General features: G+C 64.0%; 50 protein-coding genes (1 of these 50 only partly in view). 16 read left to right on the plus strand and 34 right to left on the minus strand.

Features of this window, described 5'->3' with window-relative positions:
- The 11 genes from pgk to AC3FNH_RS24840 form a co-directional block, all read right to left on the minus strand.
- A partial coding sequence (gene pgk, locus AC3FNH_RS24790; RefSeq protein ID WP_488721937.1) for a phosphoglycerate kinase occupies positions 1–543 on the minus strand: 543 nt, incomplete at its 3' end.
- A complete protein-coding gene (gap, locus tag AC3FNH_RS24795; protein WP_488721938.1) occupies positions 540–1,565 on the minus strand; it encodes a type I glyceraldehyde-3-phosphate dehydrogenase in 1,026 nt (341 codons plus the stop codon). The genes gap and pgk, both read right to left, overlap by 4 nt.
- 51 nt (positions 1,566–1,616) lie before the next feature.
- Positions 1,617–2,312: a phosphoglycolate phosphatase gene (gene gph, locus AC3FNH_RS24800; protein WP_276102474.1), complete on the minus strand. Its 696-nt coding sequence runs from the start codon at positions 2,310–2,312 to the stop codon at positions 1,617–1,619.
- The gene (gene tkt, locus AC3FNH_RS24805; RefSeq protein WP_488721939.1) at positions 2,309–4,333 is read right to left on the minus strand and encodes a transketolase; all 2,025 of its coding nucleotides are present in this window, start codon (positions 4,331–4,333) and stop codon (positions 2,309–2,311) included. The genes gph and tkt overlap by 4 nt, the downstream gene beginning before the upstream one ends.
- Before the next feature lie 26 nt (positions 4,334–4,359).
- Positions 4,360–5,238: a phosphoribulokinase gene (locus AC3FNH_RS24810; protein ID WP_488721940.1), complete on the minus strand. Its 879-nt coding sequence runs from the start codon at positions 5,236–5,238 to the stop codon at positions 4,360–4,362.
- Between the two features lie 11 nt (positions 5,239–5,249).
- A complete protein-coding gene (locus AC3FNH_RS24815) occupies positions 5,250–6,350 on the minus strand; it encodes a class 1 fructose-bisphosphatase (protein WP_488721941.1) in 1,101 nt (366 codons plus the stop codon).
- A 50-nt stretch (positions 6,351–6,400) separates the two neighbouring features.
- The gene (gene rpe / locus AC3FNH_RS24820; protein WP_488721942.1) at positions 6,401–7,114 is read right to left on the minus strand and encodes a ribulose-phosphate 3-epimerase; all 714 of its coding nucleotides are present in this window, start codon (positions 7,112–7,114) and stop codon (positions 6,401–6,403) included.
- Between the two features lies 1 nt (position 7,115).
- Positions 7,116–7,880, minus strand: a complete 765-nt coding sequence (locus tag AC3FNH_RS24825; RefSeq protein ID WP_488721943.1) for an HAD family hydrolase — start codon at positions 7,878–7,880, stop codon at positions 7,116–7,118.
- 3 nt (positions 7,881–7,883) lie between these two features.
- The gene (gene cbbX, locus AC3FNH_RS24830) at positions 7,884–8,792 is read right to left on the minus strand and encodes a CbbX protein (protein WP_488721944.1); all 909 of its coding nucleotides are present in this window, start codon (positions 8,790–8,792) and stop codon (positions 7,884–7,886) included.
- A 169-nt stretch (positions 8,793–8,961) separates the two neighbouring features.
- Positions 8,962–9,381 carry a ribulose bisphosphate carboxylase small subunit gene (locus AC3FNH_RS24835; RefSeq protein ID WP_488721945.1) on the minus strand — a complete coding sequence of 140 codons (420 nt, stop codon included), beginning with the start codon at positions 9,379–9,381 and terminating at the stop codon, positions 8,962–8,964.
- A gap of 64 nt (positions 9,382–9,445) precedes the next feature.
- A complete protein-coding gene (locus AC3FNH_RS24840) occupies positions 9,446–10,906 on the minus strand; it encodes a form I ribulose bisphosphate carboxylase large subunit (protein WP_488721946.1) in 1,461 nt (486 codons plus the stop codon).
- Positions 10,907–11,076: 170 nt separating this feature from the next.
- Here AC3FNH_RS24840 and AC3FNH_RS24845 point away from each other — a divergent pair, with 170 nt between their 5' ends.
- Positions 11,077–12,027, plus strand: a complete 951-nt coding sequence (locus AC3FNH_RS24845) for a LysR substrate-binding domain-containing protein (protein ID WP_488721947.1) — start codon at positions 11,077–11,079, stop codon at positions 12,025–12,027.
- Between the two features lie 32 nt (positions 12,028–12,059).
- Here the strand turns inward: AC3FNH_RS24845 and AC3FNH_RS24850 are convergent, their stop codons facing one another.
- Both AC3FNH_RS24850 and AC3FNH_RS24855 read right to left on the minus strand, forming a co-directional pair.
- The gene (locus AC3FNH_RS24850) at positions 12,060–14,090 is read right to left on the minus strand and encodes a cache domain-containing protein (protein ID WP_488721948.1); all 2,031 of its coding nucleotides are present in this window, start codon (positions 14,088–14,090) and stop codon (positions 12,060–12,062) included.
- Positions 14,091–14,092: 2 nt separating this feature from the next.
- On the minus strand, positions 14,093–15,547 hold the full coding sequence (locus AC3FNH_RS24855; protein WP_488721949.1) for a sigma-54-dependent transcriptional regulator: 1,455 nt from the start codon (positions 15,545–15,547) through the stop codon (positions 14,093–14,095).
- Positions 15,548–15,884: 337 nt separating this feature from the next.
- Here AC3FNH_RS24855 and AC3FNH_RS24860 point away from each other — a divergent pair, with 337 nt between their 5' ends.
- Positions 15,885–17,318, plus strand: coding sequence for an L-lactate MFS transporter (locus AC3FNH_RS24860; RefSeq protein ID WP_488721950.1), 1,434 nt, complete (start codon positions 15,885–15,887; stop codon positions 17,316–17,318).
- Between the two features lie 52 nt (positions 17,319–17,370).
- Positions 17,371–17,496, plus strand: coding sequence for an MFS transporter small subunit (locus AC3FNH_RS24865; RefSeq protein WP_276102487.1), 126 nt, complete (start codon positions 17,371–17,373; stop codon positions 17,494–17,496).
- Between the two features lie 126 nt (positions 17,497–17,622).
- On the opposite strand, the gene AC3FNH_RS24870 is transcribed toward AC3FNH_RS24865, so the two are convergent.
- Complete coding sequence (locus AC3FNH_RS24870; RefSeq protein WP_488721951.1) at positions 17,623–18,603, minus strand: tyrosine-type recombinase/integrase; 981 nt, start codon at positions 18,601–18,603, stop codon at positions 17,623–17,625.
- A 370-nt stretch (positions 18,604–18,973) separates the two neighbouring features.
- Between AC3FNH_RS24870 and AC3FNH_RS24875 the strand changes: the two genes are divergently transcribed.
- The 3 genes from AC3FNH_RS24875 to AC3FNH_RS24885 all read left to right on the plus strand — a co-directional run bounded on the left by AC3FNH_RS24875 (position 18,974) and on the right by AC3FNH_RS24885 (position 21,422).
- Positions 18,974–20,434, plus strand: a complete 1,461-nt coding sequence (locus tag AC3FNH_RS24875) for a sensor domain-containing diguanylate cyclase (RefSeq protein WP_488721952.1) — start codon at positions 18,974–18,976, stop codon at positions 20,432–20,434.
- 44 nt (positions 20,435–20,478) lie between these two features.
- Positions 20,479–20,850 (plus strand): PHA-granule associated protein 4, encoded by a 372-nt coding sequence (locus tag AC3FNH_RS24880; protein ID WP_276102490.1) that lies wholly within the window; start codon positions 20,479–20,481, stop codon positions 20,848–20,850.
- Positions 20,851–20,978: 128 nt separating this feature from the next.
- Positions 20,979–21,422, plus strand: a complete 444-nt coding sequence (locus tag AC3FNH_RS24885) for a GNAT family N-acetyltransferase (protein WP_276102491.1) — start codon at positions 20,979–20,981, stop codon at positions 21,420–21,422.
- A 174-nt stretch (positions 21,423–21,596) separates the two neighbouring features.
- Here the strand turns inward: AC3FNH_RS24885 and AC3FNH_RS24890 are convergent, their stop codons facing one another.
- The 10 genes from AC3FNH_RS24890 to AC3FNH_RS24935 all read right to left on the minus strand — a co-directional run bounded on the left by AC3FNH_RS24890 (position 21,597) and on the right by AC3FNH_RS24935 (position 37,234).
- Positions 21,597–22,769, minus strand: a complete 1,173-nt coding sequence (locus AC3FNH_RS24890) for a porin (RefSeq protein ID WP_488721953.1) — start codon at positions 22,767–22,769, stop codon at positions 21,597–21,599.
- 200 nt (positions 22,770–22,969) lie between these two features.
- Positions 22,970–23,860: a 4Fe-4S dicluster domain-containing protein gene (locus AC3FNH_RS24895; RefSeq protein WP_276102494.1), complete on the minus strand. Its 891-nt coding sequence runs from the start codon at positions 23,858–23,860 to the stop codon at positions 22,970–22,972.
- Entirely contained in the window at positions 23,853–26,849 is a 2,997-nt protein-coding gene (locus tag AC3FNH_RS24900) for a molybdopterin-dependent oxidoreductase (RefSeq protein WP_488721954.1), read from the minus strand. The genes AC3FNH_RS24895 and AC3FNH_RS24900 overlap by 8 nt, the downstream gene beginning before the upstream one ends.
- 19 nt (positions 26,850–26,868) lie before the next feature.
- Entirely contained in the window at positions 26,869–28,800 is a 1,932-nt protein-coding gene (locus AC3FNH_RS24905; protein WP_488721955.1) for an acyl-CoA synthetase, read from the minus strand.
- 212 nt (positions 28,801–29,012) lie between these two features.
- Complete coding sequence (locus AC3FNH_RS24910; protein WP_276102497.1) at positions 29,013–29,969, minus strand: fumarylacetoacetate hydrolase family protein; 957 nt, start codon at positions 29,967–29,969, stop codon at positions 29,013–29,015.
- A gap of 47 nt (positions 29,970–30,016) precedes the next feature.
- On the minus strand, positions 30,017–31,159 hold the full coding sequence (locus AC3FNH_RS24915) for a VOC family protein (protein ID WP_488721956.1): 1,143 nt from the start codon (positions 31,157–31,159) through the stop codon (positions 30,017–30,019).
- Positions 31,160–31,414: 255 nt separating this feature from the next.
- Positions 31,415–31,624: a hypothetical protein gene (locus AC3FNH_RS24920; protein WP_488721957.1), complete on the minus strand. Its 210-nt coding sequence runs from the start codon at positions 31,622–31,624 to the stop codon at positions 31,415–31,417.
- A 158-nt stretch (positions 31,625–31,782) separates the two neighbouring features.
- On the minus strand, positions 31,783–33,063 hold the full coding sequence (locus tag AC3FNH_RS24925) for a TolC family outer membrane protein (RefSeq protein ID WP_488721958.1): 1,281 nt from the start codon (positions 33,061–33,063) through the stop codon (positions 31,783–31,785).
- Between the two features lie 116 nt (positions 33,064–33,179).
- On the minus strand, positions 33,180–36,233 hold the full coding sequence (locus AC3FNH_RS24930) for an efflux RND transporter permease subunit (RefSeq protein WP_488721959.1): 3,054 nt from the start codon (positions 36,231–36,233) through the stop codon (positions 33,180–33,182).
- Positions 36,230–37,234, minus strand: a complete 1,005-nt coding sequence (locus AC3FNH_RS24935; protein ID WP_276102501.1) for an efflux RND transporter periplasmic adaptor subunit — start codon at positions 37,232–37,234, stop codon at positions 36,230–36,232. The genes AC3FNH_RS24930 and AC3FNH_RS24935 overlap by 4 nt, the downstream gene beginning before the upstream one ends.
- A 482-nt stretch (positions 37,235–37,716) precedes the next feature.
- Here AC3FNH_RS24935 and AC3FNH_RS24940 point away from each other — a divergent pair, with 482 nt between their 5' ends.
- Entirely contained in the window at positions 37,717–38,502 is a 786-nt protein-coding gene (locus tag AC3FNH_RS24940; RefSeq protein WP_488721960.1) for a TetR/AcrR family transcriptional regulator, read from the plus strand.
- 8 nt (positions 38,503–38,510) lie between these two features.
- Here AC3FNH_RS24940 and AC3FNH_RS24945 read toward each other — a convergent pair whose 3' ends face one another.
- Entirely contained in the window at positions 38,511–39,155 is a 645-nt protein-coding gene (locus AC3FNH_RS24945) for a TetR/AcrR family transcriptional regulator (protein WP_488721961.1), read from the minus strand.
- Positions 39,156–39,432: 277 nt separating this feature from the next.
- Here AC3FNH_RS24945 and AC3FNH_RS24950 point away from each other — a divergent pair, with 277 nt between their 5' ends.
- From AC3FNH_RS24950 to AC3FNH_RS24990, 9 genes are all read left to right on the plus strand, one after another.
- Complete coding sequence (locus AC3FNH_RS24950) at positions 39,433–40,257, plus strand: GntR family transcriptional regulator (protein ID WP_276102504.1); 825 nt, start codon at positions 39,433–39,435, stop codon at positions 40,255–40,257.
- A 250-nt stretch (positions 40,258–40,507) separates the two neighbouring features.
- On the plus strand, positions 40,508–41,053 hold the full coding sequence (locus AC3FNH_RS24955) for a 2,4'-dihydroxyacetophenone dioxygenase family protein (RefSeq protein WP_488721962.1): 546 nt from the start codon (positions 40,508–40,510) through the stop codon (positions 41,051–41,053).
- Between the two features lie 136 nt (positions 41,054–41,189).
- Positions 41,190–42,296, plus strand: coding sequence for an SMP-30/gluconolactonase/LRE family protein (locus AC3FNH_RS24960; protein WP_488721963.1), 1,107 nt, complete (start codon positions 41,190–41,192; stop codon positions 42,294–42,296).
- A gap of 98 nt (positions 42,297–42,394) precedes the next feature.
- The gene (locus AC3FNH_RS24965) at positions 42,395–43,648 is read left to right on the plus strand and encodes a CaiB/BaiF CoA transferase family protein (protein ID WP_488721999.1); all 1,254 of its coding nucleotides are present in this window, start codon (positions 42,395–42,397) and stop codon (positions 43,646–43,648) included.
- Positions 43,641–44,408 carry an enoyl-CoA hydratase/isomerase family protein gene (locus tag AC3FNH_RS24970; protein ID WP_488721964.1) on the plus strand — a complete coding sequence of 256 codons (768 nt, stop codon included), beginning with the start codon at positions 43,641–43,643 and terminating at the stop codon, positions 44,406–44,408. The genes AC3FNH_RS24965 and AC3FNH_RS24970 overlap by 8 nt, the downstream gene beginning before the upstream one ends.
- Before the next feature lie 10 nt (positions 44,409–44,418).
- Positions 44,419–46,209: an acyclic terpene utilization AtuA family protein gene (locus AC3FNH_RS24975; RefSeq protein ID WP_488721965.1), complete on the plus strand. Its 1,791-nt coding sequence runs from the start codon at positions 44,419–44,421 to the stop codon at positions 46,207–46,209.
- Positions 46,206–47,021: a GntR family transcriptional regulator gene (locus AC3FNH_RS24980; protein ID WP_488721966.1), complete on the plus strand. Its 816-nt coding sequence runs from the start codon at positions 46,206–46,208 to the stop codon at positions 47,019–47,021. Before AC3FNH_RS24975 ends, AC3FNH_RS24980 begins: the two co-directional genes overlap by 4 nt.
- Positions 47,022–47,068: 47 nt before the next feature.
- On the plus strand, positions 47,069–47,830 hold the full coding sequence (locus tag AC3FNH_RS24985; protein ID WP_488721967.1) for a cupin domain-containing protein: 762 nt from the start codon (positions 47,069–47,071) through the stop codon (positions 47,828–47,830).
- Between the two features lie 53 nt (positions 47,831–47,883).
- Positions 47,884–48,876, plus strand: a complete 993-nt coding sequence (locus tag AC3FNH_RS24990) for a Bug family tripartite tricarboxylate transporter substrate binding protein (RefSeq protein WP_488721968.1) — start codon at positions 47,884–47,886, stop codon at positions 48,874–48,876.
- Positions 48,877–49,092: 216 nt separating this feature from the next.
- On the opposite strand, the gene AC3FNH_RS24995 is transcribed toward AC3FNH_RS24990, so the two are convergent.
- The 9 genes in view from AC3FNH_RS24995 to AC3FNH_RS25035 are tightly spaced (at most 54 nt apart) and all read right to left on the minus strand, a layout consistent with a single transcriptional unit that may run on beyond the window.
- The gene (locus tag AC3FNH_RS24995) at positions 49,093–50,523 is read right to left on the minus strand and encodes an aldehyde dehydrogenase family protein (protein ID WP_488721969.1); all 1,431 of its coding nucleotides are present in this window, start codon (positions 50,521–50,523) and stop codon (positions 49,093–49,095) included.
- A 54-nt stretch (positions 50,524–50,577) separates the two neighbouring features.
- The gene (locus tag AC3FNH_RS25000) at positions 50,578–51,489 is read right to left on the minus strand and encodes a LysR family transcriptional regulator (protein WP_488721970.1); all 912 of its coding nucleotides are present in this window, start codon (positions 51,487–51,489) and stop codon (positions 50,578–50,580) included.
- A gap of 32 nt (positions 51,490–51,521) precedes the next feature.
- Positions 51,522–51,857, minus strand: coding sequence for a ferredoxin (gene fdxA, locus AC3FNH_RS25005; protein WP_488721971.1), 336 nt, complete (start codon positions 51,855–51,857; stop codon positions 51,522–51,524).
- Complete coding sequence (locus AC3FNH_RS25010) at positions 51,857–52,630, minus strand: enoyl-CoA hydratase-related protein (protein ID WP_276102515.1); 774 nt, start codon at positions 52,628–52,630, stop codon at positions 51,857–51,859. The genes fdxA and AC3FNH_RS25010 overlap by 1 nt, the downstream gene beginning before the upstream one ends.
- Positions 52,627–53,817 (minus strand): CaiB/BaiF CoA transferase family protein, encoded by a 1,191-nt coding sequence (locus AC3FNH_RS25015; protein ID WP_488721972.1) that lies wholly within the window; start codon positions 53,815–53,817, stop codon positions 52,627–52,629. The genes AC3FNH_RS25010 and AC3FNH_RS25015 overlap by 4 nt, the downstream gene beginning before the upstream one ends.
- Entirely contained in the window at positions 53,814–55,196 is a 1,383-nt protein-coding gene (locus tag AC3FNH_RS25020) for an FAD-dependent oxidoreductase (RefSeq protein WP_488721973.1), read from the minus strand. The genes AC3FNH_RS25015 and AC3FNH_RS25020 overlap by 4 nt, the downstream gene beginning before the upstream one ends.
- Positions 55,197–55,241: 45 nt before the next feature.
- A complete protein-coding gene (locus tag AC3FNH_RS25025) occupies positions 55,242–56,081 on the minus strand; it encodes an ABC transporter permease (protein ID WP_488721974.1) in 840 nt (279 codons plus the stop codon).
- A complete protein-coding gene (locus tag AC3FNH_RS25030) occupies positions 56,081–56,917 on the minus strand; it encodes an ABC transporter ATP-binding protein (RefSeq protein ID WP_276102519.1) in 837 nt (278 codons plus the stop codon). The genes AC3FNH_RS25025 and AC3FNH_RS25030 overlap by 1 nt, the downstream gene beginning before the upstream one ends.
- 3 nt (positions 56,918–56,920) lie before the next feature.
- On the minus strand, positions 56,921–57,171 hold the 3' portion of the coding sequence (locus AC3FNH_RS25035) for an ABC transporter substrate-binding protein (protein ID WP_276102520.1). It continues 781 nt past the right edge of the window; only the last 251 of its 1,032 coding nucleotides appear in the window; its start codon lies beyond the right edge, outside the window; it ends in the stop codon at positions 56,921–56,923.

The raw sequence follows: 57,171 nt of genomic DNA on the forward strand, positions 1-57,171 counted from the left end.
GGCGATCGGGGCGTACTTGGCGATGCCGTGCGTGGTGGCTTCGGCGCGGTGGGCGGTGCCGAAGGCATCGTTGACATAGACGTCGCACAGCCCGGCCATCTTTTGTGCCAGCTCGTCGCTGTTCTTCTTCTCGCCAAGGTTCATGCGGCAGTTTTCGAGCAGCACCACCTGCCCCGGCGGCACCTGGAAGCCGCCCCCCATCCACCCGGAAAGCAGCGGCACGTGGCGGCCCAGAAGTTCCGACAGGCGGCGGCCCACCGGCGCCAGGCTGTAGCGCGGGTCCGGCGCCCCTTCCTCGGGCCGGCCCAGATGCGAGGTCACCATGACCGCCGCGCCGGCCTGCAGGCAGGCCTCGATGGCCGGCACCGACGCGCGGATGCGGGTATCGTCGGTAATCCGCCCGCCAGCGTCCTGCGGGACATTGAGGTCGGCGCGGATGAAGACGCGCTTGCCAGCCACCCCGCCGGCATCCAGCAGTGCGGCCAGCGTCCGCGGCGTGGCGGCTTGCGGATCCTGGAACGCAGCATTGGAATCATGCATCATGACCACCTCGCTAGCGAGGCATGGGCCAGCGCCACCGCGGTGTCCAGCATGCGGTTGGAGAAGCCCCATTCGTTGTCGTACCAGGCGGACACCTTGACCAGGTTGCCCGACACCCTGGTCAGCGTGGCATCGAAGGTCGATGAGGCCGGGCTGTGGTTGAAGTCCACCGATACCAGCGGCTCGGTGTTGTAGTCCAGGATGCCCTTGAGTTCGCCATCCGCCGCGCGCCGCAGGATGCTGTTCACCTCCTCCACCGTGGTCGGCCGGGCCGCCACGAACGACAGGTCCACCAGCGACACATTGATGGTCGGCACGCGCACGGCAAAGCCGTCCAGCCGGCCCTCCAGCTCGGGCAGGACCAGGCCGACCGCGGCGGCCGCGCCGGTCCTGGTCGGGATCATCGACATGGTGGCCGAGCGCGCGCGGCGCAGGTCCTCATGGTAGACGTCGGTCAGCACCTGATCGTTCGTGTAGGCATGCACCGTGGTCATTAGCCCGTTGACCACGCCCAGCTCCGCATGCAGCGGCTTGACCAGCGGCGCCAGGCAGTTGGTGGTGCACGACGCATTGGAAATCACCGTGTCGCTGGCCTTCAGCACGCCGTGGTTGACGCCATAGACGATGGTGGCGTCCACGTCCTTGCCGCCGGGCGCGGAGATGATCACCTTCCTCGCACCGGCCCGCAGGTGGGCCGAGGCCTTCTCCTTGCTGGTGAACAGCCCGGTGCATTCCATCACGACGTCCACGCCCAGTTCGTCCCACGGAAGCTCGGCCGGACTGCGCCGGGCCAGCACACGGATGAGGTCGCCGTTGACGCGGAAGGCGTCCCCGTCCACCGCCACCTCGCCCGGGAAACGGCCGTGGACCGTGTCATACCGGGTCAGGTGCGCATTGGTGCCGGCGTTGCCGAGGTCGTTGATCGCGACGATCTCCAGGTCATGCCGCTTGCCGCCTTCATAGTGGGCACGCAGAACATTGCGGCCGATGCGCCCGTAGCCATTGATGGCAACCTTGATAGTCATGCTGTCTCCATTTGCCTTTATGTGTGTTTGTGCGGTCCGTCCGGGGCGGCCTCAGGCGGCCGGTGCAAGCCGCGCGGGCGCCAGCAGCGCGGGCAGCCCCTCGAGCGAATCCACCAGCGCGTCGGCCCCCAGCGCCGCCACTCCGTCCGGCCCGGCGTAGCCATAGCGCACCAGACAGACCGGCATGCCGGCCGCGCGCGCCGCGGCCACATCGACCGGAGAGTCGCCCACCAGCACGCCCTGCGCCGGGTCTGCCTCGAGCAGCCGGCAGGCATGGCGCAGCGGTTCGGGGTCCGGCTTCATCTGCGCGATCGAGTCCCCCGCCACCAGCACCTCCAGATAGCCGGCCAGGCCGGTCATGGCCAGCAGCGGCGCCGCCAGCGCGCGCGGCTTGTTGGTCACGCACGCCAGCCGGTAGCCCTGGCGCCTGAGCGCGGCCAGGCCGGCCTCCACGCCGGGAAACACCTGCCCGAGGCGGCCGTTGACTTCGGCATAGTGACGGTGGAACAGCATCTCGGCCGCAGTGGCGTCGATGCGCTGTGCCAACTGCGCGGTGTCGAGCACGCGCCGCACCAGGTTTGGCACGCCGCGGCCGATGAAGCCGGCCACGGTATCGAACGGCAGCGGCGCGCTGCCCAGCTCCGCCAGCATGCGGTTGGCGGCCGCGACGATGTCGGGCGCGGTATCGACCAGCGTGCCGTCGAGATCGATCAGCACTGCGGTGCAGGCCAGGGACGGGCGCGTCATGATTGCTCCTCCAGCAGCGCGCGCGCCGCGGCCACGACGTGCGCCGGGGTCAGGTCGAAGTGCTCGTACAGCGCCTCGGCAGGGGCCGATTCGCCGAAACTGTCGATGCCCAGCGCCACGCCCCGGTCGCCCACCACGCCACGCCAGAACCACGTCACGCCCGCCTCGACGCTGATGCGCGGGATATCCGGCGGCAATACTGTCTCCCGATAGATGGCGTCTTGTGCGTGGAACAGCTCCACGCAGGGCATGGAGACCACGCGTGCGCCGATGCCCGCGCCGGCCAGCTCCTGTGCCGCATGCACGGCGATCTCCACCTCCGAGCCAGTCGCCACCAGCACCACGTGCGGCGCATCGGCCTGCGGCACATCTCGCAGGACATAGCCGCCGCGAGCGATGCCCGCGCGCTGTCCGGCGTCGCGCTCGAACGGCGTCAGCGCCTGCCGCGACAGCAGCAGGCAGGTCGGCCCATCGTCCCGCCGCAGCGCGGCGAGCCATGCGTACGCGGTCTCCGCGCCGTCGCACGGGCGCCAGACCCGGTTGTTGGGAATCAGCCGCAGGCTGGCCGCGTGCTCGACCGGCTGGTGCGTGGGACCATCTTCGCCAAGGCCGATGGAGTCGTGGGTCAGCACGTGCACCACGCGCAGGCGCATCAGCGCGGCCATGCGGATGGCATTGCGCGAATAGTCCGAGAAGGTCATGAAGGTGCCGCCATAGGGAATCAGCCCGCCGTGCAGCGCGATGCCATTCATCACCGCGGCCATGCCGAATTCGCGCACGCCGTAGCTCACGTAGTTCCCGTGTCCGGCATGGTTGACCCAGACCGACGCCTCGACGCTGGTCAGGTTGGATCCGGTCAGGTCGGCCGAGCCGCCCAGCAGTTCCGGCACGGCGGGCGTCAGCGTCTCGAGGCACAGTTGCGAGGCCTTGCGCGTGGCGATCTTGCCCAGCAACGACGATGGCGCTTCCAGCAGCGCCAGCAGTGCCGCGTCGAAACCTTCCGGCAGGCGGCCATCGATGCGGCGCAGGAAGGCCTCGGCGAGCTCCGGGTGCGCGGCGCGGTAGGCCGCGAAGCATGTTTCCCATTCGGCCTCGCGCGCGGCGCCCTGCGCGCGTGCATCCCACGCGTCCGCCACGTCCGCCGGCACTGTGAAGGGCTCGGCCTCCCAGCCCAGCGCCGTGCGCATCGCGGCGATCTCCGGCACGCCCAGCGGAGCGCCATGCACATCGTGGCCACCCGCCTTGGCAGGGGCGCCGTTGCCGATCACGGAGCGGCAGCAGACCAGCGTGGGGCGCCCGCGCTCAGCCCTGGCCGCGCGGATGGCCGCATCCACGGCGTGCGCGTCGTGCCCGTCGACATCCGCAATCACGTGCCAGCCGTAGGCCGCGAAGCGTTGCACGGTATCGTCGGTGAACCAGCCGGCCACCTCGCCATCGATGGAGATGCCGTTGTCGTCGTACAAGCAGATCAGCTTGCCCAGCCCGAGCGTACCGGCCAGCGAGCACGCCTCGTGGCTGATTCCTTCCATCAGGCAGCCATCGCCCAGGAAAGCGTACGTGTGGTGGTCGACGATATCGAAGCCGGGACGGTTGTAGGTCGCGGCGAGCAGTTTCTCCGCCAGCGCCATGCCCACCGCATTGGCCAGCCCCTGCCCCAGCGGCCCCGTGGTGGTTTCCACGCCTGGCGTCACGCCCACTTCCGGATGGCCGGGCGTGGCCGCGTGCAGCTGGCGGAAGCGGCGCAGCTCCGCCATCGGCAGGTCGTAGCCGGTCAGGTGCAGCAGCGCGTACAGCAGCATGGAGGCGTGGCCGTTGGACAGCACGAAGCGGTCGCGGTCGGGCCAGGCCGGGTTGACGGGGTTGTGGCGCAGGTGGCGCCGCCACAGGACCTCCGCCATCTCGGCCATGCCCATGGGCGCGCCGGGGTGGCCGGACCTGGCCTGCTCCACCGCGTCCGCGGCCAGGAAGCGCAGCGCGTTGGCACAGCGCGCCGCGGAGTCGATGCGTTCGGGTGCGTTCATCTGGAGTGTCCTTGCATCACGTCGGTTCACAGCGCGGCGCGCTTGCGGCGCTCCATCATGCGCAGCACGAAGGGCGTGAAGATCAGCTGCATGGCCAGTTCCATCTTGCCGCCCGGCACCACGATGGTGTTGGCGCGCGACATGAACGAGTCGTGGATCATGCTCAGCAGGTACTGGAAATCGATACCCTTGGGATTGGCAAAGCGGATCACCACCATGCTTTCATCGGGCGCGGGGATTTCGCGTGCAATGAACGGGTTGGAGGTGTCCACGCACGGCACGCGCTGGAAGTTCACATGCGTGCGCGAGAACTGCGGGCAGATGTAGTTCACGTAGTCCGGCATGCGGCGCAGGATGGTGTCGGTCACCGCTTCCGTCGAATAGCCGCGCTGCTTCTTGTCGCGCCACAGCTTCTGGATCCATTCCAGGTTGATGACCGGCACCACGCCGATCAGCAGGTTGGGATAGCGGGCCACATCGACCTCGCCGGTGACCACGCCGCCGTGCAGGCCTTCATAGAACAGCAGGTCGGTGTCTTCGGGCAGTGGCTCCCACTCGGTGAAGGTGCCGGGCTGCTGCCCGAACGGCGCGGCCTCTTCCGCGCTGTGCAGGTAGTGGCGGTGCATGCCGGTGCCGGACTCGGCGTACGAGCGAAACAGGTTCTCCAGCTCGCCGAACAGGTTGTTCTCGGGTCCGAAATGGCTGAAGTTCATGTTGCCGGTGCGCTCGGCCTCGGCCATCTTGACCTTCATCTCGGCGCGGTCATAGCGGTGGAAACTGTCGCCTTCGATCACCACGGATTTCACGCCTTCGCGGCGGAAGATGTTCTCGAAGGTACGGGTGACGGAGGTCGTGCCGGCGCCCGAGGAGCCGGTAATGGCGATGATGGGATAACGTTCTGACATGGCCGTGCACCTCAGGCGGACGCGCGAAACAGGCTGCGCTCGTTGAACAGGGGATTGGGAAGATCGGGGTCCGACTGGTCGGTGTGGTAGCCCTCGATGCGCTCGACCTCGTTGCGCGAGCCAAACACCACGCCGATGCGCTGGTGCAGCGCCCGCGGCGCCACCGTCATCAGCGGCTCGCGGCCGGTGCTGGCGCGCCCGCCGGCTTGCTCCATCAGGAATGCGATCGGGTTGGCCTCGTAGAGCAGGCGCAGACGCCCCGGCTTTGCAGGATCCCTGGTATCGCGCGGGTACATGAAGACGCCGCCACGCATCAGGATGCGGTGCGCCTCGGCCACCATCGAGGCGATCCAGCGCATATTGAAATCCTTGCCGCGCGGGCCGCTCTGCCCTGCCATGCATTCGGAGATATAGCGCCGCACCGGCGCTTCCCAGAAGCGGCTGTTGGAAGCGTTGATGGCGAATTCGTGGGTATCGGCCGGTACCTGAAGGTTCGGATGCGTGAGGAAAAATTCTCCAAGGTTCGGATCCAGCGTGAAGCCACTGACGCCGTTGCCCACGGTCAGCACCAGCATGGTGGTGGGGCCGTAGAGCGCGTAGCCGGCCGCAACCTGGGCCGTGCCGGGCTGCAGGAAATCCTGCTCGCTCACGGCGTCGGTACCCTCCGGCGCACGCAGCACCGAGAAGATGCTGCCCACCGAGACGTTGACGTCGATGTTCGACGAGCCGTCGAGCGGGTCGAACACCAGCAGGTACTTGCCGCGCGGGTAGCGCTCGGGAATCTGGTATGGCTCGGCCATTTCTTCCGACGCCATGCCGGCCAGGTGGCCGCCCCACTCGTTGACGCGCACGAAGGCCGCGTTGCTGAGCACATCCAGCTTCTGCTGGATTTCGCCCTGCACGTTGATGGCAACACCGGCGCCGGCACCGGCGTCGCCTTCGGCGTGGCCGTGCAGGCCGCCCAGCGCGCCGAAGGCGACCGCGCGCGCGATCTCCTTGCAGGCCATGGCGACATTGAGAATCAGGCCGTTGAAGCCGCCGCTGGCGTTGGGGTAGCGGCGGCGCTCCTCGATCAGGAACTGCGTCAGGGTCATCCTCTGGACTTCTGGCATGACAGGTCTCCTCTTGCTTTGCTGTGTGTTCTGGTCCGGGCGGGGCCGCGTCAGAGCATGGCCGCCTCGCGCAGGCGCCGCAGGATGCCGCGGTAGCCGCCGTCGGCATCGGGCGCCCCGAACACGGCACTGCCCGCGACGAAGGTGTCCGCGCCGGCGGCCGCGACGTCGCCGATGTTGTCGGCCTTGACGCCGCCGTCGATCTCCAGCCAGACCGGGCGTCCGCCCGCCTCCACCTGGCGGTCGATGCGCTTGCGTGCCTCGCGCAGCTTGTCCAGCACGCCGGGGATGAACGCCTGGCCGCCAAAGCCGGGGTTGACGCTCATCAGCAGCACCCGGTCGAGCTGCGCCAGCGTGTGGTCCAGCCATGCCAGCGGCGTCGCCGGATTCAGCACCAGGCCGGCCTTGCAGCCGTGGTCGCGGATCAGGCCGATGGTGCGGTCCACGTGGCGGCTCGCCTCGGGATGGAAACTGATGATGCCGGCGCCGGCTTTCGCAAACAGCGGGATCAGCGCATCCACGGGCTCCACCATCAGGTGCACATCGATGGGGATCGAGACATGCGGGCGGATCGCCTCGCACACCAGCGGGCCGATGGTGAGGTTGGGCACGTAGTGGTTGTCCATCACGTCGAAGTGCACGAGATCGGCGCCGGCCGACTCGATGGCGCGGACCTCTTCGCCCAGCCGCGCGAAGTCCGCCGACAGGATCGATGGCGCGAGCCGGATCGCGCGTTCGCTGGTGTGACCGTTAGTAATGGACATGTCAGTGCGCCTCGAACAGGTCGCCCCGATGCCAACGGCGCAGCGCGGCCAGGTCGGCCCAGCGGTGGTCGGCGCCGGGCAGGTGTCGCGGCATCGGTTCGTCGGGGTCGCCCAGGTGCGGCAGCACCATCAGGGCACCGTCAAACCGGTCCTGCGCGCTGTAGGCGGTGGGCGTGACCACGGTGGGAATGCCGGCCGCCTGCGCCGCGCGCAACCCGTTCTCCGAGTCCTCAATGGCCAGGCATGCGCCCGGCTCCAGGTCGAGCCGCTGCAGCACCGCCAGATAGACATCGGGCGCCGGCTTCTTGACCGCGGTGGTACCCGCGTCGCAGATGGCGGCAAAGCGCCCGCGCCAGCCGGCACCGAGCGGCGCCTCCAGCAGTGCGTCGAGATTGGCCGGCGTGGTGGTAGTGGCGATGGCGAGCGGCAGGCCGGACCGCGCGGCTTCATCGAGCAGCCGCGCGATGCCCGGGCGCAGCGGCAGCCCGCCCGCGCCCACGCGCGCGGCGTAGTGGCGCGTCTTGATTGCGTGCACGGCGTCGATGGTTGCCTTCACCTGGCTGCCGCAGCCTTCTTCCGGGTCGACCATGCGCCAGTAGTGCAGCAAGCGTTCCTTGCCGCCGGCCACCTTGAGCAGGCGCGTGTAGAGCGCCTCGTCCCAGTGCCAGTCCAGGCCGGTCTCGGCGAAGGCGGCGTTGAAGGCCTCGCGGTGCGCGGTCTCGGTATCGGCAAGCGTGCCGTCGACATCGAAGATCAGGGCTTGCATGGCTTACTCCGCGGCGGACGCCGCAAACACACGGCTGGCGAGCAGGTCGCTGGCGGTGATGGTGGTCAGGGCCTCGTCGTCGACGATCATGGCCGGGTCATCGAGCAGCCGCGAGGCATGGCGCAGCCGCGCGCGGTCAAGCGCGTTGCGCACGCTGCGGGCATTGGCGAAATGCGGCTGCGCCATGCGCCGCGCCAGATAGTCCGTAAACATGGCGCGGCTCTCGTCGTCGAAGTGGTACTGCATCTCGGCCAGCATCAGGTCGGCGATCCGGCGCAGTTCCTCGAGCCGGTAGTCGGGAAAACTGATGTGGTGGGCCACGCGCGAGGACATGCCCGGATTCGATTCGAAGAATCGGTCCATGCGATCCTTGTAGCCGGCCAGGATCACCACCAGGTCGTCCCGGTTGTTCTCCATCACTTGCAGCAGGATCTCGATGGCCTCCTGGCCGTAGTCGCGCTCGTTCTCGGGGCGGTACAGATAGTAGGCCTCGTCGATGAAGAGCACGCCGCCCATGGCCTTCTTCAGGATTTCCTTGGTCTTGGGCGCGGTGTGCCCGATGTACTGGCCCACCAGGTCATCGCGCGTCACCGCCACCAGATGGCCGCGGCGCACGTAGCCGAGCTGGTGCAGGATCTGCGCCATGCGCATGGCCACCGTGGTCTTGCCGGTGCCGGGATTGCCGGTGAAGCACATGTGCAGGCTGGGCGCGCCCGCGCTGAAGCCGCGCGCAGCGCGAAGCTTGTCCACCAGCAGCAGCGCGGCAATGTCGCGGATACGCGCCTTTACCGGCGCCAGCCCGATCAGCTCGCGATCCAGCTGGACCAGCAGCTCGGTGATGCCCGAGCTGGCCAGCGATGCGGCCAGGCTACCCTCGGGCTGGAGCAGTGCGGTCGGTTCGGGTGCGGACATGGAAGCCTCCGGGAAGGTCGAATCGGTCGAATCGGTCGAATCGGTCGAATCGGTCGATGCAGGGCGCAGCGTCCCCGTCGCGCGGCCGTGGCAGCGCGAACGTGGTTCCTGCGGGGTTGGGGTTGGGCTGGCCGCCGGCGACAGCGCCGGGCAGCGCGGGCAATGCGGCTTAGTAGCGACTGCCCTCGGGCCGCGCCTGCACGGCGTAGCTCTCGATCGAGTAGCGCAGCGTGCGGCCCGCCTCTTCCTGCCGGACCAGCCGGAAGCCAGGTTCGTCCGCGGGACGGTTGACGATGAACGACATCACCACCGACTCCACCGTATGGGTCGAATCGAAGGCCGTGACGCGGATGTAGTGGTTCGGGAAGGTGTTACGCGCGTTGTTGATTTCCATCAGGATGCCGGCCGCGTCGCGCAGATCGAACATCGGCAGCCCGAACATCTCCCAGTACGTATTGCGCGGATGCGGGTCGTCGGTATATTCGATGCCCACCGCCCAGCCCTTGCTCAGGCAGTATTCGAGCTGGCTGGTGATCTGCTCGTCGGTGAGGTCGGGCAGGAAGGAAAAAGTGCCTTGAGTGATGCGCATGGTGTCCTCTCGTTCTGTGGGTTCGCTGCGATGCCGCCCCATGGTGCCGGTGCCGGCGGCTGCCTCAGGCCACCGATGCGGTGGGCACGAAGTCCGAGGTATCGGTCGGCGTGTAGTTGAAGGTGATGTCGCCCCAGGTGTCGAGCGCCGCCCGCAGCGGCCCGCACCAGCGCGCGGCGTCGCGCAGGATCTCCGGGCCTTCGTTGAGGATGTCGCGCCCCTCGTTGCGGGCCAGTACCATCGCCTCCAGCGCGACGCGGTTGGCGGTGGCGCCAGCCTGGATGCCCTGCGGATGGCCAATGGTGCCGCCGCCGAACTGCAGCACCACGTCGTCGCCGAAGAGGCTGATCAGCTGGTGCATCTGGCCGGCGTGGATGCCGCCCGAGGCCACGGGCATCACCTTGCGCAGCGAGGCCCAGTCCTGGTCGAAGAACAGGCCGCGCGTCAGGTCGGTGTGGGTGTAGGCGTCGCGGCAGACGTTGTAGTAGCCCTGCACCGTCAGCGGATCGCCTTCCAGCTTGCCCACCGCGGTGCCGGTGTGCATGTGGTCCACGCCGGCCAGCCGCAGCCACTTGGCGATCACGCGGAACGACACGCCATGGTTCTTCTGCCGCGTATAGGTACCGTGGCCCGCGCGGTGCAGGTGCAGGATCATGTCGTTCTGGCGGCACCAGTTGCTCATCGACTGGATACAGGTCCAGCCGACGATCAGGTCGATCATGATGATGACCGAGCCCAGCGACTTGGCGAACTCGGCGCGCCGGTACATCTCCTCCATGGTGCCGGCGGTCACGTTGAGGTAGCTGCCCTTGACCTCGCCGGTGGCGGCCGATGCCTTGTTGACCGCGTCCATGACGAACAGGAAACGGTCGCGCCAGTGCATGAAGGGCTGCGAGTTGATGTTCTCGTCGTCCTTCATGAAGTCCAGCCCGCCCTTGAGGCCCTCGTACACCACGCGGCCGTAGTTGCGTCCCGACAGGCCCAGCTTGGGCTTGGTGGTGGCGCCCAGCAGCGGGCGGCCGAACTTGTCCAGCCGTTCACGCTCGACGATGATCCCGGTCGACGGACCGGCGAAGGTCTTCACGTAGGCTACCGGGAAACGCATGTCTTCCAGCCGCGCCGCCTTGATCGGCTTGAAGCTGAAGACGTTGCCGATGATCGACGCCGTCAGGTTGGCAATGGAGCCTTCCTCGAACAGCGACAGGTCGTAGGCCACGTAGCAGAAGAACTGCTCCGGGTTGTTGGGTACCGGCTCGACCCGGTATGCCTTGGCGCGATACATGTCGCAGGCAGTGAGACGGTCGGTCCAGACCACGGTCCAGGTCGCGGTCGACGACTCGCCGGCGACCGCGGCCGCGGCTTCGACGGGATCGACGCCTTCCTGCGGGGTGATGCGGAACAGTGCCAGCACATCGGTGTCCTTGGGCTGGTAGCCGGCATCCCAATACCCCATTTCCCGGTACTTCATGACGCCGGCATCGTAGCGCTTGCGCGGCTTGGCTTGGATCGTCTCGGGTGCGTTCATGCTTGTCTCCCTTCCGTGGATTCGCTGGTTCAACGACGTGACTGCGTTGAAGAAAAGATATCCGCGCCCCCGCATAAGGTAAATTCAGATATTCTTACCCCCGGCATAAGCAATTGCTTAAGTATGAGCCGGGCCTCACAGTAAGTGACGTTCCGTCCCTTCTTCGCCCCATGTCCTTCCTGCGCGCGCTTACCCTTCGTCAGCTGCAGATTTTCGTGACCGTGGCCCGGCATGCCAGCTTCGTGCGCGCGGCGGAAGAACTGCACCTGACCCAGCCGGCGGTATCGATGCAGGTCAAGCAGCTGGAGTCGGTGGTTGGACTGGCGTTGTTCGAGCGGGTCGGCCGTCAACTCACGCTGACCGAGGCCGGCGACCGGTTGCTGCACCATGCTTCGCGCATCCTCGGCGAGGTCAAGGATGCCGAGGAAGGCCTGCAGGCCGTCAAGGACGTCGAACAGGGTTCCATCACCATCGGGCTGATCAGCACCGCCAAGTATTTCGCGCCCAAGCTGCTCGCGGGCTTCAACACGCTGCACCCGGGCGTGGAGTTGCGCATCGCCGAGGGCAACCGGGAAACCCTGTTGCGGCTGCTGCAGGACAATGCCATCGATCTCGCGCTGATGGGCCGCCCGCCGCGCGAACTCGATGCCGTGTCGGAGCCCATCGCCGCGCATCCGCACGTCCTGGTGGCCTCGCCCCACCACCCGTTGCGGGATGCGAGGGCATTCGACCTTCAGGAGCTGCGTCGCGAGACCTTCCTGCTGCGCGAGCCGGGCTCGGGCACGCGTACCGTGGCCGAGTACATGTTTCGCGACCATCTTTTCGCGCCGGAAAAGATTGTCACGCTCGGCAGCAACGAGACCATCAAGCAGGCGGTGATGGCCGGAATGGGCATCAGCCTGCTGTCCCTCCACACGCTGTCGCTGGAACTGCGCACGCACGAGATTGCGCTGCTGGACGTCGCCGGCACGCCGATCGAGCGCACCTGGCATGTCGCGCATATGACCAGCAAGCGATTGTCGCCGGCCAGCGAACGCTGCCGTGCCTACCTGCTCGAACACACGGCGGAATTCCTCGGCAAGGAATATGCCGGGCTGCTGCCCGGGCGGCGCGTTGCATAACGGCCGAAAGGCATTGGTGAGACGCTCCCCGGTCAGGGTTGCGCAGAGGTACCGTCTCCCGTTGCCGGTACCCCATCCTCGCGCAGCCACACCGTGAACTCCGTCCCCTGGCCCGGTGCGCTTTCGACCGTGATCCGGCCGCCGTATTGCTCCACCAGTGCATAGCTGATGGACAAGCCCAGGCCGGTTCCCTTCTGCTTCTTGGTGGTGAAGAACGGATTGAAAATGCTGGGCAGATCGTCCGCGCGAATACCGTAGCCACTATCGCGCACATGCAGCGTCACGCCGTGCGGCGCCCAGTCGCGCGTGGCGAGTGTCAACGTCCCCCCGTCCGGCATGGCGTGGATAGCGTTGGTCAGCAGGTTGACCACCACCTGCTGCAGCTCGCTGCGGCTGATGCGCACCAGCCGCGTCGCACGCAAGTCCAGCTCGATGCGGATCGCCGTTCCTTTCATGGTGTGCCGCACCAGATCCAGGCAGCGCGTGGCCACTTCGCCGGCGTCCAGGCTTTCGGTACTGCCGGCGAACGCCTCGGGCCGCACGAACTGCAGCAGCTGATTGACCAGCAGGTGGATGCGGCGCACCTGTTCGTCGATCAAGCGCAGTTCATGCTGCACTGGCTCCGCCGCGGTGCCGAGGATGTCGCGGGCTACGTCGAGGTTGCCCTGGATTACCGCGATCGGGTTGTTGATTTCATGGGCTACGCCGGCAGTCAGCTGCCCTGCCACCGCCAGCTTTTCAGACGTAATCAATTGCTGCCGGGTCGCGCGCAGGACGGCATTGGCATGCTCCAGCTCGTGGGTACGCTCGGCGACCTTGCGGTCCAGCGCGTCAGCCCATTCCTTCAACTGGTCATTGCGCTCCTGCAGGTCCGACAGCAGCTGGTCAAACTGGCCTGCGAGCTGGCCGAGCTCGTCGTGGCTGCGAACCGGTCCTACGCGCGCCTGCGCATCGCCGGCCTTGAGCGCGTGCATCGTGCCGACCATGCGCGCCATCGGCTCGAACACGCGCCTGGCCCACAGCAGCGACAGCAGCGCTCCCGCCAGGGCCAGCAGCACGAACAGGCCGACCAGCAGCGCCAGGGCCACTTCCTTGACCTGGGCGATTGGTCTGGCCAGATAGCCCACGTAAAGCATGCCGATGCGTTCCCCCCTGCTGTCGGCGATGGGCTCATACGCGCTCATGTACCAGTCATTGACCACGAAGGCCAGGTCCAGCCATTTCTCGCCGCGCAGCAGGACCTTGTCGCGCACTTCACGCGAGACCCGCGTCCCCAGTGCGCGCTCGCCATGGAACAGGCGCACATTGGTGGCAATGCGGGTATCGTCCAGGAATAGCGTCGCCGTGCCCTGGCTGCCCCTGGGCAAGGATTCGGGCTGGTAGACCAGCGCATTGATGGCATCGATAAAGGCGAGGTTGTGGTTCAGCAGCGTGCCGCCGTGCAGGATGGCCACCAGTTTCCCGCTCGCGTCGAACACCGGGGCCGCCGCATGCACGACCATGCCGCGGCTTTCGAGGGACCGCTCGGTCGGCACCGCATTCGGGGTCGACCGCAGGGCCACCTGTGCGCGCTGGCCCAGTTCGCCCGAAACACTGGCGAGCTGCGCGGCGGACCACGCATCGGTGGCGGCATCGGCGCGCCCTGCGGCCGCGCTGGCAACGACACGCCAGCCGGCGTTGCCGCTTGCGGCCCCATCCTCGGCCGGGGCCAGCGGCCGCCCTTGCGGGTCGAGCAGCTGCAGGAAGTCCAGCCCATGCCTGCGCCGCGCCTCCTGCAACAGCGGCGCCGTGGCGCTGCCCGCCGACAGCCGGTCCACCAGCGCGTACGAACGCGCTTCCTGCACAACCCGGTCGCCCACGCCCTCGACCATATGCGCAAAGTACTCGTGAGCGACGAGCAGGTCGCTGTTGACCTTGTATGCCAGCAGCGCCTGGAATACCCGGTCGCCCCACACGGCCATCATCAGCAGCAAGGCCGCCAGCGCGACCACCAGCGGTGCGACCACGATCGATACCAGTTTGGCGCGCAGCGAGCCGCGGTACCGGTGCAGGAGTGCCGCCATGCTCAAGCGCGCAGGCCCCACTGCAGGCACTTCCGGTCCAGCGTGCGTCGCGAAATGCCAAGCCGGCGCGCCGCCTCGGCGCGGTTGCCACGCTCGGCTTCCAGGACCTTCACGATATGGCGCCGCTCGACTGTCTCCAGCAGACTCGGGTCATCCGCCATGGCGGATGAGTCCGGCCCGGTTGCCGCCAGGTCTTCGGGCCCGGTTCGCGCGCCGTGACCGGCACCCTGCATTCCATCCGCCTCTTCCGCTGCGGCGCCCCCGCCTCCGGCCACCAGCGACTCGATCGGGTATTCGCCGAGAATCAGTGCGCGCTCGACGAGGTTACGCAGTTCCCGGGCATTGCCCGGCCAGTCATAGCGCTTGAGCAGGCGGGCCAGCGAAGGAGGCAGTGCCACCGGCGGCAAGCCGAGCTGCGCCGACAATTGCTCGGAAAAATGCTCGGCCAGCGGCACGATATCCTCCGGACGCTGCCGCAGCGGGGGAATAGCGATCGATACCACGTCGAGGCGGTAGTAGAGGTCCTGGCGGAAGCGCCCGGCTGCGACCTCGTTGGCAAGGTCGCGGTTGCCGGCCGCGACGATGCGTACATCCACGCCGATCTCGCGCTCGGTACCCAGCGGGCGGATGCGCCGGTCCTCGATCACCCGTAGCAGCTTGGCCTGCATCGGCAGCGGCAGTTCCGCGATCTCGTCGAGGAACAGCGTACCGCCGTCCGCGTAGAGGAACAGACCGTGGCGAGCGCCAGCGGCCCCCGTGAACGCGCCCTTCGCGTGGCCAAACAATTCGCTCTCTATGATGTCGGGGGCCATCGCTCCGCAGTTCAGCGGTACGAACTGTCCCTGCCTCCCGCTGAGCCGGTGCAACTCGCGCGCGACAACTTCCTTGCCCGTGCCGGACTCGCCCGTCACCAGCACGGTCGATGGCATCGGGGCTACGCGGGCCACCAGCGCCATCACCTTTTTCATGGCGTCCGACTCGCCGATGAAATCCTTGTGAATGGTGTACTTGTCCAGTTCACGGCGCAGGAGATAGTTCTCGCGAGCCAGGCGGGCACGGTCGAAGCAACGCCCGATGGCGTTGAGCATCTGGTCGACGCGGAAAGGCTTGACCACGAGATCCGAGGCTCCCGAACGCAACGCCGCGATCGCAGTCTCGACGTCGGCAAAGGCCGTCATCAGGATGACATCGGTGGGGTTGCCGGCGCTGCGCAGCGCCTGCAGCCACTCCAGGCCACTGGAGCCCGGCAGCGCGACATCGAGCAGGATCAGGTCGACATGCTGCTTCTCGAGCAGCGCGGCGCCAGCCTCGGCGCTGTCTGCAGCCAGGACGCCGGCCACCTTGCCTTCCAGTGCGCGCGACAGGAACGAGCGCATGCCGGCCTCGTCGTCCACCACCAGGATCGTGCGGCGCTGCCAGTTGTCGGGATCGGCCGACGCGCTTTGTCTTTCGCTCATCACTCAAGTTCTGTTGCACCCGGCAGTCCGGCGCAAGGACGCCGTCCGCGCCGCAGGCGGATGGAGAGTCTAGCCACATTCGCGCAATGGGCAGTATTAGGAATAATCCGAGCCCGCCGCGTCGTGCGGAACCGCTGGTGGACAGATTGTCGCGTGCGCGGCCCGCACCCGGACATTTTGTCCATCTCCGTCCCATGCGCCACCGCGAAGCACATGCTGCAAGTGCTTGATGGCAAAGGAAATCAATCCTCGGCATGGCTTTTGCTGAAGGGCGCACTCCAGCCCCGTCGCACCAGACGACAGTCAGAGGCTGCCACTTTAGCCAGGAGACAAAGACATGCCCTCTTCCGCCCAGGCGCAAACGCCTTCGCAAACCCACGCCCCGGCGTCCGCATACCTGCCGCATGCCCCCCGTCCTTCAGCCTTCTCCAAGGAGGCGATCATTGCCAGGCCGGGCTTCAACCGGTGGATGGTGCCGCCTGCCGCGCTGGCAGTGCACCTTTGCATCGGCCAGGCCTATGCGTTCTCGGTATTCAATGAACCGCTCACCCGGATTCTCGGGGTGACGCGTTCCGTGCCCGGCGACTGGCAACTCACCACGCTCGGCTGGGTATTCTCCCTGGCGATCTTTTTCCTCGGCATCTCGGCCGCCTTCGCCGGCAAGTGGCTGGAGAAGGTCGGGCCCCGGCGCACCATGTTCACTGCCGCTTGCTGTTTCGGCGGCGGCTTCCTGGTATCTGCGCTTGGCATCTGGCTGCACCAGATCTGGCTCGTCTACCTGGGCTACGGCGTGCTGGGCGGCATTGGCCTGGGCCTGGGTTATGTCTCGCCGGTGTCGACGCTGATCCGCTGGTTTCCGGACCGGCGCGGCATGGCCACGGGTATGGCGATCATGGGCTTCGGCGGCGGCGCCATGATTGGCGCGCCGCTTTCGGTCGCGCTGATGAACCACTTCAAGAGCGCAACCAGCACGGGCGTAGCGGAAACGCTCCTGGTGATGGGGACGATCTACTTTCTCTCGATGTCTATCGGCGCTCTGGCCATCCGGATCCCCGCGCCGGGCTGGGCACCCGAAGGCTATGTGCCGACGAGCAAGCCAGGCAAGATGGTCACGCACGCCCATGTGCACATCGACCAGGCACTGAAGACGCCGCAGTTCTACCTGCTCTGGCTGATCCTGTTCCTGAACATCACCGCCGGCATCGGCGTGCTGAGCCAGGCCGCGGTGATGATCCAGGAAACTTTCAAGGGCGCCATCACCGCCGCCGCGGCAGCCGGCTTCGTCGGCCTGCTCAGCATCGGCAACATGACCGGCCGCTTCCTGTGGAGTTCGGCCAGCGACTACCTGGGCCGCAAGGCGACCTACGCGGTCTTCTTCGCCTTGGGCGCCGCGCTCTACCTGGCCGTGCCGGCCATCGGCGCCGCCGGCAACGTCGCCATGTTCGTCACTTGCTACTTCCTGATCCTGACCATGTACGGCGGCGGCTTCAGCACCATTCCGGCCTACCTGGCAGACATGTTCGGCACCGCTTATGTCGGCGGGATCCATGGCCGGCTGCTCACGGCCTGGGCAGCTGCCGGCATCGCCGGCCCGGCACTGGTGAACTACATCCGGGAATACAAGCTGGCGCTCGGGGTGCCAAGGTCCGAGGTCTACGTGGATACCTTGCACATCATGGCGGCGCTGCTGATGGTCGGGTTTATCTGCAACCTGCTGGTGCGCCCGGTTCATGCGCGGCACCATCTGCGCGAAGTATCGAGCGTCGCGTGAGCGCGCCACGGCTTGACCGCAATCCTTGCACCCACAACACACGAGCCCTGACATGCAAGACAACAACCGCACATTCGCCGAGACCACGCTCTTGATCGCATTCTGGGCCTACGCGCTCATTCCGCTGGGCGCGGGTATCTGGTCCACCCTCGGCAAAGCCATGACGCTGTTCAGCTGAGCAATACTTGCTGCAAACCGGCTGGCCGCCGCTCTCGGTGGCCAGTACCTGTTTCACGCGCCACCCCATGCGCGTGGCTCGCTCGGCGTAGCAGCGGCTATGGCAAGCGAGCCAAGGTATCTTCCTTCACTGGCCTGTGCCGGCAGTGGCGCCGGCAAAGCCGGAGTCGCCGCTCCGACCACGCTGCATGTCCTTGTCGCCCTGCATGCTTTCGATCGTGGCGAGGATGCGGTCGCAGGTATGGTTGCTCGAGAGGCCCAGCAACTGCGATACACGCTCGCGCGGCACGCCGGCGAGCAGCGCGCGCCGGCAGTAAGTATTCCGAAGAATCCGCGGGCTCATGTCCGGGGCCTCATAGCCGATCTTTCCGAATGCTTCCCGGACGATGTTGCCGAGACTCATGGCGGTGACAGGCTTGCCGCTGGCGCGCAACGCGAAGAGCAGGTTGCCTTCGATGGCCAGCAATCGGCGCCGGGCCCGCCATGCATTCAGGGCGTCAATGCTGAAGCCTTCCAGCGGCACTCTCCTGGCGGGCTTTCCGCGCCCGGCCGCGACAACTATGTAAGGCGCATCGTCAGCAAGATGAAGGTCGCCCAGCTCCGCCGCGCGCCCTTCCGCGGCGGTGATCCCCGAACCAAGAAACAGGCCGACAACCGCGCGCATGCGCAGGCTCGCCACATCGCCATCCAGATCCATCCTGACGAATTCCTGCAGCCGCAGATCTATCTCCTCCGGCAGGAATAGCGGAGTGCTTCCCTGACCGGACCACCCTGCATCGCTTACCAGGGCGGCAACCGGATTGTCGTCCCTGAGACCAATGTCGATCAGGTACCGGCAGAGACGATCGAGCAATTGCACATAGCGCGTGCGCGTGTCCGCGGCGTGGGAAGCGACCTCCGGCTCAAGCCAGAATGTTTCGATATGCCCGCTGCCAAAGTTCGCCATCGTCACGCCGTGGGAAACGAGATGCCGGTGGAACCTGTCCAGCATGGCACGATGCTGGATGATCGACTGCGGCGCAAAGCCACTGTGTCCTGCGCCCGTGCGCTCCCGGGATTGCCAGGCCACATAGGCAAGAGATGGATTTCTTAGCCACAGATCACTCATTTCCGACTACCGTCCAACGCGATGATTCATGCTTCGACATCCGCGCCGGCAAGAACCTTGCGCGCGGACTCTGTCCGTTAGGCAAAATGGTAGGGAGCGTCCGGAGGCGCGAGAGAGTACAGTCGCCGTGCTGACTGAGCGGAACAGTTTGCTAGTGTCTGTCTTGCTTCGCCGTGAACCCGCTCCAGCGAGTTCGTGGACCGGGCAACGTCAGGGCAGCACTACAATGGCGACTGTCAGAAAGCAGCAGAATATTGGAATGCGGCCCGTCAGCCACTTACTAGAGAAGCATCGTTCGCGCTTCTCACCTGCGGGACTTATCGTCCCGGCGGCCATCGCTCTAACGTGCGTTGTTGTGGGTTTAGTCGCGATGGCGCTCGTCCAGATGCGCAGTGATGCCCTGACCAGAGCGGGCGAAGCCGCTTCAAACATCGCCCTGACCCTGGAGCGCAATATCTCGCGCAATCTGGGCATCTATGAACTCGCACTCGGCGGCGTGTCCGACGCGATGCATGACCCGGAAGTGATGGCCATGCCCAGGCAGTTACGGCAACGCCTGATCTTTGACCGCTCCATGAACGCCGAGGACATGGGGTCTTTGTTGGCGACCGATGCGCAGGGCAACCTGGTGCTGGATTCCGCTGCCTGGCCGCCCCGTCCCAACAACGTCAGCGACCGCGACTATTTCCAGGTGCATGCGAAATCGGCAACGCAGGGCATCTTTCTCAGCAAGCCGTTTCAGCCACGCGTGACAACCGGGACAGCATCCATCGCGCTGAGCCGCCGCCTGTCCGGGTCCGACGGCAGCTTTCATGGCGTCGCGGTGGGCACGCTGCGGCTGGATTACTTTCGCAAGCTCTTTGAAGGCGTCAACCTGGGGGCCGGCGGCAGCATTACCTTGCTGCGCACGGACGGCACTGTCATCATGCGTCGCCCGTATGCCGAGGCGGATATCGGACACAACATCTCCAGCAGCGCCTCCTTTCCCCCGCTGCTGCACGGCACGGAAGGAAACTTCATCGGTATCGCCGCGATTGATGGCGTGCAGCGCCTGTATAGCTACCGGAAGGTCCCCGGCTATCCGCTCGTGATGGTGGTGGGGCTCTCCGTGCAGGACGTCCTCGATCCATGGTATCGGCGCGCCTGGTGGTTTGCGGGCCTGGCCAATGGCATCGGCATCCTGATCATTGGCCTCGCTGTGATGCTGTCCCGCCAATGGCAACGCCGCCTCGAGATGGAAGAGCACCTTCGATCGATGGTCGCTACCGACGGGCTGACCGGCCTGGGAAGCCGGAGGGCGCTCGACGATGCCGCGGACCAGGAATGGCGTCGGGCACGGCGCGACGGTACGGCGCTCTCCCTGCTGATGCTCGACGTAGACCACTTCAAGCAATTCAATGACGTGTACGGACACCTGGCGGGAGACGACGCCCTGGTTGCCGTCGGGCAGTGCATTCGGAGGCATATCCGTCGCCCTGGAGACTATGCGGGCCGCTACGGAGGTGAGGAATTCGCCATCTTGCTTCCTGGCACCGATGAAGCCGGTGCGCGTAAGGTCGCCGAAGCCATCAGAGCCGCTGCTCAATCGTTGCGCATTGAAGTCGGCGCCGCGGCATCCGCCACGCTGACGGTCAGCATCGGGGTCGCGACTGACGCCCAGGCCGGAACGGAGCATCGCACCTTCTCCGACTTGCGCGCGTTCTTCCTGGCAGGTGACGAAGCGCTGTATCTGGCCAAACGCGGCGGCCGGAACCGCGTCGTCGAAGCGCACGCCCACGCTGCGGGCATCGCCGGACCTGAGCCCAGCACAGTTGCGCAGCTTCCACATTAGTGGATATATTCTCATCACGATGGACTCCCCCGGGGAGACTCTCCATGAGCGTATACGTCGCACGAAATCGAGCCAGCGCGATCGAGCACATCAGATCGCATGCGGAAGGTACGGTTGACCTGGACTACGAGACGGCATGGGAAGACGCCCTGGAGCTTGGCCGGCTTGGACAGCAGTGCGGCATCGCCGTCCAGTTCAGGACGATCGAGCATATCGCGGTGGAATCGCCTGACGCCCTCGCTCGGGGGTTACGCGGGGAGAAACGCACATTCCGTCAGCGCTACCTGTATTGCAAGTTTGATATGACCACGCTTGCGGAGGATTGCCTCTGCGAGCTGGAATCCCTCGCCATCATGCACGGCGACTACATCCTGCCAGGCCATATGCTTGAGGATGCAACCTTGACCTGGGGTTGAACGGCCGCGAGATGGCATCCCGAGATGGCATCCCGTTACTCGGCTGCCTCGCGACATAGCAACTCTACTTAAGAAGAATCCCTGAAAGCGAAAACAGCCCGGCAAAAGTACGATACAGGAACGCTTGTATGAAGGAATGCATCATGCGCCCTCACTATGCGTCCGAAGAAGACTGGCCGGATGTTGAAGCTCTGCTGCGCGCGTCATCGCTCTCCATCGAGGGAGTACGCGATCGGATCGACCAGTACATCGTGGTCCGCGACAATGCCGGGCTGCTCGGTTGCGCTGGCGTCGAGCGCTATGAGACAACGGGGGTGCTTCGCGCTCTCGTCGTTGCGCAACGGGGGAGATCGGCGGGTCTTGGCGAGCTGATGCTGTCGGCCATCGTCGCGGATATCCGGCTGCAAGGGGTCGACTCCATCGTCCTTCAGACTGAAACCGCTTCGGGCTATTTCGCCCGCCTGGGATTCTTGCCCATCAGCGCTACGGATCTCCCCGCTGCCGTGCGCCCGTCTCCGGCATTCAAGCCGGACGAGATGGGCGCCGGTACCCTGATGCAGATTGCCTTGTGAAGCCATTGCTCGGTTTCGTTAAGCACATCCAGGATGCTGATCTGCGGTGCATCTTGTTAGGTGGGTCCTCCGACACTTTGCCGGGCTTGTGGATGACCAGTCCCTGTTCGCAAAGCGACGCAGATACGCGCCCAAGCCGGGGGCCGGAATGGTCGGCCCCGACGTTGAGTATTATCAGAAGATATGGCGGACACCTGCTGCAACGCCGATCATAGACGTCTGCCCGTTCGCCGGCGCGTAAGTGTTATTGAGTAAGAGGCTGGCGCCATAGCCAGACGCCCCGGATTCGAGCATCAGTCCGGCGTTCCGCGCATAGGCCGTGGACACATACAAATCTGTCCTCTTGCTCAGGCTATATTTGGCCATGAAGAGCAATTGCCAAGGGTTCGCCACCGCAGCGTTGCCGTTCAGATTTCGGACTTTCTGGTAATCATATTCAAGCGTCAGTTCGACGGATGGCGTCAATTGATAATTCGCCCCAAGCCAGTAATAGTCATCGCGTAAAACTGTCAGGCTATTCTGATCCTTGTTCTGTCCCCAACGATACCCGCCCATGACCTTGGTCTTGCTATCGAACATATAGCTCGCGGCGACCGCTACGCGCCGATTGGTACCGCTGCCCTGGGCGATTGACGGATTGTACTGATCGTAGTCGATGGTGAAGCCGAACGCGCCGGGCATATAGATCAGCGCGGCGCCATACCCCGTGTCATTCCTGGCTCGCCCCGGAACCTCGCCATTGCCTCCGACCACGACTTGCTGAGCGAACGGACTGGTAGGGGGCAAAGTCATCCCGACACCAAAGGACCAATGCGCAATCGCCGTCACCGGCCCCACCACGGCGGCGTACTGAACGGCATTGTTTTCGCGGAAGTTTGGACCGGCTATCACACCGATCGGCTCATACTGAACCGAGTAGGCCCCCGGCATGAAATTAGCCAATCCGAGAAAGAGGGAAGTATATTGCCGGCCGAATGTGAGTTGGCCAAACTTGTTGCTTCGCAAACCGACGTACGCCTGTCGGTCAAACAGTGTGTTGTTCATCTCCAGAGCACCTGTATCGGCCTGAAAGCCGCTTTCCAGTACGAATAGCGACTTCATGCCCGCGCCCAGGTCCTCTTCTCCGCGCAAGCCCCAGCGGGATCCCGCAAGGCCGCCGCTGTTCAATCGGGTGACGCTGTGCCCCATCCCAGGGTTGTAGAGATTCGTGGGTAACGGAACAGATCCAACTCGATTAACGTATTCGAGATTGGTGTCAACAACCCCATACAGCGTGACACTGGACTGGGCGTGGGCTGCCCCGGAAAACAATCCGACGGCTGCGCAGGTAAGAAGGCGCTCTTTCATGCTGCAATGTCTCCTCGTTATCGTAGCGGTGGTCATGAAAGCATGTGGAAAGAGATCTGGAAGGGTCGTCACAGCGTGCAGCCGCGCACCATCGAGACACAGCAACGCAAACGCCGAATGAGAGTTCGCGGCTGTGTACCCCGGGTCTCGCCGGACCCGGCTGAAAAGTGGCGATGGGAACGGCTATCTCAGCCGTGGCGTCAGCTCATCGGGGCGCGCTTAGCGACGGATCCCGCTTCCACGTCCGACGCCGTGGGAACTAGAACGATTTCGCCGAGATACAGGCTTTCGTGCAGTTCGCATTCCCTGTGCGCCGTTCCTGCTTTGTGATGGATTTCAATGCGATAGACGCCGCTTTTCGCGGGCAGGTCGCCAAAGCGGAAGTCGCCGAAATCATCGCTTGCTGTCATGGCAATCTTCTTGTCGCCCTGGTACAGCGAGACTTCGGCGCCCGCAACACAATCGGACTTGCCAGATGCCTTGACGCTGACGCTGCCGCCGATGAAGCAAGTTTCCCAGCGCTCCAGCCCCCGGTAATAGACTCTCGGCCTGGCGCCAAGCTTGGGCAGCAGCACCTTCAATCCCTCGGCGCTGGCCTTCCGGGCCATGGCGCTGTCGTCAAGCTTCACCGCCTCGAAGACATCGGTTGGGCATGCTTGCTGACAGCGGGGGCGCTGCCAACCGTTGTCGAGCAAATGGCCATCGAAGATCCACGTCTGGGGGAGCTGGAGCTCCTCGTTCCAGACAATGGCCTTGTAAGGGCAGGAACGCACGATGTCCTTGCGGCCCTTGCCCTTGACGGGGTCGATAATGACGATGCCGTCCTTGCGCTTCGTGATCGCGTCACCGCCCACCTTCATGCATGGCGCGTTGTCGCAATGGTTGCACATGACGGGCAGATAGGTCGTCCGGACCATTGGCGCGTGACCCTCGACGCGGCGCAGAATGCGGATCGTGCTTTCACCGGACACGGATGCGGGAGCCGCATACCCGGGAAAGTCGTTGCCGACGTGTTCGTCCTTCTCGGCAATTACGCAGTTATAGCAATTCTCGCAACGGCCGACGTTGATGATGAGATTCCACTTAGTCATGAGCGATCCCCGCGGGGGCGCGGAGCTTGAATTGCTCGGCGCCATGCCATTTTTCAATCTGCACCAGACATGAATTGGGACTCATGCTGCTCGTGCCACGCGTCTGGGGGCGGTCCGGCGTGAGGATATTCATGCAACCGCCGATCTCGACCGTTTCGCCTCCGATGTCCACCATCTGGAACTCGGCACTCGCCTCATGCGACTTCACCACGCCTGGAACCATCAGCGACGAGATATCTGCAGCACAGATCACCGCCCCGCGGTCGTTATAGACCTTGACCAGGTCACGGTGTGTGATCCCGCGTTCTTCCGCGTCGACGGCGTTGATGCGCAGTAGCCAGAAGTCATGGCCGGCGATACGGGCACGGTGGTCCCGCACGTGATTCACGGCGCTGTTCTTGCCATCGCCCGACGTGTGGAAGCTATAGCGAGAATGCGTAGCGATCATCTGCAGGGGATACTTCCCCGCCAGCGTGGTGGTTCCGAGACCTTCCCACGAGGGGATGTAGCGATTGAGCGCCGGGCGATCGGGATTGTCTGCTGTGTGGCGTTTGAGAATTTCAGGAACGAACTCGATCTTGCCACTGGGCGTTTGCAAGCCCTTGCCGAACTCCTCGGCAAATTGGCTTGGTAGCGGATGCGGCTCGGGGAGGTCCTTCTGGCGGCCTTCCGCGAACCACCGCATATCCACCGGTTGGCTGAACTCCGGCCTTTCCGGGGGGACAACGTAGTAACCCTTGCGACAGAATTCCGTCCAGGAGATGTGGTTCGGCAGATCGGAGCCATCGAACACGCGCTTGACCCAGTCAAGTTCCGAACCACCTTCGGTAAACAGTGCGCCGAGACCAAGCCGCTCCAGAATTCCGGTGAATATGTCGTAGTCAGACCGCGACTCACCGAGTGGATCGATGCACTTGTGTTGCAGCGTTATAACGCGATGATTGACGCCGGCGATCCCGTGATGCGCGTACCCCCCGGAATTCGACCACTCGCCAATGTCCCAGCGCTCCAGCGAGGAGCATGCCGGAAGAATGATGTCAGCGAACTGGGCCTCGCCCTCCATCCAGATCGATTGATTGACGACAAATTCAATGCTCGGGTGACGATAGGCATCGATCCATCGGCCGGACTTGGTGACGGTGCTGAATGCCGAGCCTCCGTACCGGTAGATCATGTGGATGGGCGAATAACCTGGCATCGGATACGTGAAAGGCGCGAATTGCGCTTCCTGCGAAATGCCGTCCCAGAGATAGCCGCTGGCGTGGCCGTTGATGATGGCGTCGGGCAGCTGCTGCCGCGGGACCATTTGCTTGACGGGGTTCATCGTCAGAATGTGTGGCATCCGCTGATAGTTATTGACAGCGTTGCCAGTCCACATCAGATCACCGGAAATCCCTCCATCCGCGTACCCCGGAAAGTAGAAATGGAGGTCCACCGGCGTGCCGAGCTGAAGGCATCCGAAATTGACCCCTGGCTTGCCCCAGCCCTGCATCGCCATCATCATGATCATGCAGCGCGCCCACTGTTGCCCTGTGGCGCCGCGGCCAGCGCCGCCGAATCCTGCGCCCGTCATGCCGGCTGCCAGATAGACCTTCCTGTTGCCCCACTTTCGCGCGAGGGCGCGCACGTCCTTAGCGGGAACGCCCGTTTCGGTTTCTTGCCACTCCGGGGTCTTGGGGATACCGTCGGTTTGTCCCAGCAGATAGGCCTTCCACTCTTCGAAGCCCGTCGTGCGGGTCGCAACGTAATCCTTGTCGTACAAGTCCTCGACCGCCCACACATACATGATTGCAGTAGCCAGAGCGGCGTCAGTTTGCGGCCGTACCGGAATCCAGCGCCCGCCGAGCAATTGCGCCGTCGGATTGTTGTGCGGGTCGATGTGTATGAACTCGATGCCGAGTTCCTTGGCCCACAGGCGCCGTTGCGTTCCTTCGAACCCCGCATAGGCACCATTTGTGCTCTCCGGATCGCAGGACCAGAAGACAATCAGCTCGGCTTCCTTGAGACAATCCTCGACTCCACCATAGCCCGCCGGTACGCCTATTCGCATGGAGTTGCCGAAGTGATGCATCGCGCCCCAGTACCAGCCCTCCCAACTGTCCGGATTGGCTGCGACACGGGTGAAACCAATCAGATTGGCGAAGCGCGTCAAGGCGCTGAGGTAGTAGCCGACGTTGCCCCACTGATGGTGGGACGACATCGGAAAGGTGATGGCACCAGGACCGTGAACCCGTTTCTGCCGGTTGATTTCCCTGGCGACAATATCAAGGGCTTCGTCCCATGAGATCTGCACGTAGCCTGATTTCCCTCGATTCTGCGGATTGCGCTCGCCATCGGGATCGAAATCCACGCGCTTCATCGGATGAAGAATGCGTTTGTCCGAGTAGACGACCGACTTCAGCGTCATGGCATGGGGCGCTACCAGTGCACGGCGCTGCGGTCGAAAGGTCTTCCCGCGCGCCCTGATCTCCCAGCCTTGGGCATCGTCGGCGTCGAACTCGAGAGGTGTCACGCGTAGGATGCGCCCCGCTTTTACATAGACGAACAGCGGCCCGCCATTCGTGCATGTCGTGAAGCGGCGCGTTCCGTCGGCCATCGGCGTACCCATCGAGACGCCCACAGTCTGGCTGAGGTTCAGCGTTTGCATGAACCAGACCACCAAGGGATCCGGCCCCTTCGTGATGACCTTGAAATTCTTCGCGGCGTGGATGATATCGCCCTGATCCGGGTTGGGCATGAGGAATTTCAGGGCCGTGGGGAGATCCCTGAACAGCAGGCTGACGTCGGGTTCGACGCTTTTAGCGTTCCGCGATCGCACCTTCCCCCCCTTAATCTCGAGGTTCAGACCAACGCTTCCGTCCAGCAGACCGATGAAGGCGGTACAGTTCTTATGCTTCAGTCGCTGGCGAAAATGCGGGTGCTTCCAGGCGGTCAGATTGAGCACCCTTGGCAAGGCGAACAAGATGGTTCGAAGGACAATCTTTTTCATCACTGGATCGCGCCGGGGGTTACGCCGGATGAGTGAAGTCGAGCGGGAATGGAAACCGTCCGGCCAGGAGATCCCGCACACGTTCTGCGTCGGCGGCGGCGCATTGGACGAAAGCCACCGTACCCCTCCGGATATCGGGACCAACGCGTACGCTGGCGGGCACACCGGCCTGTGTCAGCTGTTCCTGGAATACTTCCTCGACAGCGCGCATGCGCAACTCCGCGCGCGCCACCTTGCCAATTGGGGTCAGCGGTAGCGCTTGCAGGATTTCAATACGTGCCGGCACCGCGGCGCGCTCGGGTACGAGCGAGCGCGCCGCAGCGAGCAGTTCATCCGCAGAGAGCGCGTGCCCCGGCTTGAGCGTGACGTAGGCAACAGGCAATTCACCGGCGTGCGCATCCGGCTGGCCGACTGCGGCAGCCATGGCCACAGCCGGATGCTGAAGAAGCGCTTCCTCGATCATCGCCGGATCGATATTGTGACCGCCACGAATAATCAGTTCTTTGACACGGCCCGTCAGGTGCAGGTAGCCATCCGTGTCGAGATAGCCGAGGTCGCCGGTGTTGAGCCATCCCGGTTTTAGCCAGATGCCGCGGTTATCCTGCTCTCGCAAGTAACCGGGGAACACATTGGGACCATGAACGCCGATAACACCGGTTTCACCAGGAGCGGCCGGTTCAGCGGCAAGGCCTGCGGTACCAGACTTCCAGACTCCGATGGCCTGGTGGGGAAGGCGCAATCCAACGCTACCAAGGCGGCGCTCGCCCAGCGGCGGATTCAAGGCCGAGACGCAGGCGGCTTCCGTCATCCCGTAGCCTTCGTATAAAGGGATGCCGGCAGCGGCTTCGAAGCGTCTCGCCACTTCGGCCGGCAGTGGCGCGGCGCCGCAAAAAGCGAAGCGCAGCGAGGAAATGTCGACGCCATCGCGAGGCAGGTCAGCTAGCGCGCTATAGATTGTCGGCACACCACTGAAGCTGTTTGCCCGGAACCGTTCAACCAGTTTCCAGAAGTTCGGCATCACGCCGTTACCGCGATAGCCGGCCGCCGTGAGCATGACGACCTCCCAGCCGCTATGGAAGGCGGCCAGGCCCGTCACCATTGCGCCGTTCACATGGAACAGCGGAAGACCGCACAGGATTGTATTGGGGGACGGGGTTAGCGCGCCCAGCATGGACGCAACGAACGCCTCGTTGAGATGCGCGTGCATCGCGACTTTTGGCAGCCCGGTGGTGCCACCGGTATGGAAGTACGAGCAGATGTCGGTTGGCAAGAAGCGTCGCTGAGAGACCAGCATGTCCGAAGGCTCGGCCGCCAACGCCTGTTCGAAGCTGACGATATTCACGTCCGCGCGAGCCGGCCGCGACGCGGCTTCGAATGCTGCCTCCAGGCGCTTGCGCTCTTGCTCGCCAACGTACGGCGTAGCGCTGACGACGAACAGCGTCCGCACCCCAGGACAGCGGTTGACCACAGCGATAGCTTTATCCCAAAGCGTACTGTCTTCCATCGGCGCGCAGGCGACCAGCACCTGGGCCCGGGTCTCTTCGATGATGGCGGCGATATAGTCCACCTCGAGCATCGGGTTGATGGGACTCGCGATACCCGCCGCCTGGGCGCCTAGCAAGGCATAGTGGGTCTGAGGGAGATTGGGAAGCAGCACGGTTACCGCAGTGCCTGGTGTCACACCGACGCGGAAGAACGCGTTGGCGGCTTGCGTCACGCGTGCCTTCAGGCTTGCGTAATCCACCGTGAACTCGGAAGCGTCTGGCGCTCCGGTCATGACAAAGCGAAGTGCGGTCTTCTCCTGATGGCGATCGCAGGCTCGGCACAGGAGTTCGTATGTATTTTGCGCGGGAACCTTCTCTTGCCAGGGCGTGCGCTCAAAGGCGTCGATATCGGCCTGGGTCCGGATTGAGGCGGACAGAGTCCTGCCGCCCACCGTTGTATCGGGCATGCTTGTCTCCTTGTTGAGAGGCTGTTTTCTTGTCAGTGTTGCAGTGGCAACAGAACTGCCCGCCGCGGCTCGCGCCGGGTGGCGTGCAGGTATGCCTGCTCAATCTGCGAAAGCGGGAAGGTCTTCGCGCAAAGTGGAAGCAGGAACGCTGCGCAAGGGTCAGCGATTCCAATACGGCTTCGCTTGAGCGGCAGGTCCCAGGTCGTGGGCGTTCATGCCGACACCACGCGATTGCGCTGCTCGCCCAGCTCGATCGCACCATCGTCGGTGCGTATCGAGGCAGTCATGATGTCCCCAGGCTGCAGGTACGCGGGGTTCGAGCGACCTTTTTTGATGAAGAGTTGCCACTTCGTACGGTCGGACAGTACATGGCGAAACATCCACATGGCCAGCTTGCCCGGCGCCCGCGCTGCACAGCCCGCCGGAGTCCCGGTAGCGATAAGGTCACCGGGCTGCAGATCGTGCAGAGCGGACAACTCCGTCAGCGTCTGGTGCGGTTTGAAGATCATGTCGCCGCAGTAGGTATCCTGGCGGGGCTGGCCGTTGACATGTAGCCGCATGCGCAGCTCAGGCCAGCGTGCCCATTCCTCTGCATTCAGCAGTACCAGGAAAGGACCTACGGGACCGAAGCTGCGATAGCTCTTTCCTTTGTAGAACTGAGCCTGTGGCAGCTGGACGTCGCGGGCGGAAATATCATTGACAATGGTTACACCCGCGAGAAACTCATGAAGCTGTTCCGGGCCGATGCGGAGGGCGCCCGTCAGCGGCTTGCGCACAACCAGACCCAGTTCGATTTCGTAGTCGAGCAGGTGCACATGCCCAGGCCTCACGACGTCGGCGTCAGCCGCGGCCAGACACGACGGAGCCTTGGTGAACAGCGTGTTGAAGCCGATCTTGTCGGGGTCCATGCCTGACTCGCGTACATGACTTGCGTAGTTGATGCCCTGGCACAGAAACTGGCGGTCTGGGGTCACCGGCGGTAGCAGCGTGACACCATCGAGCGCAAGCGTTGCCTCGCCCGGCGTGCTGCGCCAGGCCGCTTCGAGGCCATTCGTGACGAAGTCGGCAGTACTGGCGCCATCGCAGTGCAATGGTGCGATACGGCGGTCGTGGACCACGCCCCAACGGGGTTCGCCGGCATGGATATATCGGACGACCTTGACAGCCATTTCTTCTCCTTGATGTGAGGGGCCTTACAGAGACAGCGACAGAGCGCTCACAGCCACGGTCGTGCAGGACTCATGGCGCGCCCAAGCAACTTCAGGCGCTCCAGCGAGAGCCGTCCGGACCGCAGCAAGCGAGCCAGGCGGAGCACCGTGTCAAGATTGCGCTTGACGCCCATGCTGGCCGGGACGTCGTCGCCCCAGGCCCAGATGCCGGACATGTCGAGGGGGACGTAATGGGTCTCATGATCAGCCGTGAAGACATCACCGTCGGTGTAGTGCTCAAACTCCATGCCGTCGGGGTCGAACCAGTAATCGAAGAGCTGGCTTCCAAGGACGTGCCGGCCGATGCCCCACATATGCCGATGGCCGTTTGCACGCAGCACGTTATGGCCCTGTCCGAGCGCGTCAAGGTCGAGCACCTCGTACGCACTGTGCTCGTACTTTTCCTCGATGCCTCCTGCCAGAACGAAGGTGTGATGGTCCGCGGGCGTGCTTCCCAGATCGAGCCGGAAGAAGCAGAGGTTGGGTGACCCATCCTCGAGATACTGAACATCGGTCGGAATCAGGCCGAGATGCCGCATGTACCAGCGCGCCATGCCAGCAAAGTCGACGGTCTGCAGCACGACGTGGCCGAGCTTCACCACGGCTGCGGGCTCCAGCGGCGGCCGCACCATGGCGTTCACCCTGCGAAGCTGCCTGGGGTCATTGGTGAGAGCGTGTGTAGGTTCCCGCAATGGCAGCGGATCGAGCGGCTGCTGACCCGTGACCAGCCACAGGAGATTCCCGGCGGGGTCGGTCAGTTCGACACCAGTTCCGCCTCCCGGGACAGAGCCCTGTGGCAGTCGGCGTGCGTTCGCCTCGGCTTCAAGGCGAACCAGATCAGCCTCGTTGCGAACGGTAAACGCGGCGCCGACATAACGCGAGCGCTGCCCTTTGCGTATCAACAGCAGGCATGGCTGTGACCCGGCGCCGCGCATCAGCAACTGCTTGTCGGTGCGCGACACGCTACACATGCCGAAATCCGACAGGAAGCCCTCTGCAGCGCGCAAGTCATGTTTTTCAAAGATGAGAAAAGCAAGCGCCTGGGCTTTCGCCATGGCTTCCGGCCTCGGGAGTTTCTGGACCGAGGAAGGCAGTGCGCTTTCTGGAAATGCTGGCGGCGTGCGCAGCACGCTGCGAGGCTGGCGGGTCATGTCGTCTCCTGGAAATAGCCGGGCATTGCCTGAAGCAACCCCCGATCTTTTTATGACATTATGGTCATCTTGACGTTTAAGTCAATATGAAAATATAGGCCGCGGTGGGAATTTTCTGGCGTGGTGCGGGGCGCGACACTCTGCGCGCCGTATGGTTCTCTTGCCCGGATACTGTCGTGTCCGGACTGCGTGGCCGCCGGTGCAGCGGCGCTGGGCCAGCTGCGTCGGCTGCCAAGCGTCTGGCCGTACGCAGCCTCAGTGAGGTGCCGCGCAACGCAAGCAATAGTCGAAGGCCGAATCAAAGTCCTTCTCCCTTTGCTCAAGTGTCAGCCCTGCCGGTGTACGTCGGTAGACGTGAAACCATTGCGCGTCAGACTGTGATGCAATCATTTCGCGCGAGGCGATTGAACGCATTGCATGAATATGCAGCTTTCCAACAATGGCAGTAAAACCCTTCAAATGCATAGCAAACCTCCTTTCGTTCGAGCCAACCTCGCCTCGCACCGGCTTGCGCCAATTGCATCACTCGGTGGTGCCCGCGTGCAGGCCTGGGCGGGCCTCAGCCCGTTCCAGGCTTTCTCTCAGCCGCAGGAATTCGGCCGAATCCCGCAGCGCCTCGCGCATCACGACGCCAGCCACGCGCTCAATGCACGCAGGCTGTCCTCATTCAGTTCGCCGGCCGCCGCTTCGAGCCGGAGGCGACCCATCAGATAGTCGACGCGTGCCTGGATCAGATCCAGCTCTGCGCGATACATGCGTTGCTGCGCGTCAAGCACGTCCAGTTGCGTACGCGTGCCCACGTCGCGCCCGAGAGTGGTTGACTCCAGGGCGCTGCGCGCAGACACGAGCGCCTGATCGAGCGCGGAGATGCGAGACACACCAGTCTTTACCGCCAGGAACCCGTCCTGCACCTGCAAACGCACGTCACGCCGCGCCGCTGCAAGCTCCTGCTCGGCCTGGCGCCGCTTTGCGGCGGCCTCGCGCTCGCGCGAGTCGATCCCGCCGCCGGCGTAAATCGGGATATTGAGCTGGAGTCCGATCAGCGCCGTGCGGTTGCCCTCCCGCGCCACCAGCGGCGACAGGTTGCCGTTCTGGTCCTCGGTGCCATAGCCGGCCACCAGGTTCAGCGTCGGCCGGCTCGCGAGGCGAAATTTGTCGATTTCCGCCCCGGCAATTTCCAGTTCGGATTGCCTGGTCTTGACCGCCGTGTTCTGGTTCTCGCCCTTCATTTGCCAGGCACTCAGATCGTCCGGCAGCGGCGGCTGCGCGGCGAAGGCAGGCGCCAGGGGCGAGAGCCGATCGGGCGCAACCCCAATCGTCTCGCGATAACTCGTGCGTCGCAGTTCGAGCGCCGACTTGGCCGACACTTCCCGCGCTTCCACGCCGTCGAGCCGTGCCTGGGCCTCTTGCAGGTCCGTGATCTTGCCCTGGCCCACGTCAAAGCGCGCCTTGGCACGGTCACGCTGCTGTCCCAGCGCGCGCTTTTCGGCCTGTACCACGCGCAGCGTCTCTTCCGCCACCAGGACACCGAAATAGGCATCAGCCACCCGCAGCGCTAGATTTTCCCGCGAGTGATCGAACTGCGTCTGCGCGAGTTCGGACTGCTCGCGCCACTGCCGCCGGGTCGCCCCCGCGGCCTTGTCGTAGAGCGGTTGCACCAGCTGCACCGAGGCCTGCCGGACCGTGCCATTGGTATTGGACGGGGCCAGCCCGGACAGCGATGCGGGCAAGTCGGCGGAAGAGCGATTGTTGATCCTGGACACGCCGGCCTGCAGGTTGACGCGCGGACGCAGTAATGCGTTGCCCTGCACCGCCTTCTCGCGGCCGGCGGTGAGCGCCTCGTCGGCGGCGAGTGTTGCCGGATCGTTGTGCAATGCCTGCGAATAGGCTTCAACCAGGTCCATCGCACCCGCCTGTCCGGCCCCAGCCGTCAGAAAAAGGGCGAACGCCGCCTGTGCCGCCCATCGGGCGGAGTTTTTAATGGTCATCATTGCGAAAACTCTTTTGTCTTGAATGCCCGTCAGTCCGCGCTCGCGCGTTGGGCGCGGTAGCAGGTCGCGTACAGTGCAGGCAGGAACACCAGTGTCAGCAGAGTTGCCACGGCGAGGCCGCCCATAATGGCCCAGGCCATCGGGCCCCAGAACACCGAGTGGGTCAACGGCACCATGCCGAGAATGGCGGCCAGCGCGGTCAGTACGATTGGCCGCAGCCGGCGTACGGCGGATTCAACGATGGCCGTCCACAGCGGCACGCCCGCCGCCACGTCCTGGTCAATCTGCACCACCAGAATCACCGAGTTGCGGATGATCATGCCGGCCAGCGCAATCACCCCGAGCATGGCCACGAAACCGAAGGGAATGCGGAAGGCCGCCATGATCGCGCTCACGCCGATCAGGCCCAGCGGCGCCGTCAGCAGCACCAGCCCCATCTTCTTCATGTCCTGCAGCTGGATCATCAGCAGCAAGAGCACGATGATGACGGTCACCGGCATGACGGCGAACACGGACTTCTGCGCTTTCGCACTCGATTCGGTCGCGCCACCGACGTCGATGCCATAACCCAGCGGCAGTCCCTTGGTCAGTGCCTCGATCTTTGGCATCAGCGCCCGCGTAATGTCCGGCGCCTGGGCACCCGAGACGTCGGCACGTACGGTCAGCGTCGGGATGCGGTTGCGCCGCCACAGCTCGCTGTCCTCGCTCTGCAGCGACAGCCTTGCGACCTGCGAAACCGGCACGAACTTTCCGTCGCGAAGGTAGATCTTTGCATCCTTGAGGTTATTCAGGTCGGTGCGTTCAGCCTCAACAAGGCGAGCGACCACGTCGAGCCCTTGGTCCCCTTCGCGGTATTGGGTGACCGGCGTGCCGGACAGCGACGCCTGCAGTGCCTCCTTGATCTGGCCGGAGCTGACCCCGAGCACACGTGCCTTGTCCTGGTCGACATCGACCTGCATGCGCTTGACCCGCTCGCCCCAGTCGACATTGACCCGGCGCAGGTTCGGGTTATCCCGCATGATGGCCGCCACGCGTTCACCGATTTCCCGAACCTTGGCGTTGTCGCTGCCGTAGACGCGGAACTGGACGGGATAACCCACGGGCGGACCATTCTCCAGCCGCAGAACGCGGCCACGCACGTTCGCGAAGCGCTCGTCAAAGAGCTTGTCGATCTTCGCCATGACACGTTCGCGTGCCTCGCCACCCTTGGTCATGATCATCAGCTCGCCCAGGTTCAGATTGGGCGTCTGTACGTCCAGCGGCAGGTAGAACCGGGGCGCGCCATTGCCAACGAAACTCGTGACGGCTTCGATATCGGCGTCGCGCTTGAGCAGGCGTTCGAGATCACGGACTTCGCGCTCGCTGGCGTCGAACGTCGAGGCCTTGGGCATCCACAGATCGACGATCAGCTCGGGGCGGTCCGATGCCGGGAAGAACTGCTGCGGCACGAACTTGAACAGCGCCAGCGAGCCGGCAAATGCCGCGAACGTAATGGCGATCACCCAGCGACGGTGGCCCAGGCAGAAGTCGATGAAGTGGCGAAACTTGACGTAGAAGCCGCGCTGATACACCGCATCTTCGTCGTGCGAGGCATGCGCTTCCTGCTTGAGCAGCTTGAAGCCGATATATGGCGTGAACAGAACCGCGACCACCCACGACAGCAACAGGGAAATGCCTACGACCTGAAACAGCGAAAACACGTACTCACCGGTTCCTGACTTGGCGAAGCCCACCGGCAGGAAGCCTGCTGCAGTGATAAGCGTGCCCGTTAACATCGGGAACGCGGTCGCCGTATAGGCGTAGGTGGCGGCGCGGAACTTGTCCCAGCCCTGTTCAAGCTTCAAGGCCATCATCTCGACGGCGATGATCGCGTCGTCCACCAACAGACCCAGTGCAATGATCAGGGCGCCCAGCGAAATCCGCTGCAGGTCTATGCCGAGCACATACATCGCAAGAAAGGTCATGGCCAGGACCAGCGGGATGCTCATGGCCACCACCAGCCCACTGCGCACGCCCAGTGAGAAGAAGCTGACGGCCAGCACGATCACCACGGCCTCGGCCAGGCTCTTCTTGAACTCGAAGACCGAGTGCTCGACCACACGCGGCTGGTCGCTGACGGCATGAATCTCCACGCCGACTGGCAGTTCGGCACGGATACGCCGCACGGTTTCGTCAAGTTGCTGGCCCAGGTGGATCACATCGCCCCCCTTGCGCATGCTTACCGCCAGGCCCATCGTCTCGGTGCCGTTGAAACGCATGCGTTGTGCTGCCGGCTCGATAAAGCCTCGGTGGACATCGGCAATGTCGCCAAGCCGGAACGTCCTGTCACCGGCATGAATGCCGATCGCGCGGATAGTTTCGACCGAATCAAACTCACCACCCACTGTCAGGCGCACCTGCTCGCTCGTGGTCTGTACCGTGCCGGCAGCGGTCACTGCGTTGGTCTGGGCCAGCGTCGAGGCGATGAGGGCGGGATCCAGGCCGAGCGATGCCAGTTTGGCGGTGGACATCTCCACGTAGATCTTCTCTTCCTGCTTGCCGATCAGGTCCACCTTGTTGACATCGGACACGCGCAGAAACTCGTTGCGCGCGGCGTCGGCAAAGCGGCGCAGGTCCTCATAGGTGAAGCCGTCGCCAGTCAACGCATACATGTTGCCGAAGGTATCGCCAAACTCGTCGTTGAAGAACGGGCCTTGCGTGCCTTGCGGCAGGGTCTGGCGGATATCGCCCAGCTTCTTGCGTACCTGGTACCAGACGTCGGGAACCGCTTTGGGCGGGACGTCCTCGCGCAGGTTGACCTTGACCTGAGTCTCGCCCGGCTTCACATAGCTGGACGTGTAGTCGATCTCGGCGACTTCCTGTAGCTTGCGCTCGATCTTGTCGGTGACCTGATCGGACATCTGCTGCGCCGAACTGCCGGGCCAGTAGGCCTGCACCACCATGGTCTTGATGGTGAACTCGGGGTCTTCCTTCTGGCCCAGGCTGGTGTAAGCCAGGATGCCGGTCACGGCCAGGAGCAACAGCAGGAAGGCGATCATCTGCTGATGTTTGAGCGCCCATTCAGAGAGGTTGATACCTTTCATTTGTCGCTCCCTGCCTGGGCCGCAGCTTCCACGACTTTGACGCGTTGGCCAGCCTTGAGCATATGCACGCCGGCCGTCACCACGGTTTCGCCGCCGAAAAGGCCAGCCGTGACCAGCACGCTGTCCTTCTGCGCGCTGCCAAGCTGGACATCGCGCGCCTGGACACGCCCGCTTTTGGGAGGAATGATCCATACCTGGCGACTGCCGTCGCGATCCACGATCGCGGTCAACGGCAGCCGAATCGCGCGGTTTCCGTCTACGTCTGGCGCGAACACCGACGCCGTCATGCCGAGTCGAAGCAGCGTCTCATCTGGATGCTGAATCGAAATGCGGGCTGAATAGGTGCGTGTCACGCTATCGGTGTCCGGGGCCAGCTCACGCAGCGTGCCGGTCCACGCCTTGTCCGGATGGGCCCAGACCGAAATCTGCAAGGACTTGGCCTTGCGCAGTTCTTCAACGCGGGACTCAGGAATGCTGATCGCCACCTCGCGCTCACCGTCCGCGGCCACTGTCACGACGGACTGCCCTGGCGAGACGACCTGGCCGGCCTCGGCGCTAATCGCGCTGACCACCCCGTCGCGGTCTGCCACCAGCGTGGTGAACCCCTCCTGGTTTGCATTCAACCTCTGATGCGCAAGCGCTGAACGCAATTGCGCTTCGGACTGGTCAAGCACAAGTCGCTGCTGGTCCAGCTCTGCCTGCGAAGCAAAATTGCGCGCCAGCAGTTGTTCGATTCGCTTTACGTCCACACGCGCCTGCGCGACCCGGCTGCGCGCCGCATCGACATCAGCGGCCGCGGCTGTCACTTGCAAGGCCTCCTGCGTCGGATCAAGCCGCAGTAATACCTGTCCGCGCTTGACATGGGCGCCCACGTCGACGAGCCGCGCGACGATCTTCCCGCCCGTGCGGAAGCCAAGTCGGCTCTCGTACCGGGCGCGGATTTCACCTGAATAGCTGGCGCCGACAGTGCCTGGCGTCTGACCAGCAATGATGGTGCGCACCGGACGCACTTCCTCATGCTGAGGCGGCTCGGCCTGAGAACACGCGGCGACTGCGCAGGCCGCGATCAGTGTAAGGGCTAGGGTTCTAGGGTTCAGGGTCAATTTATGCCTTCCTTTCAGATCCGCTGCAGGGGCGGCCGTTGTGGGGTCCTGGCCACCGTGCGCCAATCCGCCAAAAGTGCGTCGAGCCGCATGCAGTCCGGATTACCTGATCAGGTAGTACTCCGGGACGGGGGCGTCGGTATCGACGGAACGAACTATATATCATCCTTTACGATTTGTCAGGATGACGATTAGTGTATTATTAGAAAAGTCGGCGGCAGGCCGTGGGCGAAGACTGCAATGAGCCTTGACAGGGTTTTACCTTCGTCTCACCGTCGTACGGCCGCCAAGGTCGGCGTGTGATGTCAGCCTTGCGTATCACGCGACGCAACGAGAAGACGACGCGGAGTTGAAACTTTCATAATGACGATAACTACATCATGACAAAGACGGCTATCTCATCGAAGACCGAGGCGGAGCGACAGGAAGTTCCGCCGAACGAGCATTCAGGTGTCGAAAGTCCGCTGCCGCACATGGACCACCGCCAGCGCGTCGGCGCTGAACGTCGCGAGCGAATGCGTTGGCGGCTTCTGAACAGTGCACTGAAGCTGGTAGCGAGCAAGGGCCACGCCGCCATGTCGGTGGACGACGTGATCCGGGAGGCAGGGGTGTCCCGGGGGACGTTTTACAAGTACTTCGCGTCTCCAGATGTCCTTATCCGGGAGTTGGCCACTGAGATTGCCAACCAGATCGTCCGCACCGTTGATCCTCTGGTACGCGGAATTGACGATCCGGCTCGCCTGGTGGCACGCGGCATTCGGCTCGCGTCGCGGCTTGCATTGCACTACTCAGCCGTGGCTGACTTTCTGGTGGATGTGGGATGGCCAGGCGAGCAGGGGCCGAAAATGCTGGAGTTTGTGCGCACTGACATCGAGGAGGGCTTCCGACAAGGGCGCTTCACGCGTATGCCGATGGCCATCGCGCTCAATATCGTTGTCGGCGCCGTGCTGGGCACGATCCAGAGAATGCAGGAATCGGATAGCCGGGAAGACTATTCGGAGCAAGCGGCCGCGATGGCGCTGCGCGCACTAGGGATCGACTCGCATACCGCCGACGAAATCGCGAGGACGTTGCCCGATGGAGACGAAGCTCAGCTTGTCGGGGCCTTGGCCGCTACCCTTGGTATTGCGGTAGATGAATCTGTCCGCGTACAACCCTGTCCGTAGCCGATGAGTCAGGCGGAGGCACCGTTTGCGGACTCCATTCGTGCCTGCGTCTTGGCCAGCATCGATTCGGGCGGTACTGTCAGCTTTGGCATGGGCGCTTCTGTCAATGCGTGGGCCATGGCTGCGCCGATGCCGAGCCCGCGCAGCATGGCCTCGACAAGCGTTTCCGGATAGCGCTTGGCCGTACGACTGTTAGTCATTCGATGCACGGCAATGAGGCAGGTGCCCGCGATCAGGTCGACAGCGGCGTCGACCGGCATGGGGCTGAAGAATCCTCGCTTCTGGCCTTCCTTGAGGTCCGGCGGCAGGTAGTCGAACATGGCACTGCCCTTGCCGACCAGGCTAAGGCCGGCGCTGCAAAGAAAGCGGCCGACGACCGGATAGGACCGCACCAGATGCAGGTACGATCGGACGCCGGTGGCAACTCGCAGCGCAGGGTCTTCTATCCCGCCCACGGCGCCTTCGATCAGCGCCAGCATCTCATTGCTCAATTCCTCGCTGACCCCTGCGAGCACTTCCTCGTTGGTGCGGAAATAATTGTAGAACGAGCCTTTCGAGACTTCCGCCGCAGCGACCACTTCCGGAATGACGCTCGCCCCCAGACCTTTCTGCGCGAACACGATCATCGCGCTTTCCAGCAGCCGTTTGCGCATGCGGGCGCGTCGTTCGGCGGCGACGCGGGGACGGTGATCGGTGGGGGAGACAGCGGCAGGCATCTTGGGGTTATAGCCATCCAGAAGCCGCCGAGTTTACCAGTTCCGGGTGGATGTCGGCCGGCACGGCGAGTCTGCGACGTGGCCGGCCGTGCGTCGCCGAAACAGAGGCCAGCCGTATGGCAGGAGTGAGTCTCCAGCCCCCAAGAGAAGACACACCGTACTTTGGTCCGTTCTTCTGGTGCATACTCCACTGTCTGAATGGTGGGCAATTGGAATGGCGGACGATCAAACTACGGGGATAGAACGCCCAGAGCTATTGGCTGCACGAGGCGTTACGCAATATCAGCGGCTGGCTTCGTTGCTGAGGCACCGGATCGCAAAGGGCGAGTATCCGCTTGGCATGCTACTGCCGCCGATCACGCATCTAGCGGCCGACTTGGGCGTGGCCGTCGTCACCGTCCGGCAGGCTTATGAATTGCTTTCACAGGAAGGACTGATCCGTAGCCAGCGGGGTGTCGGCACCCACGTGGCTGCTGTCCCCGCAGCCACCGGCGACATCGAACTGGCAATCAACGATCCCTTTGCCGCGCCGGAGGCGCTGGGCTTTGAAGTCCTTGAAGTCCGGCGCGACGCCCGAGTGCCGCAGGCGCTGCTCGGACCGGGCGATCAGTCGAGCGGCGACTATGTCTGCGTCCGCAAGCTGCACACCTACTCCAGCGAGCCGTTTTGCTATGCGGAGATTTATGTGTTGGCCCAGGTCTTCGACTCGTTGCCCAAGGACATCGCCAAAAAAAGGAAGCTTCTCGCCGCGGTCCTTGACGAACAGGGTTCGCGAAACAAGCGTGTACGCCAACGCACAACCGTGATGCCGGCGGATTTTCCTCTGTGCGACATGCTGAAAATCCCTTTCGCCTCCCCCGTCGCAAAGATGTCGAGGCGACTTCTTGACGGCAAAGGCACCGTTCTGTACGCCGGCGTCACCTGGTATCGAGGTGACCGTTACGTCTCCGAGATTGATATCCCCGCCTCCGCGTTGAAAACAGTACCCGCCATCACCGAGCCTCAATGGCGGAAAGCTGGCGAGCGCAAGCAAAGCTAAAGGATTCAGGGTAAACAACGGGTGGACATTTCTTTTGCGGACCCTAAACTCCTATCATTAGAACTTTAGGAGTTTAGGTGCATTCGGGCTGCCGACGACAGCCCACGCTTTATCGTCGAACTGGCCGCCCGCCTTCATCGGCGCTTTGCCGCCGCCCCAGCCTGAAGTGCATTGCCAGTTTGACTGCCGCTTGTGTTCCACCAAAGGACAGTTTCCGCTCTCAATTTTTGCCAGTGAAAGGAACAATACAATGACCGCAAGACCCGCGACCCAACCGTTCACGTCCTCCGGCGCGCCGCTGCCGCTGCCCGCGCTGCCGCAGGACAAGCTCCTGACCGTCAACATCGAGCAGATCCCGCTCATCAAAGATGTATTTCCGGGCATCCATATCAAGCCGCTGCGCCTCGACCCGGAGCGCGGAGAGTGGGTCTTCATGGCCATCGTCGAACCCGGTTGTTCCTTGCCAATTCACTACCACACCGGTACGGCGCAGGTGTGGACGATCCAGGGCTGCTGGAAGTACCGCGAGTACCCTGACCAGCCACAAACGGCGGGCTCCTACCTGTACGAGCCCGGCGGCTCGGTGCACACCTTCTACACCCCGGAAGACAACACCGAGGACACGATCACCATTGCCTGGATCGAAGGCGCGCAAGTGAGCTTCAACGAGGACGGCACGTTCCACTCGCTCAATGACGCGCTCTCGATCCAGTACGCGATCCAGACTCTCGCCGCGGCGCGCGGCATTGGACCGGTGCCCTACGTCCGCGGCAACGGCACCGACGTCATCGAGTGACAAAAGATGACTGACAGGCAGGCCGCTCGTCGGCCTGCGCGGTGCCGTTCCTCTGATCCTTACCGACCAGCGTGTACGACACAAATCAGATCAATCAGTAACGACCTGTCGATCCGCAGGATTGAGCGAGTGCTACATGAGAATGATCAAAGCCCCGAGTATGCCGATACTGCCGACGCTGATTCTGCTCGCGTTGCTATCGACGCCGATAGCCGCAAGAGCGTGGGAGCGCGGCAAGGTTGAGACATTTGCCACGTTGCCCGCGGGTGAGGCACATCCCGAGGGCATCACCGTGGACCGCGAGGGGAACGTCTACGTCGTCACGGTAGCGGTGAACAAACCGAGCACGAGCGAGGGCACGCTTGTGGTGTTTGACCCGCAGGGCAAGCACTTACGCACTGTCAGCATCAAGGGCGCTAGCAGAATGTTGCTCGACCTCGGATTCCATCCTGCGACGGGCCAATTGCTCATCGTCGACTATCTGGGCGCGAAGGTCCTGAGCGTCGACCCGAGGACGGGTGTCTCGTCCGTGTTCATGACAGTTTCCGGAAAGAACCCCGGTCTCGACGGGATGACGTTCGATCCTGCGGGGAACGTCTACGTGACCGACGCTCACCAGGGCATCATCTGGAAAGTCGGGCCGCACGGCGGCGAAGCATCCCCCTGGGTCACCAGCGCGCTTCTGAAGCCCACACGGATACCTCCGACCATCGGCGCCAATGGCCTGGCGTTCAACAACAAGAAGACGGCTTTGTTCGTCGCCAATACGACGAATGACGTCGTTGTCAGGATCCCCGTAACGGGCGCGACGCTGGAGCCCGGCACGCCCGAAGTCTTCGTCAACCGCATCGGCGGCGGACCCGACGGCCTGATCATCGACGAGCACGACAATCTCTGGATCGCCTGCAATCAGTCCAACGAGATTCAGGTGCTCGAGCCAACGAAGGGGCAGGTAATCGCCAAGCTCGGCGACTTCGGCGGCATCGACCGCAAGGGAGCACCCATCGGCTTTCTCTGGTCGAACAGCCTCGTCTTCCACGGCGGCGACGTTCTTGTCACCAACCTCTCGCTCGATGTCGAGACGTCTATTGCGAAACTCAGTGACGAGCTTGGCCTCGCACATCTTGCGGGCAAGAATCTGCGCACCATCGACGGGCCGTGGGCGCAGCGGGTGAGGCTCCACACCATCTCGAAAATCAAGAAGCGGATACCCGAGCTGGCCAGCCCGGAGACGGACCGATGATCGATCTGTTGTTGCAAGCCGGATGTCGCGGCCAGTCGGCAGGCAACGGTGTCCCTCGTGCCAGCCGCCACACATCGCCCCACCGAGATGAAAAGGAAATGAAGAAAGATCAGACAAACGGGCCTCTGGCCGGCGTGAAAGTGGTTGACATCACGTCAGTCTTCATGGGGCCTTCAGCCACCCAGATGCTGGCTGACCTTGGCGCCGACGTGATCAAGGTCGAGGCGCCGGGCGGAGACAGCACGCGCGGCATCGGTCCCTGTGGCGATGAAAAACTGGGGCCGCTCTTCCTGGGCCTGAACCGCAACAAGCGCAGCATCGTGCTTGACCTGAAAGCGCCGCAGGGGCGAGAGGCCCTGCTCCGCCTGGTGCGGGATGCCGACGTGTTGGCCTACAACGTGCGCCCACAGGCCATGCAGCGGCTGGGGCTGGACTATGAAACGCTCTCGGCCATCAATCCACGCCTGGTCTATGTTGGCATGTTCGGCTTTTCGCAGCGGGGCCGGTACGCGCCGCAAGCTGCCTTCGACGATCTGATCCAGGCCGCGACCGGCCTGCCGCTGGCCGTTTCGCTGGGCAGTGGCGACAGCCCTCGCTATCTGCCAATCACTATCGCCGATCGCTCGGTTGGACTCTATGCCTTCGGCGTGATCTGCGCCGCCTTGTATTCGCGCATCAGCACCGGCAAGGGTCAGCGTGTCGATGTCCCGATGTTCGAGACCATGGTGCCCTATGTGATGGGGGACCACCTGTATGGCGAGACCTTCGTCCCGGCAAAGGGCGGCTTCGGCTATCCGCGCCTGCTCTCGCCAGAGCGGCGCCCGTACCGGACGAAGGACGGACATGTCTGCTGCCTCATCTATCACGATCATCATTGGAAGGCCTTCCTCAAAGTCATTGGCAAGCCGGACTTGTATGGCTCCGATCCGCGCCTAGCCAACATCAACACCCGTACCGCCAATATCACCGACCTGTATGCCATGGTCAGCGACGAAATGGCCAAGCGCACCACCCAGGAATGGCAGATCCTGCTCAAGGAGGCCGATGTTCCGGTCTTTCCGATGCACACGTTCGAGTCGCTGCTGGACGATCCTCATTTGCAGGATATCGGCTTCTTCAGCGAATCTCACCACCCGGCTGTCGGCCGTATCCGCGAGATGGCGGTGCCCAGCGAATGGCATGGCACCCCACCGACAAGCCGACGCCATGCGCCCCGGCTGGGCGAGCACAGCCGTGAAGTTCTGCGTGAGGCCGGCTACGACGATACCGCCATTGATACGCTGTTCGCATCGGGGATCTCGGGGGATGGGTCAATAGCGCTAAACACCGAGGGAGAACCCCGCCATGAATGATGAGTTGCTGTGCGAGGTCCGGGATGCGGCACTCTACCTGACCATCAACCGCCCGCAGCGCCGCAATGCCATCACGCCGGCAGTGCTGCAGGGAATCTGCGACGGCATCCTGCGCGCCAATCGCGATGCCGACATCCGCGCTGTGATCATTACGGGCATTGGCGAGCAGGCATTCTGCGCCGGCGCCGATCTGCAGACCGGAACATCCTTCACGTTCGATTACGCCGATCCCTACCAGGGAATGGCGAACCTGTTCCGCTGCGCCAGGCAGTCAACCGTGCCGCTGATTGCGCGCGTCAATGGGGCCTGCATGGCGGGTGGCATGGGACTGATGGCGATGTGCGACCTGGCCGTTGCGAGCGAAAGCGCTGTCTTCGGCCTGCCGGAAGTCAAGGTAGGCCTGTTTCCGGCGCAGGTCCTCAGCGTGCTGCAGCACGTGGTGCCACGCCGCAGGCTCACCGAAATATGCCTGTGCGGCGAGCCGTTTTCGGCGAGGGAAGCGCTCGCCGCCGGACTGGTCAACTACGTCGGCGAGGATCTCGACGCCGAGCTGGACCGGTTGCTGGCCCGCCTGCTGAACAAATCGCCGGCCGCCATCCGCCGCGGGCTGTACACGCTCAAGCATGTGGAAGCCATGTCGTTCGAGCAGTCCATGGCATTCACGGAAAGCCAGATCGGGCTCTTTGCACTGACCGAGGATGCGCGCGAAGGCCAGCTGGCATTCCGCGAGAGGCGCCAGCCCATGTGGACTGGCAGATAGGGAGATGGGAATGAACACGAAAACGGTACGCATTGGCGGGGCTTCCGGCTTCTGGGGCGACAGCAGCGTTGGCGCGCCACAGCTGGTGCGCCACGGCGATATCGATTACCTGGTTTTCGACTACCTGGCCGAACTGACCATGTCGATCCTGGCCGCAGCCCGATTGCGCAAGCCGGATCTCGGTTACGCCACCGATTTCGTGACGGTGACAATGAAGACCCTGCTCGCCGAGATTGCCGCACGCGGGATCCGTGTAGTCAGCAACGCCGGTGGCATGAACCCGCACGGCTGTGCCCAGGCCATTGCCACTCTGGCAGCCGAACAGGGCCTGGCACTGAACATCGCCGTGATCGAAGGCGATGACGTGATGCCACTGCTTCCCCAGCTGCGCGAAGCGGGTATTCGAGACATGCAGAAGGGCGCCCCCCTCCCGGAAAAGGTGGTTAGCGCCAATGCGTATCTGGGCGCGTTGCCGATCAGGCAGGCGCTGGACCAGGGGGCACAGATCGTCATCACCGGACGCTGCGTGGACAGTGCCGTGACACTCGGCGTGCTGATGCACGAGTTCGGTTGGCAGGCGGACGACTATGATCGCCTGGCGCAAGGCAGTCTGGCCGGCCACATCATCGAGTGCGGTTGCCAGGCAACCGGCGGATTGCATACCGACTGGGAAAGCGTTCCGGACTGGCACAACATCGGCTATCCGATCGTCGAGTGCCATGCCGACGGCACGTTCCTTGTCGGCAAGCCCCCCGCCACCGGGGGACTGGTCAATACCGCAACGGTGGGCGAGCAGGTGTTGTATGAGATCGGCGACCCGGCCAACTACCTGCTGCCCGACGTCACCTGCGATTTCACGCAGGTCGCGCTCCGGCAGGCCGCACCGAACCTCGTCGAGGTCAGCGGCGCACGGGGACGGGCCCCGGGCAATGCCTACAAAGTCTGCGCCACCTACGTCGACGGCTTTCGCTGCAACGCGCAGCTTTCCATCGTCGGCGTCGACGCGGTCGCCAAGGCCGAACGTACGGCGCAGGCGATTCTCGCCCGCACGCGCGAGCTTTTCCGGGAGAATGGCTGGGCAGACTACAGTCGCACCCGGATCGAGGTGCTGGGAGCTGAGTCCTGCTTTGGGCCGCACGCTGCCGTCCGACATACCCGCGAGGCGGTGATGCGGCTGGCGGTGATGCATCCCGACAAGGCGGCGCTGGAAATATTTGCGCGGGAGATTGCCGCTGCGGGAACGAGCTGGGCGCCTGGCACGACGGGCTCTAGCGGCGGGCGTTCCAGTCCCTCGCCGTCGATCCGACAGTATGCGTTCCTCCTCGACAAGAGCGCCCTGACCCCGATGGTGGTGATAAACGGTGTACGCAGTGGCGTAACCATTCCTCTGGGTGGGCCTGCAATACCGATCGTGCCCGCGGCGCCTGCAGTGGCTGAACAATCGGGCACGGACCTCGCTGAACACGACACCGTAGAAGTCCCGTTGATACGGCTAGCTTATGGCCGCAGCGGCGACAAGGGCGATACCTCCAACATCGGGCTGATTGCTCGCCGACCGGCGTATTTGCCCGTGCTGCGGGCACAAGTGACAGTTGACCGTGTTACCGACTGGCTCCGTCACTTGGTCAAGGGGCCGGTGACCCGCTACGATCTGCCCGGCTTCCAGGCTATGAACTTCGTATGCGACTCGGCACTCGATGGCGGCGGCATGGCATCGCTGCGTAATGATCCCTTGGGCAAGGGTATGGCGCAGATTCTGCTTACCATGCCGGTGCGCGTGCCACGGGAGCTGGTGTCGTGACGCGGAATTCGTCCAACGCGGCAGCCAACGGGGTCGTCACTCTGGCCGACGACGGTACAGGCGGCGTGACGCGATATCGGCAACTCGCCAGCGTCATCCGGCACAAGATCGTTTCTGGCGAGTACCCGGTGGGCATGCAACTGCCCACCGTGGACGAGCTGGCGCAGACTCACGGGATCGCCAAGGTAACCGTGCGCCAGGCCTTTGCGGTGCTGACGGAAGAGGGCTTAGTCAACAGCCAGCGCGGTCGTGGCACCCACGTCATCAAGCAGCCGTCAGCACCCGGAGAAGGGCTGCGCTCGGCCATCAATGACGAGTCGGCCCACGGCGGCGAGTTGGAGATCCGCATCCTCGAAATGCGCAAAGGCGTGGCGCTGCGGCCAGGTCTGGCCAGGCGTGGCACGCCGCTGGATAGCTATGTGATGGTGCGCAAGCTGCATTTGCACGGCGGCACGCCGTTCTGCCTGATCGAGATGTACGTCGCCTCGTCAGTGTTTGCGCGCTTTCCGCCTGGCGGCGAAAAGCACCACAAGCTCGTTCATCTGCTTCGCCAGGTCGAAGGCGATCGCCTTGGCATGATGCAGCAAACCATGACGGTCGAGCCAGCCGACTATATCCTGGCACGCGATCTCGCCTATGGCTTCGGGGCACCAATCGCCCGGATCGTCCGAGCGACGCTGGACGTCGACGGCAATGTGCTCATGGCAGGGCAGTTCTGGTATCGCGGCGACCGATTCATCCTGGATGTGGAGATGCCAGCCAAGCTAACCGAGCACTACCCGGCGCTCGCCATCCCCGACAGCCGCCGCTGAGCGCGACAGATTTCACTATTTCACCATTCGATAGAGGAGACATCCGCATGACATCAGCCTTTGTACGGAGGGCCGCCGACGTGGCTGCGTACGCACCGGCCAACCACACGGGAACGGCGAACCAGCGCATCATCGGCAAGGAGACCGTCGGTGCGCGCCGGCTCGAAGTCTTGCTGGGCACGATTTCGCGGGGTAACGGTGCATTGCCGCATGCACACCCAGGCCTGGAGCAGGCGTCGTTGATGCTAGCCGGCGAGGGTCTCGGCGAACTCCCAGGCAAGCAGCAGGTCTTGCGCGCAGGCGACTGGAGCTTCAATGCGGCCGGAGTCTTCCATCGCTTCGAGGTCATCAGCGACGAACCGGTACGGGTGATGGTGATCTACGCTCCGCCGTATAGCGAAAATCCTAACGCAGCAGTGCTCGCAAGCGGCCCTGACGATCCGCGCCTTCAGGCTGGTGCCGCCGAAGTTCTCGACGTTCCTCGCAGCGCTGATGCGATCACGCTACCGCACTACCGTGGCGCGCTAATCAGACCGGTCATCACACGGCAGACCGTCAACTCCCGGTTTCTCGACATCTATACGGTAGACCTGGATCCGGATGGCAGCGCAGAGCCGCACAGGCTTGGCGAGACCGAGCAGGTCATCTTCGTGCGCAGTGGCACGATCCGCGGTCGCATTAATGGAGAGAGCTTCGCCGCCGCAGCTGGGGAGTGGGTCTACATTCCCGACGGTGCGGAACTCAGCCTCGAATCGGAAGGCGTCCTGCGAGAGCTGATTGTCATTCGTGCACACGATCCGCTGTCCTGACGAAAGCATGGCAAGGAAACTCATTCAGATCCCGAGACGCGGGCGGAGACAAGATGATCCAGCGATATCCCCGGCGACGCATGCTCGCCATGCTGTCCGGACTCACGGCTGCTTGCGCGGCATCGCCATTGGTGTGGGCCGCTGGCCCGAGCCAGTATCCGGGCAAACCTATCCGTGTCGTGGTGCCGTTTCCGGCGGGCAGTGGCACGGATAGCACCGCGCGCTACATCGCGCAGACCATCACTGCACAAACCGGTCAGTCCGTCGTCGTAGAAAACCGTCCCGGTGCCAACGGGTTCATCGCGGCGACGGCCGTCGCGACAGCGCCCGGCGATGGCTACACGATGCTCATTACAACAAATACCACCCACGCGGCCAATGCGTCCCTGTTCAAGAAGCTGCCCTATGACCCGATCAAGGACTTCGCGCCGGTGTCGTTGATCGCCAAAAGTGGACTGGTCCTGGTGGTGCCGTCAGACAGCCCGGTGCAGAAGGTGACAGACCTGACCACACTGGCAAAGAACCGGCAAGGCAAGATGACCTTTTCCAGCGGCAGTTCCTCCACGCGGGTAGCCAGTGAACTCTACAAGATGATGAGCGGCGCGCCTGCGCTGGATGTGCCATATAAGGGCGTGCCGCAGGCCTTGACCGACTTGATGGGGCATCAGGTCGATTTCATGATTTCTGACATCAACCCAGCGCTGCCGCTGATCCAGAACGGCAAGCTCCGCGCAGTAGCCGTGACCACATCAGGTCGCAATCCCCTGCTCGGCAATGTGCCAACCATGGCGGAAAGCGGCCTGCCGGGGTATGAGATGACGGCGTGGGTGGCTGCCTTCTTTCCTGCCAATACGCCAAAGCCTGTCGTCGCGCGTATGAGCCAAATGATTCGACAGGGGCTGACGGGGCCTGCAGCAATCGAACACTTCAGTCGGACAGGTGGCCAACCCTTCCCTTCGACGCCAGAAGAGTTGGCTGCGTTCATGCATAGCGAGACAGCGAAATGGGCAAAAGTGATCAAGGCCGCCGGCATCGAGCCGGAATGATGCAATGCGCGCCACGCCAGGCAATCAATGGCGGCCCGGATGCGAGTTCGGCATTAGAAGCCCAGACACAACGAGGCCTACAGAAACGCTCAGTACGTGTCTCGCAATGACGTTTGAACGGCCCGCCAGCTGGGAAGTCGAGGCAGTTCGCCGGAGGATGGAGCCGTTCAAACTTAGCAATGACCTGGGCTGGCGCCGGCAGCCCACCCGGCGGTTCTAGCCAGCAATATACGCGGTCTTAACGGCCGTATAGAACTCGGCGGCATAGCTGCCTTGCTCCCGCGTGCCCAGGCTGGACGCCTTGCGGCCACCGAACGGCACATGGTAATCAACCCCGGCCGTCGGCACATTGACCATCACCATGCCTGCCTGGGCGTGCCGCTTGAAGTGCTGCACATGCTTGAGCGAGGTCGAGCAGATGCCCGCAGCTAGACCGAACTCGGTATCGTTGGCGAGCGCAAGCGCATGCTCGTAGTCGCGGGCCGGGATCACAGTGGCGACCGGCCCAAAGATTTCCTCGCGGCAGATGCGCATCTCGTTGCTGCAGTCGACAAAGACCGCCGGCGTCAGGTAATAGCCCGGCGTCGCGCGCGCGACCTGTTCACCGCCGCACAACAAGCGGGCGCCCTCCTCCTGTCCAATGGCGATATAGCGCAGGTCCTGGGCAAGCTGCTCGGCGCTCGCCACCGGTCCGATGTCAGTGCCGGTTTCGAGCGCGTGGCCGATCTTCAGGGCCTCGGTGCGCCGCTGCAGCTTGCTGACAAACGCCGCATAGACGCCCTCTTCTACGATCAGCCGGCTCGACGCCGTGCAGCGCTGGCCGGTGGAAAAGAATGCGCTCTGCACCGCGCAGTCCACGGCGATGTCGAGGTCGGCATCATTGAGGACCACCATCGGGTTCTTGCCGCCCATTTCGAGTTGCACCTTGGCCATGCGCTGCGCGGCCGCCTGGGCGACGCGACGCCCGGTGGCCACCGACCCGGTGAAGGTAATGGCGTCGACACGGGGGTCGTCCAGCAGTACCTGGCCGACCTCGGCGCCGCGACCCATGACGAGGTTGAAGGTGCCTTGCGGCAAGTCGGCGCGGCTGATGATCTCCGCCAACGCCCAGGCGCAGCCAGGCACGATCTCGGCCGGCTTGAACACCACGGTGTTGCCAAACGCCAGCGCCGGCGCGATCTTCCACGCGGGAATGGCCATCGGGAAGTTCCAGGGCGCGATAATCCCGACCGTACCCACGGGCTCGCGTGTCACCTCGATTTCCACACCCGGCCGCACCGAGCCGAGCTTGTCGCCGCGCAAGCGCAGCGCCTCCCCGGCAAAGAACTTGAAGATGTTGCCTGCGCGCGTGACTTCGCCAATGCCTTCGGGCAGGGTCTTGCCCTCCTCACGCGCGAGCAGCCAGCCGAGTTCCTTCCGCCGGGCCAGGATTTCACTGCCGATTCGGTCCAGCGCATCCGCGCGCTGCTGCGGCGTGCTGCGCGCCCACACAGGCGCGGCGAGCCGGGCAGCGGCTATGGCTTCCCTGGCCTGCGCCGCGCTCGCCTGCGCGTAGTGGTCGATGACGTCGTTGGTGTCGGATGGATTGAGGTTGATCGCGGCGTCCGTGCTGTCGTGCCATTGGCCGCCAATGTAGTGGCTTTTCACTGATTAGTTTCCGTTGATTGGATAGTGACCACATCCCGCAGACGGGATGGTCGCTCAGGTCGTCAGGGACAGCTCCACCTGCTTGAGCCGGTGGACGAGACCCCTGACGAACTCCGTTGCGACGCTGGACATCGCCCGCTGGCATGGCGTAATGATGCCGACGGTCAGTGCGTTGATGTTCGGCTCGTCGAAGGGCCGCCAGACCACCTCGCCGCTCGCAATCTCGTCAGCGAAGGCCAGCTTCGAGAAGAAGGAGATGCCGCGGCCCGAGGCCACCAGGCGCTTGAGCAGGATGGTCGAATTGCAGACGACGCTGGGCGTCACCAGGTCCCAGAATTCGGCGAAGCGCGGCGAGACCACCCCTTGCAGTGGCGACGGCCCCTCCAGGCGAAGGAACGCGTGGTCACGGCAATCGGCAAAGCTCAGCCGCTCCTTCCTTGCAAGCGGGTGCGAGGAAGCCATCACCACGCCCGGCGGCAATGCCACCTGCGCGGCGATTTCCAGGCCGGCGGGCAGCTTCGACATGAACGTCACGCCGACGTCGTATTCGCCGCCCAGGACCTTGGCAGCGACCTCGGAAGGTGTCACTGCTGCAATCGCATAGGTCACGGCGGGATACATTTCCGAGAAGTCGTCGACCGCGGCGGGCAGGAAGTCCACGAACAGCGAATCCATCGCGACGATGGTCAGGTGGCCCTTGCGCTCGTCCTTCAGTTCATCCAGCTCGCCACGCATCAGGTGGTAGTCGTTGAGCGTCGCGCGGATATGCCGCAGCATGCGCTCGCCCGCGGCGTTCAGCCGGATGCCGTTGGGCAACCGGTCGAAGAGGTCGGTGCCCATCTCCGCTTCCAGCTTGAGGATCTGCCGGTTGACGGCACTGGAAGCCACATAGAGATTCTGCGCGGCCTTGCGGATCGATCCGCAGCGGGCCACCTCGACAAAGTACTTGAGGATGCTGGCATGCATGGCAAATGTCTCCGCCGGGACCTTCTGGGGGCCTAGGCCCGCACTGCAGTGGGATACGCTGACACCACGGGATGATCGCACGCGACCGGCCCGATGTAGTCGGCGCCGCCCGGCGAACCGATGCCGCTGACCGCCGGGCCGAAGAACTCCCGGTTGACGGCGGCAAAGACCGCCTCCGCTTCCGGCAGTTCGTTGTCCGCGTGGATCGCTTCGGTCGGGCATACCGAGACGCAGATGCCGCAGCTGATGCACTCGTCCGGATGGATGTACAGGGTACGCCCACCCTCGTAGATGCAGTCGACCGGGCAGCACTGGACACAGGCGCGGTCCTTGATGTCGATGCAGCCCGAAGCAATGACGTAGGCCATCACCGACCCCGCCACACAGGCTTGCGTTTTTGCTGGAAGGCCAGCACGCCCTCGTGCGCGTCTTCGGACTGCAAGGCGCTGACCAGCGCCGGCAGCCGCAGCGCCTGCGCATCGGACGGCGACAGCGTGGCGGTGCGGCGCACGACCTGCTTGATGGCCTGCTGAGACAGCGGTGCGCACGCCAGCAAGGCACCGATCCAGCGTTGCACCGCGTCGTCCAGTTGTGCGCGCGGCACGACTTCGTTGATCAGCCCCATTCCCTCGGCTTCCCGCGCTGATACGCGCTTGCCGGTAAGCAGCATCGCCATGGCCTGGCGATAGGGAATCTGGCGCTGCAGCAGGGTCATGCCACCGTCCAGCGGCATGCGCCCGACCAGGGCTTCGGGCAAGCCGAAGCTCGCTTCCTCGCATGCCACGACGATATCGCAGCCCAGCACCATCTCGAAGCCGCCACCCAGCGCAAAGCCGTTGACGCGCGCGATGACCGGCAGGTTCAGCGATTCCCGCAGCGCAATCCCGCCGAAGCCACCGGGACGCGAAGCGCCCCAGTATTCGAGGCCCGTGGTAGCGGGATTCTTCAGGTCCGCGCCCACGCAGAACGCGCGCTCCCCGGCGCCGGTCAGCACCACCACGCGCACATCGTCGCGACGCTCGAGTTCGGTCCAGATGGCCTGCAGTTCGGCTTCGGTAGCGAGGTCGACAGCGTTCAGGACGTCCGGGCGCGACAGCGTGACCGTTGCGACATAGTTCCCGACTTGCAGACTGACGCTCATGATGCCTCCGTTTCCGTCGCCACCGGCGTGCCGGCGTGGCCGGCCAACTCCGCCAGTACTTCCTGGTTGTGCTGGCCAAGCCGGGGGGGCGCGCGGCGCAGCGTCACGCGTGCGCCCGACATGCTGATCGGGCTGTTGATGAACCGGACCTGCTGGCCTTCGCCCTGCCCTTCCAGCAGCATCCCGTTGTGGTGGGTCTGGGGATCGACCAGCGCCTCGCGCAGGTCGCGCACCGGAGCGCACAGGATGTCCTGCGCTTCCAGCCGGGCCAGCCAGTGCTCGCGCGTATTGCTGGCAAAGCGCTCGCGCAGGGTGGCCTGCAACGTGGCCTTGTTCAGGAACTGCTGGCCGAGGTCGCTGTAACGGGGATCGGCCGAGAGGTCTTCGAGTTCCAGCGCTGCACAGATATCGCGCAACGGGTTCTCCTTGAAGGCGCCGACCATCACCAGCGGTCCGTTCGTGGCCTCAAACGCCCCCGATAGTGGCATGGCCGCCCAGTTGACCTCCGAGTCCTCCATCATGATCATGGCCGCCTCCTGCATCTGCATGGCGAGCATCGAGTTGTACAGCGAGACGCTGATCTTCTGCCCTTCGCCGGTGCGGACCCGGTCCAGCAGCGCCAGCAGCACCCCCTGGACCATGTGCATGCCCGCGGAATAGTCGGCCAGCGCGGTCGGGTAGACCGAAACCGGTAGCGACTCGTCGGCACGGCGCGCCATCAAGCCCGTGATGGCTTGCGCAAGAACGTCCTGGCCGCCCTTGTGCGCATAGGGCCCGCTTTCGCCAAAGCCGGTGCCCACCGCATAGATGATCCGGGGATTCATCTCGCGGCATGCCTCATAGGACAGGCCCATGCGCTCCATCACGCCCGCGCGGAAATTGTTGACCACCACGTCGGCGCCGGCAATCAGTGCCTTGACCTGGTCCATCGCGTTCGGATCGCGCAGGTTCAGCGCGACGCTGCGCTTGTTGCGGTTCAGGCTGCAGAAGATCGGGTTGTCGGTGCCCGCAACCGGCTCGAAGGTGGACCGGCTGAGATCCCCGGCCCCCTCGCGTTCGATCTTGATGACATCCGCGCCATAGTCAGCCAGGGTCTGCGTGCAGACCGGCCCCATCATGACCTGGGTGAAGTCGATCACGCGGACGCCGCTGAGCGGGAGATTCCTTTGCATGGCTTGCGTGGTCATGCTGCCTCCGCCTGCACATAAGCCGCCAGCGCCGGAACATCGGCATTGCGTCCGGTCTGGTCACCGGGGTCTGCGCCTTGCGTGCGAAGCGTCTTCTGTACCGCGCGCACATCCACGTCGCGCACCGAGACCCCGGCATTCAGCGCCAGCGCGGCGGCCACGCCGGCGGCTTCGCCCATGGCCATGCAAGGCGGGATCTCGCGCGAGATCTTTTGCGCCTGGGAGGTGGCGGAATAGTGGCGCCCTGCCACCAGCAGGTTATCGACCTGCTTGGGCAGCAGCACGCGATAAGGCATGTAGTAATCGCGGCCGCGCGCGATGCTGTCGTCAAAGCGCGCGCGCTGGGCCACGTCTTCCTTGGACATCACGTACTCGCCGTCGAGCAGGCGGGTCTGGCGCACGCCGGTCTGCGGCGCCACGTCGATGACATAGCACTGCTCGAAGCCGGGCATCTTCTCGCGCACGAAATCGACCACCGCGTGGATATGCTTGCGGCCCTGGATCTCCGCACGCGTCAGGTCTTCCGCCTTGAGGCCGTCGATGCCGGCCATATGCGGGCAGTTGCACCACACCACGCCGGGCAGCGGGGTTTTCAGCCACCACAGGCCCCAGGAACCGCCCAGCACCCGCTTGACCTGGCGGTCGAGCTCGGCGTAGGTTTCCGGCTCCTCGCGCTCGAAGCGCTCGGCTGCTTCCGTGTCGACGCCGCCAAGGCGGAACACGGTGGTGGTGATATAGCTGCCGCCGATATGCGGCGCGCCGGCGGAGGCGGCGACATCGAGGTCGCCGGTGGTGTCGATCACCACGTCGGCGAGGATCGCTTCACGGCCGCTCTTGGTCTCGCAGATCACGCCCCTGACCTTGCCGTCTTCCACCAGCGTCTGCGAGAACCAGGAATGCAGGCGCAGCTCGATGCCGGCTTCCTGCACCATCTCCAGCGCCACGCGCTTGTAGGCGTCGGGATCAAAGGCCGCGGCAAAGCAGATCGGGTGGGGCGTCTTCTGGCTGTGGAAGTCAAAGGTGCCCCAGCGCCCCCAGCGCCGGTAGGCCGCGGGGTCGTCACCCCACTCGTCGGCGCGCGGAAAGCGCGCCAGACCCACGGCAGCCATGCGTTCGATCATGGTCATGCAGTTGCCGCGTACCGAGATTTCCTGCAGGTGGCTGTCCCACATATCGTCAAGCACCAGCACCATGCCGCCCGACGCCAGTCCGCCCAGATGGTTGTAGCGCTCCAGCAGGATGGTGCGTGCACCGTTGCGCGCCGCCGCCAGCGCGGCGGACAGGCCGGCAGGGCCGCCACCCACCACCACCACATTGGCCTGCGCCGCCACGCGCACATCCCTGGCGGGCTGGCGGATCCAGTCATTGATTTTGTTCATGCTTGTCCTTGGAATCGTTGTTGTCGGGCGATGCCCGGCGGGCGCTCAGTGGGCACTCGCCGGTTGCCATTTGATGATCCGGCGCTCAAGCGCCGCGATGACGAGAAAGAACATGCCGGACAGGGCCGCGCTCATGAGGATGGCCGCGTACAGCAAAGCGGAGTCAAACGCGTAGGTGGCCTGGATGATCATGGCGCCGATGCCTTCGGTGGCGCCGATCCACTCACCCACCACGGCGCCGATGACCGACATAGAAGCCGCGATGCGCAGCGCCGAAAACAGGTATGGCAGAGAATTGAACAGGCGCAGCTTGAAGAAGATCTCGCGCTTGCTGGCGGAAAGGACCCGCATCAGTTCGAGCGACTGCGGGTTGACCGCCTCCAGCCCGCGTACCATGTTCACTAGGGTGGGGAAGAAGCACACGATGGCGGCAATGGTGATCTTGGGCGCGATGCCATTGCCCATGATCAGCACCAGGATCGGCGCTTTGGCCACCACCGGGATCGAATTGATCATCACGGCGACCGGGTAGAAGATATCCTGCAAAGTCCGGTTGTGGACGAACACCGTTGCCAGCACGATGGCCATCAGGTTGCCCAGCAGGAAGCCACCCACGGCTTCGGTTGCGGTCGGAATGAGGTTCTGCAGCAGGATGTCGCGCTTGTCGAACAGCGTCTGCAGCACCAGGCCGGGCGAAGGGGCGATGAAAGGCTTGATGTCGAAGCCCGCGACCACTACCCACCACGTGAATGCCAACGCGGCAATGCCGAGTGCGGGCAGCGCCCGCGCACGCCACAGGCGCCGGCGGCGACTGGCGCGGTAGGCGTCGGCTTCGGGGTCCGCTCCGGTGGCGGCCAGGCCCACCTTCATTTCCGTGGCACTCATCAGCAGGTCTCCAGCACGCGCCGCAAATGGGCGGATAGTTGTACGAACTCGGTTGTCTCGCGAATGTCGAGGGTGCGGTCCTCGGTCAGCGTGACCGGCACGATTTCCCTGACCCGGCCAGGATTGGCCGCAAGCAGCAGCACACGCTGGCCGAGGAAGGCGGCCTCATAGATGCTGTGCGTGACGAACAGGATGGTCAGGCCCAGCTCGCGCCAGACGCGGCGCAGTTCCTCGTTCAGGCGGTCGCGGGTGATCTCGTCAAGGGCGCCGAAGGGTTCGTCCATCAACAGGATGCGGGGGTCGCTGACAAGCGCGCGTGCGATCGCCACTCGCTGCCGCATGCCACCCGACATCTCGTGTGGATAGGCGTCTTCACGTCCCTTGAGGCCAACCAGTTCCAGCAATTCGCGCGGCGTAGCCTTGCCCGCGCGGGACTTGCCCTTGGCGACCTCCAGGGGCAGCTCCACATTCTGCAGCGCCGTGCGCCACGGCAGCAGTGCGGCGTCCTGGAACACGAATCCGATATCGCGCCTGGCGCGTGCCACGGCCGGCGTTTCGTCGAGCACGCGAATCTGACCACGGCTGGGCTTGACCAGGTCGGCGATAACACGCAGGAAGGTGGACTTGCCGCACCCCGACGGGCCGAGCAGGGTCAGGAACTCGCCCCTGGCCACGTCGAGGCTCAGGCCCTCGATGGCAGTCGTGCTGCGCCGGTCGGTAAAGAAGCGGACGTTGACGTTACGGCACTGGATTGAGAGTCCCGCATCTGTGTCGCGCACGAGCGGGGTGTTGACGGCGCGCGCCGCGCCGACGGTCTCCGGTAGGATCGCTTGCATCGTTCAGGCTATGACTCTGGCGGATTGCGTGGCTTTCAGGACGTCCATGGTCATGACGTCCTCAACTTTGGGCGTGCGCGCGCGGAACTGGCCAAGCTGGGCGTAAAGCGAGATCTGCTCCTGCCACACTGCCGCGTCCATGCTGCCCCATCCGTGCGTGCTTCCCTCTTTTTGAAAGGCGTAGTTCATGAACGTGTCGATCGCCGCACGCTCATCGGCGCGGTTCAGTGTGGGAAATTCCCTGACCAGAAGGT

It is taken from the genome of Cupriavidus sp. 22TCCZM01-5 (assembly GCF_057798915.1).

What these genes read in the sequence shown, in the direction of transcription:
- gap (WP_488721938.1), bottom strand. Translation starts at nt 1,565, where the DNA reads ATGACTATCAAGGTTGCCATCAATGGCTACGGGCGCATCGGCCGCAAT.
- gph (WP_276102474.1), bottom strand. Translation starts at nt 2,312, where the DNA reads ATGACGCGCCCGTCCCTGGCCTGCACCGCAGTGCTGATCGATCTCGAC.
- tkt (WP_488721939.1), bottom strand. Translation starts at nt 4,333, where the DNA reads ATGAACGCACCCGAACGCATCGACTCCGCGGCGCGCTGTGCCAACGCG.
- AC3FNH_RS24810 (WP_488721940.1), bottom strand. Translation starts at nt 5,238, where the DNA reads ATGTCAGAACGTTATCCCATCATCGCCATTACCGGCTCCTCGGGCGCC.
- AC3FNH_RS24815 (WP_488721941.1), bottom strand. Translation starts at nt 6,350, where the DNA reads ATGCCAGAAGTCCAGAGGATGACCCTGACGCAGTTCCTGATCGAGGAG.
- rpe (WP_488721942.1), bottom strand. Translation starts at nt 7,114, where the DNA reads ATGTCCATTACTAACGGTCACACCAGCGAACGCGCGATCCGGCTCGCG.
- AC3FNH_RS24825 (WP_488721943.1), bottom strand. Translation starts at nt 7,880, where the DNA reads ATGCAAGCCCTGATCTTCGATGTCGACGGCACGCTTGCCGATACCGAG.
- cbbX (WP_488721944.1), bottom strand. Translation starts at nt 8,792, where the DNA reads ATGTCCGCACCCGAACCGACCGCACTGCTCCAGCCCGAGGGTAGCCTG.
- AC3FNH_RS24835 (WP_488721945.1), bottom strand. Translation starts at nt 9,381, where the DNA reads ATGCGCATCACTCAAGGCACTTTTTCCTTCCTGCCCGACCTCACCGAC.
- AC3FNH_RS24840 (WP_488721946.1), bottom strand. Translation starts at nt 10,906, where the DNA reads ATGAACGCACCCGAGACGATCCAAGCCAAGCCGCGCAAGCGCTACGAT.
- AC3FNH_RS24845 (WP_488721947.1), top strand. Translation starts at nt 11,077, where the DNA reads ATGTCCTTCCTGCGCGCGCTTACCCTTCGTCAGCTGCAGATTTTCGTG.
- AC3FNH_RS24850 (WP_488721948.1), bottom strand. Translation starts at nt 14,090, where the DNA reads ATGGCGGCACTCCTGCACCGGTACCGCGGCTCGCTGCGCGCCAAACTG.
- AC3FNH_RS24855 (WP_488721949.1), bottom strand. Translation starts at nt 15,547, where the DNA reads ATGAGCGAAAGACAAAGCGCGTCGGCCGATCCCGACAACTGGCAGCGC.
- AC3FNH_RS24860 (WP_488721950.1), top strand. Translation starts at nt 15,885, where the DNA reads ATGCCCTCTTCCGCCCAGGCGCAAACGCCTTCGCAAACCCACGCCCCG.
- AC3FNH_RS24865 (WP_276102487.1), top strand. Translation starts at nt 17,371, where the DNA reads ATGCAAGACAACAACCGCACATTCGCCGAGACCACGCTCTTGATCGCA.
- AC3FNH_RS24870 (WP_488721951.1), bottom strand. Translation starts at nt 18,603, where the DNA reads ATGAGTGATCTGTGGCTAAGAAATCCATCTCTTGCCTATGTGGCCTGG.
- AC3FNH_RS24875 (WP_488721952.1), top strand. Translation starts at nt 18,974, where the DNA reads ATGGCGCTCGTCCAGATGCGCAGTGATGCCCTGACCAGAGCGGGCGAA.
- AC3FNH_RS24880 (WP_276102490.1), top strand. Translation starts at nt 20,479, where the DNA reads ATGAGCGTATACGTCGCACGAAATCGAGCCAGCGCGATCGAGCACATC.
- AC3FNH_RS24885 (WP_276102491.1), top strand. Translation starts at nt 20,979, where the DNA reads ATGAAGGAATGCATCATGCGCCCTCACTATGCGTCCGAAGAAGACTGG.
- AC3FNH_RS24890 (WP_488721953.1), bottom strand. Translation starts at nt 22,769, where the DNA reads ATGAAAGAGCGCCTTCTTACCTGCGCAGCCGTCGGATTGTTTTCCGGG.
- AC3FNH_RS24895 (WP_276102494.1), bottom strand. Translation starts at nt 23,860, where the DNA reads ATGACTAAGTGGAATCTCATCATCAACGTCGGCCGTTGCGAGAATTGC.
- AC3FNH_RS24900 (WP_488721954.1), bottom strand. Translation starts at nt 26,849, where the DNA reads ATGAAAAAGATTGTCCTTCGAACCATCTTGTTCGCCTTGCCAAGGGTG.
- AC3FNH_RS24905 (WP_488721955.1), bottom strand. Translation starts at nt 28,800, where the DNA reads ATGCCCGATACAACGGTGGGCGGCAGGACTCTGTCCGCCTCAATCCGG.
- AC3FNH_RS24910 (WP_276102497.1), bottom strand. Translation starts at nt 29,969, where the DNA reads ATGGCTGTCAAGGTCGTCCGATATATCCATGCCGGCGAACCCCGTTGG.
- AC3FNH_RS24915 (WP_488721956.1), bottom strand. Translation starts at nt 31,159, where the DNA reads ATGACCCGCCAGCCTCGCAGCGTGCTGCGCACGCCGCCAGCATTTCCA.
- AC3FNH_RS24920 (WP_488721957.1), bottom strand. Translation starts at nt 31,624, where the DNA reads ATGCATTTGAAGGGTTTTACTGCCATTGTTGGAAAGCTGCATATTCAT.
- AC3FNH_RS24925 (WP_488721958.1), bottom strand. Translation starts at nt 33,063, where the DNA reads ATGGACCTGGTTGAAGCCTATTCGCAGGCATTGCACAACGATCCGGCA.
- AC3FNH_RS24930 (WP_488721959.1), bottom strand. Translation starts at nt 36,233, where the DNA reads ATGAAAGGTATCAACCTCTCTGAATGGGCGCTCAAACATCAGCAGATG.
- AC3FNH_RS24940 (WP_488721960.1), top strand. Translation starts at nt 37,717, where the DNA reads ATGACAAAGACGGCTATCTCATCGAAGACCGAGGCGGAGCGACAGGAA.
- AC3FNH_RS24945 (WP_488721961.1), bottom strand. Translation starts at nt 39,155, where the DNA reads ATGCGCAAACGGCTGCTGGAAAGCGCGATGATCGTGTTCGCGCAGAAA.
- AC3FNH_RS24950 (WP_276102504.1), top strand. Translation starts at nt 39,433, where the DNA reads ATGGCGGACGATCAAACTACGGGGATAGAACGCCCAGAGCTATTGGCT.
- AC3FNH_RS24955 (WP_488721962.1), top strand. Translation starts at nt 40,508, where the DNA reads ATGACCGCAAGACCCGCGACCCAACCGTTCACGTCCTCCGGCGCGCCG.
- AC3FNH_RS24960 (WP_488721963.1), top strand. Translation starts at nt 41,190, where the DNA reads ATGAGAATGATCAAAGCCCCGAGTATGCCGATACTGCCGACGCTGATT.
- AC3FNH_RS24965 (WP_488721999.1), top strand. Translation starts at nt 42,395, where the DNA reads ATGAAGAAAGATCAGACAAACGGGCCTCTGGCCGGCGTGAAAGTGGTT.
- AC3FNH_RS24970 (WP_488721964.1), top strand. Translation starts at nt 43,641, where the DNA reads ATGAATGATGAGTTGCTGTGCGAGGTCCGGGATGCGGCACTCTACCTG.
- AC3FNH_RS24975 (WP_488721965.1), top strand. Translation starts at nt 44,419, where the DNA reads ATGAACACGAAAACGGTACGCATTGGCGGGGCTTCCGGCTTCTGGGGC.
- AC3FNH_RS24985 (WP_488721967.1), top strand. Translation starts at nt 47,069, where the DNA reads ATGACATCAGCCTTTGTACGGAGGGCCGCCGACGTGGCTGCGTACGCA.
- AC3FNH_RS24990 (WP_488721968.1), top strand. Translation starts at nt 47,884, where the DNA reads ATGATCCAGCGATATCCCCGGCGACGCATGCTCGCCATGCTGTCCGGA.
- AC3FNH_RS25000 (WP_488721970.1), bottom strand. Translation starts at nt 51,489, where the DNA reads ATGCATGCCAGCATCCTCAAGTACTTTGTCGAGGTGGCCCGCTGCGGA.
- fdxA (WP_488721971.1), bottom strand. Translation starts at nt 51,857, where the DNA reads ATGGCCTACGTCATTGCTTCGGGCTGCATCGACATCAAGGACCGCGCC.
- AC3FNH_RS25010 (WP_276102515.1), bottom strand. Translation starts at nt 52,630, where the DNA reads ATGAGCGTCAGTCTGCAAGTCGGGAACTATGTCGCAACGGTCACGCTG.
- AC3FNH_RS25015 (WP_488721972.1), bottom strand. Translation starts at nt 53,817, where the DNA reads ATGACCACGCAAGCCATGCAAAGGAATCTCCCGCTCAGCGGCGTCCGC.
- AC3FNH_RS25020 (WP_488721973.1), bottom strand. Translation starts at nt 55,196, where the DNA reads ATGAACAAAATCAATGACTGGATCCGCCAGCCCGCCAGGGATGTGCGC.
- AC3FNH_RS25025 (WP_488721974.1), bottom strand. Translation starts at nt 56,081, where the DNA reads ATGAGTGCCACGGAAATGAAGGTGGGCCTGGCCGCCACCGGAGCGGAC.
- AC3FNH_RS25030 (WP_276102519.1), bottom strand. Translation starts at nt 56,917, where the DNA reads ATGCAAGCGATCCTACCGGAGACCGTCGGCGCGGCGCGCGCCGTCAAC.